The sequence below is a fragment of the Deinococcus multiflagellatus genome, assembly GCF_020166415.1.
GTDB lineage: Bacteria > Deinococcota > Deinococci > Deinococcales > Deinococcaceae > Deinococcus > Deinococcus multiflagellatus.
Window position 1 is genome coordinate 223076 of the sequence record NZ_JAIQXV010000004.1, and the last position, 56008, is coordinate 279083.

Consider the following 56008-nt stretch of genomic DNA (forward strand, 5'->3'; position numbering starts at 1 on the left):
CGGCAAACGCACCGACAGCCGCGTGAACCTGCGCCTTGAGGGGAACGGCCCGGTGGGCTGGGTGGTGGCCGAAGGCAGCGCCGACGGCCGCGTGCGCGGCTACGTGCGCCACCCGGACGCTGACCTGCCGCTGCGGGAAAGCGACGGCAAGCTGGACGTGCGCGGCATCGTGGGCCAGGAGGGCGAAATCGCCGTGACCCGCCTGCTGGACAACGGCGAGCCCTACACCGGCAGTGCCCACCTGGTGAGTGGCGAGATCGCCGAGGACGTGAGCACCTACCTGGGCGTTTCCGAGCAGATTCCGAACGCGGTGCTGCTGGGGGTCTATGAAGAAGGTGGGCGCGTGGCCCACGCAGGCGGGCTGCTGATTCAGGCCATGCCCGGGGTCAGTGACGAGACCCTGGGGCGGCTGGAGGCCAACGTGCGCGCCATGGGCCAGCTGACCGACCACCTGCGCCGCGGGGGGCTGCTGGCCGCCCTGGAGCGCGCCGCCGAGGGCCTGGACCTGCGCCTGGCCGCCGAGGCCCAGCCGGCCCGTTTTGAATGCCGCTGCTCGCGGCAAAAGGCCCAGGACAGCCTGAAGTTTTTCAGCGCCGCCGAGCGTCAGGACATGATCGAGACCGGCGGCCAGGAGATCGTGTGTCACTGGTGCGGTGAGCGCTACCAGATCACCCCAGCCGAGATTGAGGCGCTGGACCAGGGCGGCGCCCACGCCCTGGCCTGAGGCGCGCTAGGCTGCGGCCCTGATGACCCGCCCCGATCTTCAGCTGGTGGCGCGCGCGCTGACCACGCCGCCCCATGCACTGGCCGCGCCGTGGCTGCCGCATGTCCGGGCCGCGGGGCTGGGGGGCGCCCTGCGCGCCCGGTTGCCCCAGGACCATCCCTGGCGCCCGGCCCTGCGCGCCGACGCCCTGGGCCAGGGCGCGCGCCACGCCGTGATCCGCAGGGCGGTCTTCGCCCTGTACACGCGCTGGCTGGACGCCGGCATCCCGGCCATCCTGATCAAGGGGTTTGCCCTCGCCGAGTTCGAGTACGCCCACGACGGCGCGCGCTTTTACGGGGACGTGGACGTGCTGATTCCCCCCGACCCCGAAACGGTGGTTCGGGCGGTCAATGTGGCGCTGGCCCACGGCTGGCGCAGTGACGGCCTGCACGCCCACCCCGAGGCCTGGACCCACGAAAGCGTGCATCTGCTCAGCCCGGACGGCCAGGTGCGTCTGGATGTCCACCGGTTTCTGCCCAGCAACTGGCTGGCAGGCACCGCGCGCAGCGCCGCTCTCTCGCGGGGCCTGTGGCAGCGGGCCCGGCAGGTGAACTGGCAGGGCGTTCCCGCGCTGAGGCTGCACCCACTGGATGAGGTGGTCGTGGCCATTGCGCTGGGGCGCTGCTGGGGTGGAGACCGGGGCGGGCTCAAGGGCGCGGACTATCTGGACCTGGAGCTGCTGTGCCGTCACTACGGACTGCAGGCGGCCGAACTCGCCGCCCACGCTGCCCACCTGGGTGCCACCCAGACCTGGAAGGCTTTCTGGCAACTGTGTAATCCGCTGCAGGGACAACTGGAATTGCGACCTGCCGTTACGGCGCCGCTCCTGCAGGCGGCGGCGGCGCGCGACGGTGTCAAGCGGCGGCCGCAGGTGCTGGGCCGGCTGCGGCGCGTGCTGGAGCTGGCCCCCTACCTGTTCACTGGCCTGGGGGACATGCTGCGCGCGATGTGGGCCGTGCGGCGGGGCGGTGATCCCCGCACCCATCTGCAGGGTTGGACCCCGGCCACCGCCGTTCACATCCGCCTGAGCTTGCCACAGGTGAACCGCACAGTCAGTGCGGTGCGGCTGCTCACCCGCTGGCTGCACCCCCGCCAGAAACGCGAGGGGGTGTGTGTGCCGCGCGCTTACGCCACCTACCGCGCCCTGCGCCGCCTGGGCTACCCGGCGGTGTTCGTGAGCGGCGTGGCGCGCAGCGGCGCGGGGGTCACCGGGCATGCGTGGGTGGAAAGCGACCGGGGCCCCCTGGACGCGTACGGCGAGCCCTTCAACCGCCGGCAGTTTCGCGTGCTGTTTCAGTGGCCGCCACAGGATTAGGGAGCGGCCCCATCGGGCGACCCAACCAGCGCGGCCACCGCCGCGGGCACCTCGTCGCGCGTGATGGCCTGCCACACCGGGCCCCGCACCAGCCGCTGCACCGCCTGCGTGGCGGCCGCCCGCCCACGGGCGGTGAGGGGCACCCCACTGGCTTCCCAGGCGTGGCGCACCCGCTCGGCCGCGCCAGGCACAGCCTGAATCCCGGCTGCCCCCAGACACAGCACGCCGCGCAGGGGCGCAGGCGGCGCAGCGTCCAGGCGCAGCAGGGCCTTGCCCCGGGGATCGCGGGGGGCGGCGTCAAATTCGGGCAACAGGTGCGGCGCAAACCGGGCCACACTGTCGCGGTAGGCCCGCAGGGTGCGGTCCAGGCCCACCGCCTCGCCCTGCGGGCCCACCCAGGCGCGGTCTTCGGCCAGGATGGTCCAGCCCGCAGCGCGCAGCCGCAGGGCCGCCGTGCTTTTGCCCGCGCCACTGACCCCCAGCACGGCGGCGGCCCCCGCTGGCCCCGAGACCAACGCCGCGTGCAGCGGCAGCCAGCCGCCGGCCCGGTGCACCTCGGTCAGGGCCAGGGCCCACAGGTCCCGCGCCGCGCCGGGCCCGGCGTGCAGGCGGGCGCCGCGCGCCCCCACCTGCCCGTACAAATGGCCCTCCAGCCAGAACTCGTCCCCGCGCGCCCAGACCGGCACCTCGCGGTCCATCAGCCGCAGGTGCTGGGGCGCCAGACCGGGCGGCACCGGCGGACAAGGACCCAGCGTCACGTTCAGGGTCCGCTGGGGCGCGGTGTTCCCAACAGCGCGCGCCCAATCCAGCTGCAGCGCGCCCAGCAGCGGTTCAGGCAGCGCACTGGCGCTGACCTGGGCGTCCAGACTCTGCCAGGCGGTCACGAGCGCTGAACCAGCCCCCGGCGCTGCAAGTCGGCCAGCAGCGCGGCCACATCGGCCTGGGCCTGGGCGGCGTCCAGGCCGAAGGTCTGCTGCAGGGCGGCGGCCAGCTGCGCCTCGTGGGCCGGCAGGGCCTGCCACACCACCCGGCCGCTGGCGTTCAGGCCAAACATCTCGCCCCGGCTGGCCTGCATGAGAATCAGTTCGTCGTCCAGATCGGTGATCAACAGGTCGTCTGCGGCGCGCCACATGCCTTTCAGGGTAAGGCCTGCCCCCCCCAGTGGGCCCCACCTGTGCGGGCGCCCCGGTCTCAACATCCGCTGACCTCTTTGGCATATATTCGCGCTCGTCTCATTTTCATAACACCCCCTTCCGACAGATCTCATTCGTGCAGGTCAAGGAGTTTCGTGCAGCACACCGCCCCTGAACAGCCGCGGCCCCAGGCCGCCCCGCGCTACATTCCGCCCGCACTGACCCCGCTGGGCGCTTGGCAGACCGTGACCCTGGTGGGTTCGGTGGGCTTCAACGGCCTGCCGGGCATGCCCTTTCCCGGAGGCAGCGATGAAGTCCGTTAACGCCCTGATGCTGGTGGGCCTGCTGGCCCTGAGCGCCTGCAGCGCCCCCACCACCGTGACCCCGCCGGCCACGCCCGTGGCGACCACGCCGGCCAAACCCAACCCGGCCAAGACCTTTGGCCTGTACGAACTGCGCGTCAACGGCCTGAGCGCCCAGGGCGACGCCAGCGTGAGCCGGGTGGGCCTGGGCGCCCAGGCGGCCGAAGTGCCCTTTGACCAGCTGAGCTTCGACCGCATCAGCATGAGCAATCTGTCAGACCCCGGCAACCGCGTGGTGCACATGACCGCCGCCTTCCGGGTGACCAACAACACGGGAAGCACCATCACGCTGCCCACCTTCATTCCCGTGGACACCGACGGCAGCTACGCCACCGATGGCCAGACGCCCTTTCGCAACGTCAAGACCCGCACGGGTGCGCCGATCAGTGCCAGTGGCATGGCGGTGGAGCAGGGGCACACCAACAGCGGCGGCCCGATTGCGCCCGACCCTGCGGCCACCCCTTTCCTGACCAACATTGACAGCGGCACCGTGACCATCAGCGTGCCGGCCGGCAGCACCGCCCCCAACGTGGGTCACCGGGGCTGGCAGAGCGCAGCGGCCCTGGCCCCCGGCGCCTCGCAGATCGTGACCTTTGCCGCGCGCGTGCCGATGCAGGGCACGGACCTTGGCGACAACGATCCGTTCAGCTTCAGCCTCGTGTTCTCGGTGGCGGACAACCCCGGCACCGTGGCGGGCCTGCGCGGCATCCACGAGGTGCAGGGCAGCACGCCCAGCGGCAGCGTGGCCAGCCCCCTGAACGGCCAGGCCGTCACGCTCGAAGGCGTGGTCACCGCCGTGACGCCGGGCCTGCAAGGCTTCTTTCTTCAGGAAGAAGTGATTGACACCGACGGCGTGGCCACCACCAGCGAAGGGGTGTTCGTGTTCTGCGCCGCCACCTGCCCCGCCGGCCTGGCCGCGGGTGACCGCGTCCGCGTGAGCGGCACGGTGGCCGAGTTCCAGGGCGGCACCCAGATCTCCACCCCCACCGTGACCCGCCTGGGCACCGGCGCGCCGCTGCCCGACGCCCAGACGCTGACCCTGCCGCTGCCCGTGGCCCAGCGTGAACGCTTTGAAGGCATGCGCGTCACGGTGTCCGGCACGGTCACCAACAACTTCCCCCTGGGCCGCTACGGCAGCTTCGACATTGCCGACGCGCGCATTCCCAACTTCACCCAGGTCAATGCGCCCAACGCCTCGGCCTACAGCGCCTACCAGACGGCAGCAAAAGACCGGTTTATCCGCATTGACGACGCCAGCCGTCTGCAGAACCCGGACCCCGAAATCTTTGCCCGGGGCGGCCAGCCCCTGAGCGCCCTGAACACCCTGCGGGGTGGCGACAGCGTCACCGCCACGGGCGTGCTGAACGAGGGGAACGAAACCACCACGGCGGGCACGACCTCGGGCGGCGCGCTGGACACCTACCGGATTCAGGCGGCGCAGACTGATGTGGCCGTCAGCCCCACCAACCCGCGTCTGAATGCCCCCGAAGCCGTGGGCGGCAGCCTGCGCGTGGGCAGCATGAACGTGCTGAACTACTTCACCACGCTGGCTGGCAGCAACAGCGGCTGCACCCCGAACGGGGTGGACAGCGTGAATTCGCGCGGCGCCACCGACTGCGAAGAGTTCCTGCGCCAGCAGACCAAGATCGTCAAGGCGATTGCGGGCCTGAACCCCGACGTGCTGGGCATTCTGGAAATGCAGAATGATTTCGACAGGGGCGCTTACAGCTCGGTGGCCTCGCTCGTGAATGCCCTGAACACGGAAGTGGGCGCCGGCACCTACGCTTACATCAACCCCGGGCGCAAGGTGGGCAGCGACGCCATCAGCGTGGCCATGATCTACAAGCCCGCCGCTGTGGATCCGGTGGGCACCCTGGCGATTTTGGACAACTCGGTCAACCCCACCTACACCGACACCTGTAACCGCCCCACCTGGGCCCAGACCTTCCAGAGCAAGACCAACGGCGGGCGCTTCACGGCCGTCATGATGCACCTCAAGAGCAAGGGCAGCGTCTGCGCCGCGACCAGCGACGCTGATGTGGGCGACGGCCAGGGCAACGGGTACATTGCCCGGCGCAACGCCGCCAACGCCATTGTGAGCTGGCTGGGCACCAACCCCACGGGCGTGCAGGAAGACGACCGCATCCTGATGGGCGACTACAACGCCTACGCCCAGGAAGAGCCCCTGAGCCTCCTGGCCCAGGGCGGGTACGGCAACCTGTTTGGCGCCAATGTCTACTCCTACCAGTTTGACGGCCAGTGGGGCAGCCTGGACCAGGCCACGGCCTCGGCCAGCATGGCCGCGCAGGTGACCGGCAAGACCAAGTGGCACATCAATGCCGACGAACCAATCGTCCTGGACTACAACAAGGAGTTCAAGAGCGCCGGGCAGATCGCGAGCTACTACAGCGCCGATCCCTTCCGCAGCAGTGACCACGACCCCATCCTGGTGGGCATGGACCTGACGGCGCAGGCGCCCATTGCGCCGACCCCCCGCCTGCTGCTGACCCCGGATACGGCGAGTGTCACGACCGTCGTGGGGAGCACGAACACCGTGACCTTTACCGCCAGCAATGAAAACATTTCTGGACCCGTGACCGTCACCGTGACCCCCCTCAACGGCGCCCCCAGCGTGGTCACCGCCCCCAGCTCTGTGACGTCCGACGCGGCCTTTAACGTCACCGTGAGCGCGCCCAACGGCACGCTGCCCGGCACCTACACCTATGAGGTGAAGGCCCAGAACGGCGCCTATGTGGACACCAGCACGCTGACGGTGACGGTCCGCGCGCCGGTCAACCACGTGGTGATCAGCCAGGCCTACGGAGCGGGCGGCAACGGCTCAGGGAGCACCGGAGCGCCTTACCGCAACGACTTCATTGAGATCTTCAACCCCACCAGCGTGAACCAGAGCCTCAACGGTCTGTTCTTGCACTTCACCAGCGCCAATAGCGCGTTCACGGGCACGCCCCTGGCCCTCAACAACGTGACCCTGGCGCCCGGGCAGTACTACCTGGTGCAGTGTGCTGCGGGCGCGAACACGGCCGTCCCCACCCTGCCCAACCCCGACCAGACCAACTGCACCTTCGCGATGGGTGGAACTTCGTTCAAGGTGGCGCTGACCAACACGAACGTGGCGCCTGGAACAGGCTCGCCTGTCGGCGGCAACATTGTGGACTTTGTGGGCGCTGCCGCGAACCAGTTCGAGGGACCCGGCGCCGCCCCCGCCCCCAGCAACGCCAACAGCGTGCAGCGCAAGAGCGCCGGCTGCCAGGACACCGATCAGAACAACCTGGACTTCGTGGCCGCTCCTGTGGCGCCCCGCAGCAGCGTGAGCCCGCTGGCGCCCTGCTCCTAACCCTTCACTCCTCTTGCCCGCCCCCTTCCCCGGGGGCGGTTTTTTTATCCCAGCTCAGCCAGCCAGTGGTGCCCCGGCTGCGTTTCCTCCAACGCCCAGCGCAGCCACGCCCTCCCCTCTGCATCCAGGGTGGGGGCCACCCGCCCAAAATCGGCCTCGTCCTTGCTGCGGGGATCGCGGCCAGCGGCGCCAGCTTTAAACAGCAGCACCGCTTCGGGCGCCAGATACGGCAGGCCGGCCGGGCCCAGGCGCCGGGCCCGGTGCAGGGGGAGGGTCAGACGGGGATCGCGCCGGTAGCGCCACAGGTCACCGCTCAGGTCACTCAGCAGCACGTCCAGCATCTGCACGCCGCGCAGGTTAGGGTGCCGGGCGTGCAGCTGGTGCAGGGGCGCGTCCAGAGGGCCGGTGTAAGGCTGATACACCCCGTCCACCGGCACGTCCAGCCGCCACCCCGCCAGCAACGCGGGCAGCTGCGCCTGGGCCGCCCGGTCCACCACCACGTCCAAGTCGTCGTGGGGACGGGCCACGCGGCCCAGGTGCAGGTCCAGCGCGGTGCCGGCGGCGAACAGCCAGAGCCCGTCCAGGGGCCCGAAAAGGTCAGCCACCTGCTGGGCGGGCGTGAACCCCACCGTCCGGGCGTGGTGGGCCAGGGCCACCGGGGCCAGCGCTTCGTCGGCGGCCCGGCGACCCTGGCAGAGAAAAACGTCGCGGTAGGTCTGGACCGCCCCCGCGTCGGCCCGCAGCAGGTCGCGCAGGGCCGCCTGCGCCGCCCGCCAGCCCGAGCCGTGGTCACACAGCACCAGTCGCCAGCCGCCCGGGTGGGTCCACTCGCCGGGGGCCTGCGCGGGCACATACCCCAGGGCACGTAGCCCCTGCACCTGCGCCGCGCTGGGCACCTCGGGCAGCAGGTCCAGGTGCAGTTCAGGCAGGTCCAGATCGGCCAGGGCGGGCACGCTGCCTGGGCCGCCGGGCGCCAGGGCAAACACGCCGTCCGGGCGGCCCCGGGCCAGGAAGTCACCCAGGGCCGCTTTCAGGTCGTGTTCAGCCGCCGGGAACCCGGCCGGGAAGGAGGGAAGCATCCATGAAGCAGACCACACCGCCGCTTCAGGCCGCATCCCCCGGCTGGCGGATAATGCCCCCATGAAAGGCAGAGGACTGGGAATCATGCTGGTGCTGGTGGGCCTGGGGCTGGGCGCCACCCTGCTGCGCGATCAGGTGCCCACCGGGAGCGCGCAGCCAGCGGCCCAGGCGCCACTGAACGAAAGCGGCGCGCGGCTGCAGAACGAACAGAACACCATTGACGTGGTGGGGCGTTTTGAGCCGGGGCTGGTCTTTATCAGCACCGAGGACGTGGTGGCCCAGGACCCGTTCGCCATGATGTTCGGCGCCGCGCCGGACCAGGTGCGCCAGGGGCTGGGCAGCGGCTTTTTCGTGAATGAGGCGGGCGACATCCTGACGAACTACCATGTGGTGGCTGGCGAAGACGGCCAGGGCGCCGCCGACCGCATCACCGTGCGGGTCATGAACCAGGAACAGAGTGTGCCCGCCGAGGTGATCGGGCTGGCGCCGCAGTACGACCTCGCGCTGATCCGCGCGCCGGGGCTGGCCAAAACCCTGATCCGGCCGATTCCGCTGGGGGACAGCGACGCCCTGAAGGTGGGCCAGAAGGCCATTGCGATGGGCGCGCCCTTCGGGCTGGACTTCAGCGTGACCGAGGGCATCGTGAGCAGCACCTCGCGGCAGATTCCCATTGGCTTCTCGGCCACGGGGGGCGAGGGGGGCGGCATCACCCAGAAGGCCATCCAGACCGACGCCGCCATCAACCCCGGCAACAGCGGCGGGCCCCTGCTGGACAGCAGCGGGCGCGTCATCGGCATTAACACCCAGATTTACTCGCCCAGCGGGCAGGCCACCGGCGTGGGCCAAAGTGCCGGCGTGGGCTTCGCCATTCCCATCAACACCGCGCGCAGCCTCCTGCCGCGCCTGCAGGCCGCCCGGGGGCAGGTGGTGGGGGCGCCAGACCTCGGCGTGACCCCGGGGCTGCTGGTGCAGTCGCAGGGCCGGGTGCTGCCCGTGGGCCTGAGCGTGCTGTCCACGCGCGGCAAGCGCGAACTGGAGCTGCCCGACCGGGGGCTGGTGGTGGGCGCCGTGCGGCCGGGCAGCCCCGCCGCGCGCGCGGCCCTGCGCCCCGGCACCCGCGAAGAGGCCTTCCGGGGCGGCGTGATCGTGCTGGGCGGCGACGTGATTACCGCCGCCGACCGGCAGCTGGTGGACGCCTTCGAGGACCTGCAGTCGGTCCTCATTGACAGGAAGGAGGGCGACCCCGTCACCCTGACCGTGGTGCGCGGCGGCCAGACCCGCACCGTGCAGCTCACCCTGGACGCCTCGGCCTTCCGGGTGCAGGGGCGGTGAAGGGCGCCGCCGAGCGCGTCTGGGCGAGGCTGCAGCCCGAGGATTTTCTGTGGCTCTCGGCCCTGGCCGCCCGCGCCGCGCCAGAGGGCATCGCGCTGGTCGGCGGGGCGGTGCGCGACGCCCTGCTGGGCCACACCCCTCTGGATCTGGACGTGGTGGTGCCGGGCGGCAACGTCGAGGCCCTGGCGCGCGCCTCGGGGCGGCCCTTTGTCTTTCACCCGGCTTACGGCAACGCGACCCTGGGCCTCCCGGATGGCCGCGCCGCCGATCTGGTGCAGGCCCGGCGCGAACACTACCCGGTGCCCGGCGGCAACCCGGTGCCTGCACCCGGCACCCTGGACGATGACCTGCGGCGGCGCGATTTCAGCGTGAATGCCCTGGCCCTGCACTTTTCCCCCAGGGGTCAGGTGACCCTGCGGGACGTGACGGGCGGCCTGAACGACCTGGAGGCCGGGGTGCTGCGCCCCCTACATGACCGCTCGTTTCAGGACGACCCCAGCCGCCTTGTGCGCGGCGCGCGCCTGGGGGCCCGCCTGGGGCTGCGCGCGCACCCAGAGCTGCTGGCCCAGGTGCCGGCCGCACTGGCCCTGGCCCCACAGACCCCCCGCCTGTGGGCTGAACTGAAGCTGCTACTGCAAGAGCCCCGACCCGGGCGGGCGGCGCAAGTGCTGCGCGACTGGGACGCTGGGGCCCTGCTGCCCGACCCCACCTTGCTGCTGGCCCTGGACCATTGGCGGGACGAGGGACAGTCCATTCCAGAGGCGGTGTACGCCGCCGCCCTGCTGCACGCCGCGCCCGATCCGGCCGCACTGGCCCGCCGCTTGGGCCTGGGCGAGCGCCCTGGCGCGCTGCTGGCCCGCGCCCTGTCCGACACCTTTTTTCCGCCCGGCACCCCCGAACGCACCCTGCGTGCGCTCCTGCGCCCGGAAGCCCACGAGGCACTGACGGGTAAGGACGTGCTGGCGCTGGGCGTGCCCCCCGGCCGCGCGGTGGGCGAGGCCCTGGCGCATCTGGCCGCCCTGCGCCGCGCCGGGCAACTGCGCAGCACCGACGAGGAACGCGCCGCCCTGAAAGCATTCCTGGCGACGAAAGCGCAGGGAAGCTAACCCCTAGAATGCCGGGGTATGGGCCCCAACACGATCATTCTCATCGCGCTCGTTGCCTACGCGGTTCTGAACCGTCAGGGGCTCATTGAGCTGCTCTTCAGCAATCCAGTTGCCTTTGCAGTCATCGCGGCGGCGCTGGTTCTGTCGCTGGCCTTTCACGAGTTCGCCCACGCCTGGAGCGCCGACAAGCTGGGCGACCCCACCCCGCGCCGCTACGGGCGCGTGACGCTGAATCCGATCAAGCACTTGGACCCCTTCGGCACGTTGCTGATGCTGCTGGTGGGCTTCGGGTTTGCGCGCCCAGTGCCCATCAATCCCAACAAACTGGGGCGCTGGGGCACCTTGTGGGTGGCAGCGGCAGGGCCCATCAGCAACCTGCTGATTGCGCTCCTGTGCGCGCTGCTGCTGAAGTTCCTTGCGCCGGATCTTCTGCTGCGCAGCATTCTGATGACTGTACTCAGCATCAACGTGGTGCTGGCGGTGTTCAACCTCATTCCCATTCCGCTGCTGGACGGCAGCCGCATTCTGGGCGCGCTAGTGCCCTCGCTGGGGCGCAGCCTCGCGCAGTTTGAAGCGCAGCGCTACAGCTTCCTGATCGTCATGCTGTTCATCTTTCTGTTCAGCAGCCAGATCAGCGGCATCATCCGCGTGGTCGAGAGCTGGGTTATGGGTTTTATGGGCCTGTAAGCCGGGCAAACGGGGGGCGGGAGCGCATGGCTCTCGCCCCTTTCCACTGCGTTAGCCCAGGTGGAACATCATCACCACATGGGCGGCAGTGCCGGCCAGCACGAACAGGTGCCAGATCTCATGGAAGCCGAACACGCCGGGGCGGGGGTTCCAGCGCTTGGTGCCGTAAATCACCGCCCCGATGGAATACAGCACTCCACCCGCCGCCAGCCAGAACAGCGCGCCTCCACCCAGCGAGCGGGCCAGTTGCGGCAGAAAGATCACCGCCAGCCACCCCATGCCCAGATACAGCCCAGTGCTCACCCAGCGCGGCAGGCGCATGGTGACCAGTTTCAGCACAATGCCGCTGAGGGCAATGCCCCAGATCAGCCCCAGCACACCGCCCCGCCACACACCGTCTAAGCCGTAGTACGCCACCGGGGTGTAACTGCCGGCGATCAGCAGAAAGATGCCCGCATGGTCCAGCTTGCGCAGCCACACCAGCCCGCGCTCGCCCGGCCGGAACGAGTGGTAGCTAGCACTCGCCGCATACAGCGCCACCATGCTCACGCCAAACACCACAAACGGCCACAGCGCCAACCCCCGCCCCTGCGCCCACCCCAGCAGCGGAACCAACACCACCAGCGCCGCCAGCGCCCCCGCCCAGTGCGTCAGGGCACTCACAGGTTCACGGGGAGCCGTCCACAGCCGCTTCACCCCCCCACCCTACGCCCCCAACATGATGACACTCTGTCAGGAGGGACGCGGTCCAAATGGAGAGGAAAGCCCCAGGCAGGCTCCTGCCTTAAAAAGTAGAACCTTCTGGGCCACACCAAGACGGCTTGCCCCTCCACCGCCCGGGTCCAGACGTAGCCGTCGTGCCCGAAGGGCGCGGGCGTGGGGCGATGGGCGGAGCAGGGCGACGGCGTACACAGCGGGGCGAAGGCAAGCCGCCCTGCACCGTCAGTCAACGTTTGCCGAGCGCAGCGGAAAAACTCCCCCTGCCCCTCTGGGGTAGGGGGCTGGGGGGTGGGGCAGACGCGGATCAACCAAGATGAAAACCAGAAACCCTGCCAACCTTCCCGGCAAGCCCCTTACCGCCCCCCGTAGTTCGGCGCCTCCTTCGTAATCGTCACCCCATGCGGATGGCTCTCCACCAGACTCGCCCCCGTAATCCTGACAAACTGCGCCGTCTCCCGCAGCGTCTGCAGGTCCGGCGCCCCGCAGTACCCCATGCTGCTGCGCAGGCCGCCCACAAACTGGTACAGCACCTCGCCCGCCGTGCCCTTGTAGGCCACGATCCCCTCAATGCCTTCGGGCACGAATTTGCGGCTGCCGCTCTGAAAGTAACGGTCGGCGCTGCCCTGGTCCATGGCGCCCAGCGAGCCCATGCCCCGGTAGCTCTTGTAGCGGCGCCCGTCGCGCAGAATCGTCTCGCCCGGCGACTCGTCGGTGCCGGCCAGCATGCTGCCCATCATGACCACGCTGGCGCCCGCCGCAATGGCCTTGGGCACGTCGCCTGTCTGCTTGATCCCACCGTCGGCAATCACCGGAATGCCTGCCTCCAGCGCCGCCGCCGAGGCCTCGAAAATGGCCGTAATCTGCGGCACGCCCACGCCAGTGACCACGCGGGTGGTGCAGATGCTGTTATGCACCACCGCGTTGTCCGCAATGAAGCTATGGGTGGGGCAGTCCACTTCAATGTCGTACACCGGCAGACTCAGGTGCAGACCGCGCCGGGAAAGCGGCTTGACCACGCTGTAGTCGGGCAATTGCCGCGCGGCGTGGCTCACGTTCAAGCGGGCGCGGTAACTGTCGAGCAGCTGCCCCTTCACACCCTGGAGCCCCCCCACGTTGCCGGGCTCCACCTGCATGTTGGGGAGGCTCCCCTCGGTCAGGTGGCAGAGCAGCCCAAACAATTCCATGAGGTCGCGGGACGTGTTCACGAAGCACTGGCGGCCATCAGCGGCCACGTAGCCGTCACTGTCGAGCAGGCCGTCCTTGAGCCCCTGGAGGTAGCCGGGATGTGCGGCGCGGTACGCCTGCGGCAGGGTTTTCTGGTCCCGCTTGCCAAACTGCGCCAGCAACCGGGCCCAGGGCAGCGAATACAGATAGATACGGATGATATTGCCGTCAGGCTTGCGCACAGGAGTCAGCCCCGTCACCCGCTGCACGGTCTCGATGAGCTTGTCGGCAATGTGGCCTTCCTCGCTGGAAAAGTACCAGTCCACCCGACCGATCTCGGACCCTGTGCGCGTCTCGCTGCCGTTGTGGTTCAGGAAGGCGTGACCGTCACCCAGGAAGGTCCCAAAGAGGTAGCCCAGGTCGTAACCCGCGCTCAGCTCGGTCTGGGCCCGCGCGGCCAGTTGGGCCTGGCGCACCGCGAAGTCACCCAGATGAATCTGGAAGGTCTCGGGCCATTCAAAGTGCAGGGTCCGGGGCATCAGGAACACGTCGCCCTGGGCCTCACCAACCGCCTTCCAGCGAATCTTGCTGTCGCCGGAGCGCGTGGGCTTGTTGAGCACCCCTGCGTAGCCCCGCGACGACAGGGTGGCGGCCCCCACGGTGCTCAGGTCACCGACCCAGAACTGGTGGTCAGGCGTCACCACCGTTTCGCGCGGTGAATGAACGTGCCGCACCGCCATGACCTCACGGATACCCGTACACCACGCATTGACCACCGTCACGGGGCGACCATGCATGTTCAGCACCCGGTCACCAATCTGCACGTCTTCAATGTTCTTGTATACCCCGCTCGCCATCAGCACGCGGGTGCCTGCCGCGAAACAACCTGGGCCGATGCCCACCTTCACCGCGTCTGCGCCGGCCAGAATCAGATCGCGCGCCCCGGCCCGCGTGGCCACGTTCCCGGCGATCACGTCCACATCAAAGGCCTCTTTCACCCGGCCCAGGGCATTCAGAATCCCCTGGCTGTGGCCGTGGGCGCTGTCCAGCACCAGCACGTCCACGCCAGCCTGCACCAGCGCGCCCGCGCGGTCCAGCAGGTCGGCGCCCACGCCAATGGCGGCGGCCACCCGCAGGCGGCCCAGGGCGTCCTTGGCGGCGCGGGGGTACTTCACCCGCTTGGTGAGGTCCTTAATCGTGATCAGGCCGCGCAACTGCTCGCCCTCCACCACCAGCAGCTTTTCAATGCGGTGGCGCTTGAAGATCTCCTGCGCCTCTTCCAGCGTGGTGCCCACCGGCACGGTGACCAGCCCCTCGCTGGTCATGACCTCGCTGACGGGCGTGGCGAGGTTGTCCACAAAACGCATGTCGCGGTTGGTGATGATGCCCAGCAGGCGGCCATCCGGCGCGGTGATCGGCACGCCGCTGATGCGGTACTCACCCATCAGGCGGTCGGCCTCGCCCACGGTGGCGTGGGGGGGCAGGGTGATGGGGTCCACGATCATGCCGCTCTCGGACCGTTTGACCTTGCGCACCATCTCGGCCTGCGCGTCAATGGGCATGTTCTTGTGCAGCACGCCAATGCCGCCCTCGCGCGCCAGGGCCACGGCCATGTTCGTCTCGGTGACGGTGTCCATCGCCGCCGATACGAAGGGAATATTCAGGCGCACCCGGCGGGTCAGCTGCGTTTCAATGTTGACCTCGTGGGGCAGCACCTGCGAGTGGCGGGGCTGCAGCAGCACGTCGTCAAAGGTGATGCCCTCCTGGCCGAATTTGTAGGCGTAGCGGTCCGTGGTGGAGCGGGGCTCTGGGGTGCCGGGCGCGGTGGGATCAGGCGTGGCAGGCGCACTCATGGCTGCGAGTGTACGCCCTGGGGCGGCCGGGTGCGCCCCCGGTGTCCAGCTTGCGCGTGCCCGGGAGGCCGTGCTACAGTCCCTTTCGCCTTTGTGGGGTCGTAGCTCAGCTGGGAGAGCGCGTCGTTCGCAATGACGAGGTCAGGGGTTCGATCCCCCTCGACTCCACCAGCATCACAAACCCCCGCCCGTGTATCGGTGCGGGGGCTTTTTTGTGGGTCGTTCAGCGGCTAGGCGCGGTCCCGTACTCCGTCTGGCGGCCCAGCGGCAGCAGCTGGGGCAGGTTCAGCGGAAAGCGGGCCTGCTGCCCCGCCACGCTGAGAACCACGGCGGCGGGCGCGCGTTCCAGGGTGGCCTCAGCGCCGGGCAGGTCGCTCAGGGCGGCCAGCGGCACATAGGCTTCACGGCCAAAAAAGCGCACAGTGACCGGCACGCGCTCCGCGCCCACCCGCAGGGTGGCGGTGCGGGCGGTCACATTCAGCACCGGCAGGCGCAGCGCAGCGGCCGTTTCGGTCAGGGGCAGCAGCACCTGCCCGGCTTCGGTGCGGGCCTTGCGGGCGGCGGCCTGGGCCTGCTGCGCGGGGGTCAGGACCGGCGCCGGGGCAGGGGTGGTGGGCCGGGGGGCCGAGGTCGTGGGCTGCGGCGCCGGGGCGGTGCCGGGCTGCGGCGCAGGCTGAGTGGGGTTGGGCCGCACCGGGGCAGGCGGCTGCGCGGGCTGGGCGGGCGCCGTGGGCGCGCCGGGTTTCAGGGCGGCCAGCACGGCGGTGGCGGCGGCGCGCCGGGCCTGGGTCTGGGCCTGCAGCTCGGCGGCGCTGGACACGCGGCCCCAGGCGGCGGGCGTGGCGTGGAACGTGGGCCAGGGGGCCACCGCCAGCGGGCGCTGCTTCTGAATGATGTTCAGGCCGCCGCCCTCGGTGGTGAAGTACAGGTTGCCCTGGTCACTCACGCTCAGGCCGGTGTCAATCTTCTTGCCGGTCTTGATCTGCCACAGCGCCTGCCCGGCCTTGCCAATGGCGTGCACGGTGCCGCTGAGGTCCGGCACAATCACCGTCCCGTCGCTGAGTTCCACTGCCGAGGCCGCAATGCCGGCTCCCGCCTTGTAGGTCCATTCGGGCTCGCCGCCGGGGTTGATGGCGTACACGCTGCCGTCGTAACTGCCCACGACCACCACGCCGCCGCTGGTCACGATGGGGCTGGCATTCACGAACAGGCCGGTCTGCGCGCGCCACTTCAACTCGCCGGCCGGGGTCAGGGCGTAGATGCGGCGGTCACTGGACCCGAAGTAAATGCTGCCGTCCGGTCCAATGGCGGGCGAGCTGAACACCAGCGAGCCGGCGGCGTAGGTCCATTTCAGCTGCCCGGCCGGGGTCAGGGCGTGCATGCGGTTGTTCTGCGCGCCGAAATAGATGGTGCCGTCGGCAGCAATGGCGGGCGAACTGAACACGGGCGCGCCCACCTTGTAGGTCCACAGGGTCTGGCCCGCGCCGCTCAGGGCGTAGACCGTGCCGCCCGCCGTGGCGACCACCACGCTGCCGTCGGCACGCAGCGCGGGCGTGGCGTAGATGTCGCCGTCCAGCTTGACCTTCCACAGCAGCTTGCCAGCCGCGTCCAGGGCGTACACCGTGTCGTCGTAGGAGGCGGCGATGGCGGTGCCCTGCGGCGTGACCACCGGGTAGGCGCGGCCAATATCGCCCACCACGAAGGACCACTTCACGCTGCCGGTGGCGTCGGTGCGGTGAATGCGGGCGTCGGACCCCAGGAAGGTGAGGTCGCCGTTCGGGCTGACCGTGACCCCGGAAATCACGCGCAATTCCTTGAACACGTCGATCTTGGGCGCGGTAAACGTGGGGGTACTCTGGGCGGCGGCCCCACTGCCAACCACCAGTGTGACCAGGGAAAGAAAGGGCAAAACGTGGCTGTTCCTCATCTAAACGTGCACTCCTTTACAGAGCCTTTACGGACAGGCAATGGCGTGGAACGGCATATGGACGCTGCCCAGGGTACGGCCTAAGATGCGAACTGTTATGAAGAAGATTCTCATGCTGACCGCGTTCGCCCTGGCGGGCCTGGCCGCCGCCCAGGACACCACGACGACCGATACGGCGCCGGCCACCACCGACACCATGGAAATGACCGGCCCGGCCACCATGAGTGCGGGTGACAACTTTGCCAAGGCCCAGGAGTTCGCGGTGCAGGCCGACGTGGCCTACCCCGTGCCCTTCTACGACCGCACCCTATGGAAAGCGGCCGTGGACCACGCCTACTACGCCGCCTCGCAGGAAGCCGGCAACCGCGACTACAACGCCTACCTCGCGCAGCTGTACACCAAGACCCAGTGGTGGATCAACGCCTACAACGCCTGGAACCGCCTGGGCACCCTGACCGACCAGGAAAAGCAGTGGGCGTCCCTCAGCGCCGCCAAACTGGCCTACCTCGCGCTGCAGCGCGGCGACACCACCATGGCCCGCATGTACGTGGACAAGGGCATGAGCTGGGCCCCCAGCGCCAGCCTGCAGGCCATCATGCAGCGCCTGCAGTAAGCAGAGCATCTTGCTTCCAAAAGCCCGCGCTTCGGCGCGGGTTTTTCGTTCCCCGTTGCCATGACCGGCGACGCTGTCAACGTTCCTGGTCGAAGAGTTCTTCCCGGGTCTGCGGTGGCGGTCTCTCCTCTCATCCGGGACTCCTCTGCTTTCAGAGCAGGCGTGGGACGCGCGAAGGGACGCTGTTCCATCGCCGTCGTCCCGTCTGTGCTCGTGCTGGCGCTCCTGCGGAGCTCTCCGAGTCCGCGAGTCTGCTTGCCCCTCGGCTTCGGCCCACCTGAGTGCCGTCTCATCGGACGAAATTCAACTTTCGCTCCCCAGGGCCACCCGCCGCCTCTTGCCTCAAGACCCAATCAGCTGCGTGGCACCTTCGCCGGGGCGGGGGTGCCCTACCCTGGGGCCATGAAACGGGTTGTGGCTCCTTTCCTCCTGTCTGCCCTGCTCGCGGGCTGCGTGCCCGCGCCGCTGCGCGCCAATCCCGAAGCGGCGGTGCGCCTGTCGGTGGCCCCGGCCGCTGCCCCCGCCCAGCCGCTGACTGGTGAAAGCAGTCTGTACCGCTTTCCCGGACCCGGCGCCCTGAACGTGCGCACCGAGCCCGGCGCGCTGGTGACCGCCATCGTGCTGCCGCCCGGCGGGGGCGCCCAGGTGGGCCAGACGGTTCGCACCGTGCCCGGCGAAACCGCCCAGCTGCCCTTGCCCGCCACCGAGGGCTTTACCCAGGTCTTCACCGTGGCCAGCCTTGTGCCGCTGGACCTGGGCAGCGCGGCCGGCGCGCGCAGCGTGAATGACATTGGCGCGGCAGTGCAGCGGGCCACGCAGGGGGCGCCCCGCACGGCCTACACGGTCGCCACCACGGTTTACCGCGCCGAGCGCCTGGGCAGCCTTCGCGTCGAGACGAGCGTGCCCGGCGCCCAGGTGCGCGTCAATGGCCGCTCCGCCGGGCTGGCCCCGGTCACGCTGGGCGATCTGCCCGCCGGGCAGGTGGAGGTAACGGCCACCCGGGAGGGCTACCGCCCCGCCTCGCAGCGGGTGAACATCGTTGGTGACCGCGCCACAGACGTGACCCTCAACTTGCGCCCGCTGACCGGGACCCTGCGCGTGGAGAGCCCGGTGGCCGCCGACGTGCTGGTAGAGCGGCGCCTGCTGGGGCTGGTGCTGCCGGGGCAGCCGCTGGAACTTCCGGTGCGCTCTGGTGTGGTCAGCCTGAACGTGGTGCCGCGTGACCGGGCCCTGGCCCCGCAGACGCTGCTGGTGCGCGTGAACACCGACCAGCTCAGCCGCATTGAGTGCACGCTGGCGGGCAGCGCTTTCCGCTGCGACGTGCGGTAACGGCGGTACTTCAGTTCACTCTGGGGCCCACCAGTCGCCCCTCAAGGCCGACCCTCTCTGCCGGGGTCGGTCTTTTCCGTGGTCCGCGCCACACCCAGTTCCGGGGCAGGCAGGTGCTACCCTGCCCGGCATGACCGCGCCTGCCCCCACGCACCTGCTGGGTGACCTGTACGCCCTTCAGGTGCCCATTCCCTACCCGATGGGGGCCGTGACCGTCCTGCTGGACGTGCCCGCTGGGGGCCCGGTCACCATGATTGACACCGCGCTGGACACCCCGGAAGCCCACGCGGCCCTGGAAGGCGGGCTGGCGGCGCTGGGACTGCACTGGCCGGATGTGGACCGGGTGATCATCACCCACCACCACCCCGACCACTACGGGCTGGCGGGGCTGGTGGAAGAGCGCAGCGGCGCGTCCGTGCACCTGCTGGACGTGGAAATTGGGCGCGGGGAGCGCTACTGGCACCTATGGGAAGAGTGGCTGCCTGGGCACGTCAAGCACCTGCGCGACCACGGCCTGCCGCCCGAATCGCTGCTGAGCCTGGAGGCCGAGAGCCGCCGCAGCCGCCAGCGGGTGCACCCGGCCACCCGTGTCTCCCCCCTGCGCGAGGGGCAGGAGGTCACGCTGTCCGGCGAGCCCTGGGAGGTGCTGTGGCTGCCCGGCCACGCCGACGGCCACCTGGGCCTGTGGAACGAGGCGCAGGGCACCCTAATTGCCGGGGACGCCATCCTGCCGCGCATCAGCCCGAATATCGGCCTGTACGCCTACACCCGCCCCGATCCGCTGGGCGACTACCTGCAGACGCTGGGCAAGCTTGAAGCCCTGAATCCGGCCCGCGCGGTGGTGGGCCACCACGGCCCCGTGATGACCGGCGTGCAGGCCCGCGCCCGCGAGCTGCGCGCGCACCACCACGAGCGGCTGGACTTCCTGCAGGCCCAGGCCGCCCAGGCGCCGGGCACCGCCTACGCCCTGTCGCTGGCCATGTTTCCGCGCGACCTGAACATCAGCGGGCGGCGTTTTGCCCTGGCCGAAACGCTGGCCCACCTGGAACACCTCCGCCTGCTGGGCGCGCTGTACCGCACCTGGCAGGAGGACGCGGGCGCCTGGGTGTACCACGCCTGAACAGCGGCCCCGCTCACCAGAGGCAGGCGGGCACGCGCTCTATACTCCGGCGCATGACAGCTTCAACGGAATTGCGGCGGATCATGACCGCGCTGCAAGAGGGTGGTCTGACCGTCGAAGCGGTCGAGGACGGCGCGCTGATTCAGGACGGCGACGCGCGGGTGGCCCTGTTCGCCGAGCCCGACCCGCAGGGCGGCGTGATTGTGCGCCTGCACCTGGACCTGGACCTGTATGTCGAGGAAGACAGCCTGAGTGACATCCTGATGGGCATGAACCTCATGAACCAGGGCCTGGACTACGGCGCGCTGAATCTGGACCCGGTGGACGAGAGCGAAGGCAGTGAAGACGGCGAGCCCCTGACCTTTGCCGTGCTGGGCCGCAGCGTTCTGTGGCTGCCCGACCTGGGCGTGGCCGAACTGGACCGCCTGCGCGAGCACCTGCGCCGCTTCGAGGAAGAGGTGACGCAGGCGGTGGAACGCACCCTGCACGGGAATAAGGGCATCAGCGCGTAATCCGGGCGGCCGTCCATTTCCGGAACAGCCAGATCATCCCTGGCTGTTTCTCATTCCTGCACATCCGTACCCTTCCCTCTGCGCTGCGCCGCGCTAAGGCCCTCTGGTCGGCAACATTTCGGAAACAGGTCACGGTATCCCTCGGAAGCTGGAGCAGCGGAACCGGAGCGCAGGCCGGGGGCCCACTCGCCCCCCATCCCCCCCAACGCCGCCTCCAGATCGTCCCTCTGGGGGCTCGTGCGGGGCGGGCCGTGAACCTATGATCGGGGAACATGACCCTCTCTGACCTGCCCTCCACCGACGCCGCCCACTGGCTGGCGCAGTTGGACACCGTGTGGCAGCGCCGCGAGCGCCAGCGCGGGGCCGCCGCGCAGGTGGCGCAGGCGGCGCGGGCGTGGAGCGAGCAGCGCGGCATCCTGGACCCGCAGGTGGCCCGCGCGGCGTCGGTGGTCTGGGCCTACGTGGCCTGGCGCGGCGGGCAGCTGGGCGAGGCGCGGGCGGCGCTGGACTGGGTGGTGCCGGACCTCTCCCCCACGCGCTGGCACTGCCGGGCCCTGAATGTCACGGTGGGGGTGGTGGCCGAACTGGGCGAACTGGCCCAGGCGCTGTCACTGGCCCACGCGCAGCTGGCCCTGAGCCGTCAGGTGCAGGACCAGGAAATGGAAGCCTGCGCCCTGCACGACCTGGGGGTGCTGCACAACGAACGCGGCAACCTGCGCGGCGCACAGTCGCTGCAACAGGCGCTGCGGCTGTTCCGCGCCATGCAGCTGGTCGAAGGCGAGGCCTATACCCAGCTGAATCTGGCCACGGCCCTGCTGCTGGCCGGGCGGGTGGAGGCCGCCCGCGCCGAGCTGCAGGGCGCCCTCACCCTGGCCGCGCGGCACGGCCTGGGCACCGTGCGCACCTTCGCCCTGGCGCAGCAGGGCGCGCTGGAGGTGCCCCACGACCCGGCGCGCGCCGAGGTGCTGCTGCGCGCTGCGCTGCGCGAACAGCAGCTCAATGCTGACCGCCCGCTGTGGGAAGCCGTCGAACCCCTGGCCCGGCTGCTGCTGGCCCAGCAGCGCCCCCACGAGGCCTGCTTGCTGGTGGCCGCCTTTACCCAGGAGGCCCAGGCGCAGGGGTTTGAGGTGCTGGCGATGCAGGGGCACGGCCTGCTGGCCGAACTGCATGAACATCTGGGGGAGTGGCAGCAGGCCCTGCACCACCTGCGCGCCCACACGGCGGCCTTCAAGCAGCTGCGCGCCGAAGAACACGAGCGGCGCGTGCAGGCCCTGGAGGTCACGCACCGCACGGCCCTGCTGCGCCTGCAGGCCGAAGCCGAGGAGGCCCGCGCCGCCGAACTCACCCGGCTGCTGCAGGTGGATGAGCTGACCGGCCTGTTCAACCGCCGCCACCTGCTGACCGCTGGCGCCGAGCTGATCCGCCAGCAGCCCGGCGCGGTCGCGGTGGCCGACCTGGACCATTTCAAACGGGTGAACGACACCTTCGGCCACGAGGTGGGCGACGAGGTGCTGCGCCACTTTGCCGGGTGCCTGCGCGCGGCCCTGCCCGGCACCTTCGCCGCGCGCACCGGGGGCGAGGAATTCGTGCTGCTGTTTCCTGCCCGCGCAGTTCCCCTGGCCTGCCAGGAGCTGGGCACCCTGCGCGCGGCCCTGCCCACAGAGCACCTGCCCCCGGTCACCTTCACCGCTGGCGTGACCCTGTGCCCCGACGGCGATCTGGCCGCCGCCATGCGCCGCGCCGACCTGCTGCTGTACCGGGGCAAGGCGCAGGGCCGCAACTGCGTTGTGGTGGAGTAGCCAAAACATTGGCCGGTGGTCGGAACGGTCGGCCCAGACTCTTTGGCGGCCAAGGCGGACGGGCCAGTTGGGAGGGAATCCCTTGCGCTGGGCAGGGCCCCCTCTGCCCCGAATTCCACCACGGCGCGAAGACACCTCATTGACCTGCAAGTTCTGGAACCGCCTGATCCACGCAGCAGTGGCCCAGTGCGGGCTCCCTTCACGTCGTTGACGGCGTGAAAGTTCACGACCCTATTGCCGCTCAAACCGAACTCGGCGCCAGCTTCAGCACCTGCAACTGGGATCATCAGCAAAGCCGCTGACCACGCCCAAGCCAAGGCTCAGGAAGAGGGCAACAGGGCCCCTCCCCTGGCCGACCCACAAGGCCGCCGCGACCTTCAGATGCCTGCATTTCATCCTGTTGCCCCGATAGAAGAGAAGCAGGCCGGAGCGTCGACTCCAGCCTGCTCATCTCCCTTCAACCTCAGCTCAATCCATGGCCAGGGCCAGATCGGGCTGGGCCACCTGGGCGCCCACGCCACGCAGGCGCTCCACGAGGCGTTCGTAGCCGCGGTTGAGATACTGCACCCCGTCAATGACCGTCTGCCCTTCGCAGGTGAGGCCCGCGATAAACAGGGCTGCGCCGGCGCGCAGGTCCGCTGCCTTCACGGGCGCCGCGTGCAGCTGGCCACCTTGGATCACCTGCGTGTACCCACTGACCGTAATGTTGGCGCCCATGCGGTGCAGTTCGGCCACATGGGTCAGGCGGTCAGGATATACGGGGTCCTGCACCACGCTGGTGCCGGGCACGGTGGCCAGCAGGGCGCTCATCTGCGGCTGCAGGTCAGTGGGGAACCCGGGGTAACTCTGGGTGGTGATGTTCACGGGCTTCAGCGTCCGCTCGCGGGCGTCCACCACCAGCGTCTGGCCACCCTCCATCACCGACACACCCATTTCCTGCAGCTTGCCCGTCACCGCGCGCAGGTGCTCGGGGCGCACGTTGGTCAGGGTCAGGCAGCTGCGGGTGGCGGCGGCCAGCATCATGAAGGTGCCGGCCTCAATGCGGTCGGGGATCACAGTGTATTCGCCGCCGCGCAGGGCCGCCACGCCCCGGATGGTCAGGGTGTTGGTGCCCGCGCCCTGAATATCCGCACCCATGCGGTTCAGGAACTCGATCAGCTCCACCACATCGGTGTCAATGCTGGCGTTCTCCAGCGTGACCACGCCGTCACCCAACACGCTGGCCAAAATCGCGTTGTGCGTGCCGCCCACGGTCAGCAACTCGAAAATGAAGTGGCCGCCCAGGCTCCCGTGGCGCACCGCTGTGAAGTTCCCCCCGTCCTCGGTGATTTCGGCGCCCAGCGCGCGCAGGGCCTTGACATGCTGGTCCACCGGGCGCGGGCCCCAGGCGCAGCCGCCGGGCATGGACACTGTGGCTTCCCCAGCGCGGGCCAGAATGGCCCCCAGCACGATAAAGCTGGCGCGCATCTTGCTCACCAGGGCGTAGGGGGCGTCGGTGTTTACGATGTGTGGGGTCTGCAGTTCCAGGTCGTTGGGCCCCACCCACACGTGCTGGGTGCCCAGGTGCGCGAGCAGCTCCAGAATGGTGTGAACGTCGCTCAGGCGCGGCACGCCGCGCAGGGTGACCTTCTCGGCACTGAGCAGGCTGGCAACAATGATGGGCAGCGCAGCATTCTTGCTGCCCTGAACGGCGATTTCGCCGCGCAGCTCGCGGCCTCCCTGAAGGTGCAGTGGGGTCAGTTGCATGGGTGAGTCATCCTTGGTGGGGGGTCGCGCCGCTGGGGTGCGCCGGGGAGATCGTGAGCGCGGTACAGGTGCATGTTACACATCACGCTCAAGATGTGTCCACACCGACCATACCGTGTCAGCCTTCAGGGCGGATGAGGTGAATCATCAGCCTGGGCTGATGCGGCGTCTCATGTTGAGGCGCCTCAGGGTGCGTGCTAGGCTGCGCGCACGGCCCCGCCCCAGTCTTCATGTTCGCTGGTTTCCGGCGCGGCTCCGTGTTCAGGAGAGGCATGCCCAAGAAGGAACGCAAACGGCTGCAAGTGGTCATCAGCGACGAGCAGGACGCCTTGCTGACCCGCACCGCCTATGAACTGTCCAGCCCCGAACGGCTGATTAGCAAGAGCGAGGTGGTGCGCCTGGCCATCGAGAAAATCGCCCGGGAACTCGGTGAGGGCGAACACCTGGAAGAGTACCGCGCCATTCTGGACGCCGAGGAGTTGGGCGAAGAGGAGTGAAGGGGGTACAGAGCAGGGCCGCCCAGGCAGATGATCGGGCGGCCCTGTCTCGTTGCCCTCGCTTTCAACCTGAAAAAGGGCTCCTCTCGGGAGCCCTGCAGTTCTTCCTGCCGTTTACTGGCTCAGCTGGCCGATGATGCTGAACATCGGAAGGAACATCCCCGCCACGATCACCCCGACGATACCGCCCAGGAAGACGATCATCAGCGGCTCAATAGCGGCCGTCATGCTGTCCACGGCTTCGTCCACTTCGCGGTCATAGAAGTCGCCAACTTTGCTCAGCATGTCATCCAGCGAGCCAGTCTCCTCACCAATACTGATCATGCTGACCACCATGGGCGGGAACACCTTGCTGGTCGCGAGGCTGGAACTCATCTGCTCACCCACCATCACGACGTTCTTGGCGTTCTCAATGCTGTCCTCAACGATGGCATTGTTCGCCGTGCCTTTGGTTATTTCCAGGCTCTCGATAATATTCACGCCGCTGCTGATCAAAAGACCAAACGTGCGTGCAAAAGAACTGATGGCACTTTTTTGAAGCAGATTCCCAAAAATCGGGATCTTGAGCTTGATATCGTCGATAATAACTCGTCCTTTGGGCGTCTTATAATAAGCGCGATAAGCAAACGTGACTGCCGCTGCTATGGCAAAAATGATCAAACCAGAGTGCCTGAGGAAATCCGAGACAGCCATCAGCACACGGGTAATCAGGGGGAGCGGCGCATTGAGCTGGGCCAGAATGCCCGCAAATTTGGGCACAATGGTGGTGAGCAAGAAGTAGGTGATGAGGATGGCAAACACCAGCACCACCACGGGATAGGTCAGCGCGCTCTTGATTTTACCCCGCAGGGCCAATTCTTTTTCCTGGAAGCTGGCGATGCGCTCCAGCACCGTGTCCAAAGTGCCGCTGGTTTCCCCCGCACGGACCAGGTTCACAAAAAGGCGGTTGAAAATCTTGGGATGCTTGACCAGGGTTTCACTGAGCGGCGTGCCCGCTTCCACCTCGGTGCGCATCTCTTTCACGACGCCCTGAAAGCCCTTGTGCTCAATCTGCTTTTGCAAAATGGCCAGGGACTGCACCAGCGGCACCCCCGCGTTGATCAGCGTGGCGAGCTGCTTGCTGAAGATGGCGACCTGCTTGAGGCTGGGCGGCCGGTTGTCCAGGAAGGGAATCTTGAGGTCAGCGTTCAGGCCGCTCTTGGGCGGCTTGATCTCGACGATCATCAGGTTCTTGGCGCGCAGGGCGTCACGAACCTGGCTGGCCGTCTCGGCTTCCATCTGGGACTTCAGCACCTTGCCGGAGCGGTCACGCACGCGGTATTCAAAGACGGGCATACTATCAAGCAGTATAGGGCGCGCGTCTTGCGCCCGCCTTACATCACTTCACACTTTGGACCTCAGATGACCACAGTTTCCCCCCACGATTTGCAGCGTGCCGCGCAGGTGCTGGACGCCGGCGGGGTGGTGGCCTACCCCAGCGAAACCGTCTGGGGCCTGGCCGCCCACCCGCAGCGCCCGGACGGCATTCGGCGCCTCTATGACCTGAAAGGCCGCGTGGCCGACAAGCCGGTGCAGGTGTCGTGTGCCTCCGCCGAGGCGGCGCGCGCGCTGGCCGCGCCCGATATTGGCTTTGATGACCTCGCCCAGGCACTGGCCCCCTTCTGGCCGGGGCCGCTGACGGCTGTGCTGCCCGCCAGCGCGGCGTGCCCTCCCCTGCTGGCCCCTGAAGGCCGGGTAGGGATCCGCGTGCCGGATCATCCGGTGGCGCTGGCGCTGCTGAACGCCGTGGGCGGGGTGCTGGCGACCACCAGTTGCAACCCCAGCGGCGAGGCCCCAGCCCTGACCTTTGCGGCTGCCCTGGCGATGAATCTGGGCGATATGGTGCTGCCTGACGGCGACGTGCCCTGCCTGGGAATCCCCAGCACGGTGCTGCTGCTGCCAGAAGGCCGGGTGCTGCGCGAGGGGGCCCTGCCGGCGCAGCAGGTGCTGGCGCGGCTGGAACGTGCGCCTCTGTGAGTGACGCGCCGCCCCTGAGCGCCCTGATCGGCGCGGCCCTGCTGGCCGCCGGGCGGCCGGTCAGCGCTGGGGACCTGGCCAGCGTCCTGGGCCTTCCTGAAGAGGCGGCGCGGCGCGAGGTCGAAGCCTTCAGCGCTCGCCTTAAGAAGGCGGGGCTGGGCTTTGAAGTGGAGGCCGTGGCAGGAGGCTACCGCTTTGTGGTGCCCCCGGCCCTGGCCAGCCACCTGACGCCGCTGCTGGCGCCGCCGCCCCTGCCGCCCCTGAGCAGCGCGGCGCTGGAGGTCCTGGCGGTGATCGCGTACCGCCAGCCGGTCACGCGCGCCGAGATTGAGGCGATGCGGGGCGGCAGTGCGAGTACCGTCGTGACCCTGCAGGAACGCGAACTGGTGAAGGTGGTGGGCCGGGCGGATTCGGTGGGCCAGCCCCTGCTGTACGGCACCACCGAACGTTTCTTGCTGGACTTCGGGCTGACCTCGCTGGCCGATCTGCCGCCGCTGGACGACACTGGATTCGCTCACCTGCTGAGGAGTTAAGGCGGGCGAAACTCCGCTAGGGGTGCGCTGAGGGGCCAAGTATGGGGTGGAGCGGGCAGCTTCAAGACATCGCGTGAAGAGAGGCGAAGAGGAGGGCATTCTTGCCTCTCTCCCTTGCAGAGGCCGGGGACAGCTCCCGCCGCGCGAGTCTGGGGGAGCATCGCACGAGGAAGGCAGTGGCTCCGACCAATGGTTTGGGCAGTCCGAGTGGCGTTGAGTACGGCCTGAACTCTTCAAGCGCAATCCATCGGCAATGATTCGGGCTATACGGGGGCGCTAAGCGAAGCACCATCCGCCGCGCTGAGACGCCACCTGCGCCACCCGCGCGCCTCAACACTCATGTAAGCGCAGGGCGGAGCGCACCCGCTTCAGGGTGCAGGCCGCCTCGGCCCGACCTCTGGCGGTGCCCTGCTGGAGCAGGCGCATGACGGCCGAGGGGTCCGCTGCAAAGGTGGCCCGGCGGGCCCGCATGGGTGCCAGGAGGGGTTCCAGCACCTCAATCAGGTGCCGTTTGAGGGTCACGTCGCCCAGGCCCCCGGCGCGGTAGTGGGCTTTCAGAGCGGCCACCCGCGCCGGGTCCGGATCGAAGGCGTCCAGGAAGGTGAAGACCGGGTTGCCTTCCACCCGGCCCGGGTCGCTGGCGCGCAGGTGGCCGGGGTCGGTGTACATGCCCATCACTTTGCGCTGCACCTCCTCCGGGGTGTCCGAGAGATAGATGGCGTTGCCCAGCGACTTGCCCATCTTGGCGCCGCCGTCCAGGCCGGGCAGGCGGGACACGGCCGAGAGATGGGCCTGGGGTTCGGTCAGCGTGGGGCCATACAGGCTGTTGAAGCGCCGTACCACCTCGCGCGCCAGTTCCAACATGGGCTGCTGGTCCTCGCCCACCGGCACCACCTGCGCGCCAAAGGCCACGATGTCGGCCACCTGCGCCGCCGGATAGATGAAAAAGCCGGCCGGCACCGCCTCCCCGTAACCCTTCTGGACAATCTCGGTTTTCACGGTGGGGTTCTGGCGCAGCTTGGAGACGGTCACGAGGTTCAGCAGGTACAGGGTGAGTTCAGCCAGTTGCGGCACCGCCGATTGCAGCACGAAGGTCACTTTCGCTGGGTCCAGGCCGGCGGCGAGGTAGTCCAGCATGACTTCGGGTACATGGTCATGGACGGTGTGCGGGCGGTCAAAGTGGTCGGTCAGGGCCTGGACATCGGCTACGAGGACGAACAGATCGTGGGTGTCCTGGAGGGCCACGCGCCCCTGGAGCGAGCCGGCGAGGTGGCCCAGGTGCAGGCGGCCGGTGGGGCGGTCGCCGGTGAGGATGCGGGGGCGGGTGGGGGTGGGCGTGGTCATGGGGAAACCTCCGGGGGGTGAATGAAGGCAAAAAAAGGCCGCGCCTGGACAGAGCCGGGCGCGGGCTGGGCGGTGAATGGGGGTTCAGCGCACAGGCGGGGGCGGGCCCGGGGGACCGGGCCAGCAGGGGTGGGGGGTGGGGGTGGGCATGGGGGCAGTGTGGCGGGGGGTGAGGGGGGTTGGCAATGGGCCGGATGGCGCAGGGGGGGGTGATTGAACGGCTAGTAACGGCTGGCCCCACCCCCCAGCCCCCTACCCCAGAGGGGCAGGGGGAGTTTTTCCGCTGCGCTCGGCAAACGTTGACTGACGATTTATGGCGGCCTTCCTTCGCCCCGCGTTGTACGCCGTCCCCTTTCTCCGCCCATCGCCGGACGCCCGCGCGCTGCGCGCACGACGGCTTCGTCTGGACCTGGGCGGTAGAGGGGCAAGCCGTCTTGGTGCGGCCCAGAAGGTTCTACTTTTCAAAAGACCAAAGAAAAAGGCGTGCGGCATCTCTGCCACCGCCTTTCCCACTGACCACTGACTACTCCCCACGCCCCTCTCCTCCTACAACCCACAACCCACGCCCTACACCCCTTATTCCCAGTTCAGAATCACTTTGCCACTCTGCCCACTCAGCATGGCGTCAAAGCCTTTCTGGTAGTCGGCGATGCCGTAGTGGTGGGTGATAATGGGGCTCAGGTCCAGGCCGGACTGAATCAGGGCGGCCATCTTGTACCACGTCTCGAACATCTCGCGGCCGTAGATGCCCTTGATGGTCAGCATCTTGAAGATCACGGCGTTCCAGTCAATGTCCACGCGGCCACTGGGAATGCCCAGCAGGGCAATCTTGCCGCCGTTGTTCATGGCCTGCACCATCTGGGCGAAGGCGGGGCCAGAGCCGCTCATTTCCAGGCCCACATCGAAGCCCTCGGTCATGCCCAGCTCAGTCATCACGCCTTGCAGGGATTCGCGGCCCACGTTCACGGCGCGGGTCACGCCCATGCGGCGGGCGAGGTCCAGGCGGTAGTCGTTCAGATCGGTGATCACCACATGGCGCGCGCCCACATGCCGGGCCACGGCCGCCGCCATCACGCCGATGGGCCCGGCCCCCGTGATCAGCACGTCCTCGCCCACCAGGTCAAAGCTCAGGGCGGTGTGCACCGCGTTGCCAAAGGGGTCGAAGATGGCGGCAATGTCGTCGGGGATGTCGTCGGGGAGTTTGAAGGCGTTAAAGGCCGGCAGCACCAGGTACTCGGCAAAGGAGCCGGGGCGGTTGACGCCCACGCCCAGGGTGTTGCGGCACAGGTGGCGGCGCCCGGCGCGGCAGTTGCGGCAGTGCCCGCAGGTGACGTGGCCTTCGCCGCTCACGCGGTCGCCAATCTGGAAGCCGCGCACCTCGCTGCCCATCCCCGCCACCACGCCCACGTACTCGTGGCCCACCACCATCGGCACCGGAATGGTCTTCTGGGCCCACTCGTCCCATTTGTAAATGTGCACGTCGGTGCCGCAGATGCTGCCCTTTTTCACCCGGATCAGCAGGTCGTTGGGACCGGGGGCCGGCACCTCGGCTTCGGTCATCCAGATGCCTTCTTCGGGGCGGGCCTTGCTCAGGGCGCGCATGGTGGGCGGGAGGTGGGCAGTGGGGGTCACGGGCGCTGTTCTACCCCCGCGCGGCCGGCAGCGCAATGCCCGCCCGCCGCCAGGGGCCACAGGGGCTGGACAGCGAAAATCCCAAGCCTGGGTAAAGGCCAGCGCGGGGCGGGGCCCAGCAGAGGTGCCGTACGCTGGGGCCCATGATCCGCTACCGCCGCCAGAACGCGCTGGAACCTGAAAAGGACGCCGAACTGAACATCAACCTCGTGCCGCTGCTGTTCTTCGTGGTGGGCTTTCTGGGCGTGCGCGCCCTGATCCACACAGCGCAGCGGGAGTAAGAAAGAGAAGGGCGTTTGGGGAGCATCCGGGTCGCCGGGTGCTCCTGACGTGTGCCGGTGCCGCATAGTCACGGTGCCTTTTGGTGCCAATTGAGAAACCGGGGGTGTCAGCGCGCGCTACTCTGGGCCCATGACCCAAAGCGCAGCGCAGCAGTTTAAAAGCACCCGCAGCGGTCGCCTCGTGGTGCCCGGCTGGATGAATCTCCTTCCCGGCAAGCCCGACGCCGTGGAGGTGCAGCTGGACGTGGTGCCCGAGGACCTGGGCCGCACCCACGCCAGCCTGCTTATTGAATACTGGGCCACCCCCGACGACCTGACCCTGCAGAGCGTGCTGCCCATCCGGGCCTTTAGCGCCGCGCAGGACGGCTGGTGCGCCATCGTCCCGGCGGCTGGCCGCGTGCTGGTGCGCGCCATTGACCCCGAGCCCACGCCCCCGGTCCTGGCCAGCCACTGGATCAACGTGGACCCGGCCACCGTGCCCGGCACCACCGTGCATGTGCGGGTGGCCTTTCCGGCCCAGCCCAGCCCGGTGCAAAACCTGCTCAACCCTGGGCGGGCGTAATGGAGCCGGCCGCCCACACGGTCATTACCCGCGAGGAAATTGCGGGGGTGGAGTTCGACTGGTTTGCGGCCGACGAGCAGGGGCACATCGCGCAGTTGCTGGCGGCGGGCGACGACACGGTGCCGCAAGCGGCGCTGCAGTCCGAGGAACTGCTGGAAGCCATTCACGTCTGGATTGACACCCGCCCCGAACACGAGGAAGCCAACGCCCCGGCGGGCGGCTTCGACGAGCACCTGACCGCCCCGCAGCGGCGCGGCGCCTTTGTGTATGACCGCCTTCCCGGACAGCCCGGCATGTACCGGCTGGTGGCGGCGCCGCGCACGCCCCTGACGGTGAGCGGGCTCCCGGGGCACCTGCAGGCGTACCTGCAGCCCCTGACCCTGGGCGTGACGTTCGGGGCCGGGCGGCTGTTTATCGGCCCAGACGGCCACGCGCGGGCACTGGACGGGGCGCTGGACTGAGAAACCGGAGGCGGCGGGGCTGTGGGCAGGCATCCCACAGCCCCGCGTGCTTCTCGGCCCGCTGCGGCGCGGCGGCAGTACAGTGGCCGGGTGAGTCTTCCGCCCTCCGGCCCGCCGCCTGCCCCTCCCGAAATCAACCTGTCGTTCGAAGACGCCGGGCCGCCCGCCGCGCCCCCACCCGCGCCGCCCCGGCGCTCGCTGCGGGCCAACACCATCATCGTGATGCTGGGCACGCTGGGCTCGCGGCTCTCGGGCATTCTGCGCCAGCAGATCATCAACCTTTTCGACGAGCGCCTGACTGACGCCTTTACCGTGGCGGTCAAGGTGCCCAACCTGCTGCGCGAACTATTGGCCGAAGGGGCGCTGGTCAATTCGTTTATTCCGGTCTACAAATCGCTGGACACCCAGGGGCGGCGGGCACTGGCGCAGACCTTCAGCGGCGTGATGATCGCGGTGAACCTGCTGCTGATGGCGCTGGGCATTCTGGCCGCGCCATTGGTGGTGGACCTGCTGCTCTCGGGCACCTCGAACGTGGACCGCGAGGTGGCGGTCTACATGACGCGGCTGGTGATGCCCTTTCTGATGCTGATCAGCCTGTCCAGCGTGGCGATGGGCCTGCTGAACGCCGACGAGCACTTCCGGGAAAGCAGTTTCGCGCCCATCGCCTTTAACCTTGCCAGCATTGCGGCGCTGGCCCTGCTGCCCGACACCGCCACCTGGCTGGGGGTGGGCTGGCTGCTGGGCGGGGTGGCGCAGCTGGTGGTGCAGCTGCCGGCCCTGCACCGCTTTGGGCTGCTGCCCATTCCCCGGCTGGGCGGGCACCCGGCGCTGGGGCGGGTGCTGCGGCAGATGGCGCCCTTTACCCTCACGGCCGGCGCGCGGCAGCTTCTGAACGTCTACGTGACCAGCCTGCTCACCAACGTGCAGCAGTTTCCCAAGGGAACGGCCACGGGCTACGCCAACGCCGAGGCGCTGTTCACGATGGTCAACGGCCTCTTTGTGGTCTCCCCCGTGCTGGCAGTGTTTCCGCGCTTTTCGCAGGCGGCGGCCGACCGCGACTGGGCCCTGTTCCGGCAGCTGACTGCCCAGACGATCCGCACCACCACCTTTCTGGCCGCGCCCATGAGCGCGCTGCTGGTGGCCCTGGCACCCTACGCAGTCAGCCTGATGAACCTGAAGGTGCCCGCCGGACCCGAGGCGCTGGACAAGTTCGCCGCTGGCAGCGGCATCCTGACCGGCTGGGCGCTGGCGCTGGTGCCCTGGGCGCTGGTGACGGTGCTGCTGCGCACCTTCTACGCCCGCGAACGCACCCGCGAGGCAGTCACCGTGAGCGCCCTGGGCTTTGTGCTGGAGGTGGCGCTCTACCGCCTGCTGGTGCCGCCACTGGGCTTAAGCGGCTTTGGCCTGAGCACCACGATCAGCGGCGTGCTGATGACGGGCGCCCTGCTGTACCTGTACCGCCGCGACGTGGGCTTTCCGGGGCGCGAAGTGGCTGGCCACCTGGCGCGCGTGTTGCCCCTGGCGGCGCTGGCGGGTGCGGCGGCGTGGCTCCTGGCCAAGGTGCTCCCCGCCCCCGGCTTTTTCGTGCAGGGGGTCCTGGGGCTGGCGGTGGCTGGCGGCGCAGGCCTGGCCCTCTATCTGGCCGGCGCCTTGGCCCTGAAACTGCCCGAGGTCGGAGCGGTCACGCGGCGACTAAGGCGGTAAGTGGGGAGTGGGCAGTGGTGAGTGGAAAAAGGGGCGTGGAAGATCTCAAGCTCCACGCCCCTCTGGTTGTCTTTTCCCACTTCCCACAACCCACTCCCCACTTCCCCTCCTTCACACCCCCAGCAGCGCATACCCCAGCAGCGCCAGGCGCTCGCGCAGCAGGTACAGGCGGCTCACCTGGGGGCTCAGGGGGCTGGGGCTCACGTTGGCCTCCAGGCCCAGGGCGCGCGCCATGGCCAGGGCGCGGGGGGCGTGGGCTTCGTCGGTGACCAGGGTCACGGGGGTGCCGGGGGGCAGGCTCAGGCGGGCACCGCGCAGGTTTTCAATGGTGGTGCGGCTGCGCTCCTCGGCCACCAGGGCGCGGGCGGGCAGGCCCTGGCCGGCCAGATACGCGGTGCCCACGCCGCCTTCGGTGTAGGGATCACCGGGGCGGCGCCCACCCGTGACCACCACGGTGCGCACGCCGCCGGCGCGGTAGAGCTTCAGGGCGTGGTCCAGGCGGCGCTGAAAGGCGGGGCTGGGGTGCCCGGCGTACTGGGCGGCGCCCAGCACCACCAGCGTGGGGTGGGGCTGGGCGGGGGCGGGGGCCGACAGACGCGGCGCAACCAGAAACGCGCCCAGCAGGGCCCCCACCACGGCCAGGGGCAGAAAGAAGACGGTGGCACCCCGCGAGCGCATCAGGGAGCAGCCTAGCATGAAGAAAATCTGAAGCCTGAGACGGTTCTGAAGGCAGGGGCTGCCAACGAAGGCCAAGGCAGATTGATTTCCTTCTCCCGGAAGCCGGGGCAGGGGCATGCTACGCTCCTGCCTGACTTCTCCGTGCCAGAGGAGCCCCTCTTTTATGCCCAGACCAGCCTCCAACACGCTTGTGATCGTCGAGTCGCCCGCCAAGGCCCGCACCATCGAGAAGTACCTCGGAAAGGGGTACACGGTGGAGTCCAGCATTGGGCACATCCGCGACCTGCCGAAAAGCGCCTCGGACATTCCCGAGAAGTACAAGGGCAAGGCGTGGGCCCGGCTGGGTCTGGACATCGAGAATGACTTTCAGCCGCTGTACGTGGTCTCGCCGGAGAAAAAGGCGCATGTGGCCAAGTTGCGCAAGATGGCCCAGGACGCCAGCGAAATCATTCTGGCGACCGACGATGACCGCGAGGGCGAAAGCATCGCGTGGCACCTGTACCAGGAACTGAGGCCCAAGGTGCCGGTGCGGCGCATGGTGTTTCACGAGATCACCAAGGAAGCCATTCAGGCCGCCATTGCCGCGCCCCGGCAGATTGACACCAACCTCGTGGAAGCCCAAGAGGCCCGGCGCGCGCTGGACCGCCTGTACGGCTACGAGGTCAGCCCGGTGCTGTGGAAGAAGGTGGCCCCCAAACTGAGCGCCGGCCGCGTGCAGAGCGTGGCAACCCGCATGCTGGTGGAACGCGAACGCGAGCGCATGCGCTTTGTGAGCGCCACTTGGTGGGACCTGCTGGTGACCGGGCGCACGGCGCAGGCGCAGACCTTCCCCGCCCGCCTGACGGACGTGGCCGGGCAGAAACTGGCGCTGGGCAAGGACTTTGACCCCCTGACCGGCAAGCTGAAAGAGGGCGCAGACGTGCGCCTGCTGACTGAGGCCGAGGCGCGCGCGCTGGCCGAGGCCCTGACCGGGCAGTCCCTGGCCGTCACCAGCGCGGAGGAAAAACCCTTTACCCAGCGGCCCTACGCGCCCTTTATCACCTCCACGCTGCAGCAGGAGGGCAGCCGCAAGCTGGGCTTTGCGGCCACACGCACCATGCGCGCCGCGCAGAAACTCTACGAGGGCGGGTACATCACCTATATGCGCACGGACTCCACCAACCTCAGCACCGAGGCGGTGACGGCCGCCCGCACCCAGGTGGCGCAGATGTACGGCCAGGACTACCTCTCGCCGCAGCCGCGCGTGTACGCCAAGAAAGCCAAGAACGCCCAGGAAGCGCACGAGGCCATTCGCCCGGCCGGCAGCCGCTTCCGCACGCCCGACAGCCTGCGCGGCGAACTGGGCGGCGATGAATGGCGCCTGTACGACCTGATCTGGAAGCGCACCGTGGCCTGCCAGATGGCCGACGCCCGGGGCCGCAGCCTGCGCGTGCGCCTGAAAGGGCAGGCGGGGCCGGACGCCGTGGGCCTGAGTGCCTCGGGGCGCACCATTGATTTCCCCGGCTTTCTGCGCGCCTACGTGGAAGGCAGCGACGACCCCGGCGCCGCCCTGGAAGACCGCGATACGCCCTTGCCCCCCCTGAAAGAAGGCGAGCGGGTGCAGGCCCAGAGCGTGAAGCCCGAAGGCCACGAGACCCAGCCGCCCGCCCGCTACACCGAGGCCAGCCTGGTGCAGGCCCTGGAAGGCGCCGGGATTGGGCGGCCCAGCACCTACGCCAGCATTCTGGGCACCATTCAGGACCGGGGCTACGCCGTGAAAAAGGGGCAGGCCCTGGTGCCCACCTGGACCGCCTTTGCCACCTCGGCGCTGCTGGAGCACCACTTTGGCAAGCTGGTGGACTACGACTTCACCGCCAAGATGGAAGAGGACCTGGACGACATTGCAGGCGGGCGCGCCCAGCGGGTGCCGTACCTGAAGCGCTTTTACCTGGGCGAGCGCGGCGAGGGCATGGCCCTGCGGCCCCTGATTGACTCCAAGATGGGCGAGATTGACGCCCGGGGCATTGCCACCATCCGCGTGCCCAAGCTGGACGGCAGCGGCATTGAGGTGCGCGTGGGCCGCTACGGCCCCTACATGGAGCGCGGCGAGCAGAAGGCCAACCTGCCTGAAGAGCTGGCGCCCGATGAGCTGACCCCCGAAAAGGCCGAGGAACTGCTGTCACGCCCCAGTGGGGACCGCGTGCTGGGCGTGGACGAGGCCACCGGGCACCCGGTGGTGGCCCGCGCGGGGCGCTACGGCCCGTATGTGACGCTGGGCGACACCAACCCGCCCGTGCGCACCGCCAGCCTCTTTCCCAGTGACGACCTGCGCACCATCTCGCTGGAGCGCGCCCTGAAACTGCTGAGCCTGCCCCGCTTGGTGGGCGTCAGCGAGGGCGAGGAGGTGTGGGCCATGAACGGCAAGTTTGGCCCGTACCTCAAGCGCGGCGGGGACAGCCGCTCGCTGACCGGCCACGAGGAGTTGTTCACGGTGACGCTGCCCCAGGCCGAGGCCCTGTTCATGCAGCCGCGCTTTGGCCGGGGCCGGGCCGCCGCCGCGCCGCCCCTGCGCTCCTTTGAATACGAGGGCCGCGCGCCGATTGTGCTCAAGTCTGGCCGCTTTGGCCCCTACCTGACCGACGGCGAGCGCAACGCCACCCTGCGCAAGGGCGAGGACGAGGGCACCCTGAGCGCCGAACGCGCCCTGGAAATTCTGGAAGAGCGCGGCAAGGAGCCCAAGAAGAAGCCGGGCAAGGCCCCGCGCAAAGCGGCAGCGGCCCCGAAAAAGGCCACGGCCACCAAGAAGCCGGCGGCGAAGACGGGCACGGCGCGCACTGCCGCGGCCAAGAAACCGGCCAGCAAAGCCGCCAAACCCGCCGCCCCCGCCAAGGCCACCTTCACCTGGGCCGACCTGAAAGCGCATCTGGGCGTCCTGAGCCCCCAGGAGCGCCAGCTGGTGACCGCCACCCGCGAGCAGGGCCGCAAGGTGGAAGAGGTCGCCCCCGAACTGGGCCTGGACGTCAAGAAAGCCAAGGGCATGGCGCTGCAGGCCAGCAAGAAACTCAATCAGGCGGCACGCGGCGGATGATGGCGGCGTCGAGAGGTCGAGAAGTCCAGACGTCGAGAGAACCGGCGGTGTGCCCGGCCCCTTGCCCCCTGAACCCTTCGACCTCTTTGACCCTTAGACCCTTAGACCCTTTGACCCCCGCCCCGGGCGGCCCCCTATGCCCCGCTCCCTAGCCCCCGAAGCCCCCCAGGCGCTGCATCTGGCGCGGCTGGCGCAGGGCAGTCCGGGGGAGTGGGTGCGGCTGCCGGGCAGTGGGCTGCGGGTGGTGCACCTGTCAGGCACCCTGACTGGGCCGACAGAAACCGGCTATCTGCTGTGCCTCAGCGGCGAGGCGGTGGTGGACCTGCCGCTGAGTAACTTTGTGCGCCTGCGCCCTGCCGAGGGCTACCGGGTGCAGGCCCAGACCCCCTGGACCGCCTTTGCCACCAAGGACGGCACCGTGCTGCTGTTCAGCACCGAGCAGGACTAAAGCAATTGACCAAAGACCCCCCTCACCCCTCGCTGCGCGAGGCCCGCTCTGCGGCGCAGCTCTTCGAGTCCCACGAGGGGAGAGGGGAGAGGGTCGAGACCCAACATCATCTTTATGTCAACCGCTCTAAAGCGAGGGGGGGCCCATCTGCCAGCGCAGGCGGGCCCCCTCTCGGTCTTCCCCTCTATTTCTTGCGCTTGGCGGCCTTCGCGGCTTCCTTGGCGGCTTTTTTGTCGGCCTTCTGGCGCTCCTGCAGTTCGCGGCCCATGTCTTCCAGAAGCTGCGCGCCCTGGGCGTCCACGCTGCGCTGCAGTTCCAGCAGGGTGGTGGCGACCATGTTGTGCAGAATGCGCTCCACCGGGGCTTTTACAAACTTGTAGCGCACGCGGGCATTCACCGTCAGGGTGACTTCGGTGCCGCCGGGCATGGGCCGGAACACCCAGCTCTGGGTGAGTTTCTCCAGGGGCCCCACATGGCGCACGCTTTCCCAGCCGCCGCGCTGCGGGGCCTGCAGCTGGCCGTACTTGGCGGTAAAGCGCAGCCCCAGCAGGCGGCGCGAGAACTTAAAGCGCACCAACGCGTTGTTGCTGAGGCGGCCCCCCTCGCCTTCGTAGTCGGCCTGCACCAGATTGGGGTCCCACTTCAGGCGCCGCTTGGGTTCCAGGGCGAGGCGGTACAGCACGTCCGGACGCGACCGGACGACGATGGTCTGCTTGATGCTGATGGGCTCGGCCATAGATAGCTGCCACTGTAGCGCGGCGGGGGTGGCCCGTCCGTCCCGCCGCTGGCTCCCGGCTTTGGGCCACCCTGTTCTCAATCCAAGTACTCGCGCGCGCGCAGGTGCGAGGCCCGCAGGTTAAAGCGCTCGGCGGCGCCCACGCCGGCCAGACGGCCCAGGTCAGCGCGGGCGGCGCGGTACTGATCGGCGGTCCACTGCCAGCCGTAAAACGCCTGGTAGTAGGCCATCACGTCGGCACCCACGTCCACGGTGTCGGTGACGTTCACAAAGACTTCGGGGTAGGGGCTGGCCGGGGCGTAGTACTGGTAAAAGCGCACCGGCTCGCGCCACGCGTCCAGGCGGCGCAGGTCCTCGCCGCTTTCGGGCGCCGCGTCGCCGCTGAGGTCCGGCGCTGGGGGCATGGCCGCGCCGCCCCCCGCCTCGTTGATGATCTTGGGGATCCGCGCCAGGGTGATGGCGTCAAAGGCGATCTTGGCGGTCATGCGGTGGTCGGGGTGGGGGTGGTCGTCGCTCCAGGTGAGGATGGCGTTGGGGCGAAAGCGGGCGTACAGGCGGGCTAAGAGCAGGGCCTCGGCGCGGCTGCCGGTCATGCGGCTGTCGCCCATGTCGAAGAAATGGTGCGCCGCACCAATGCGCCCGGCCACCCAGGCGCCGTGTTCGCGGCGCACCCGGGTCACCTCCTCGTGCGGGGTGTCGCCAAACTGGCTGGCCAGTTCGCCCAGGGTGGTCCAGACCAGCATCACCTCGTCGCCGCGCGCCGCGTGCCGGGCCAGGGTGCCAATGCAGCCGATCTCGTCGTCCGGGTGGGCAAACACCGCCATGATTCGCATAAGAGACAGGGTAGTGGGTTGTGGGCCGTGGGGTGTGGGGAGGCTTGCGGTCGTGCGCGGCGGCCCCGGACGACGCCCGTCTGTTTCAGCGGCAGGCCGGTCCTCTTGCGGCTGGTCCGCTGCACAGACGGGCCCCGTTTTCCTGCGCTGCCCGGACTGAACCGCTGTTGGAGGCGGCTCAAGCCAAGTTGGCCTTACCGGAGGAAGCGGATGCTGAGGGGGTAGCGGTAGGGCTGCCCGGCACTCACGCGCACCACCGCCACGATCATGAAGATGAAGGGCACCAGCCCCAGCACCACCAGCACCGGCAGGAAGAACAGGAAAAACCCGCCCAGCGAGCCCAGCACGGCCAGCCCGCCCAGGTCCGTGCCGGTGGCCGCCCCCACCGCGCCGCCAATCAGGCCCAGGCTGAAGAGGGCAAAGCCCAGCACGCTGACCACCAGCCCGTACAGCCAGAAGCTCAGCTGAAAGTTCAGGGCCTCTTTGCCCTGGTCGTCCAGCGCGCGGCTGCGGTCCCGGAAGGCCAGCCACGCCACCAGCGGCCCCAGGACGTTGCCCAGGGTGGGCAGCAGCAGCCCCGCCAGCGGCGAGAGGTGCGTGATGATGGCGGGCGTGCGTTCGGGCTCGGTCAGGAGGGCGGGCAGGCGGGTCATGGTTGACACTACGGCCCGCCTCTGCCTACAGTTCCCAGGCAATGACCAAGGGCCGCCCCCAGAATGCCGCGCAAAAAGCGCAGGCCGCCGCGCGTGACCGCCTGCCTATCCGGGCGGGCATTCAGCCGCCCGCGCCCATTCAGGGCGAGAACGTGGACCTGTACAGCGACGGCGCCTGCGACACCCAGGCCGGCCACGGCGGCTGGGCCACCATCCTGAACTACAAGGGCAAGGAACTGGTGCTCAGCGGCCATGAAGAAGGCACCACCAACAACCGCATGGAGCTGCGCGGCCTGCTGGAGGGGTTGAAGGTCCTGAAACGGCCCTGCCAGGTGCGGGTGGTCACCGACAGCCAGTACCTGCGCAAGGCCTTTACCGACGGCTGGATTCTGAAGTGGCAGCGCAACGGCTGGAAAACGGCAGGCGGCGACCCCGTGAAAAACCAGGACCTGTGGGAAGAACTGATTGCCCAGGCCCAGACCCACGCCCTGACCTTCGTGTGGGTCAAGGGGCACGCGGGTCACGGGGAGAACGAGCGGGTGGACCAGCTGGCTGTGCAGGAGCGCAAGAAATTGCGCGCGCGGGGGTGAAGGCCTGGGGGCCCCAGTGGCCTAATCCTCTGCGCAACGCCGCGCCCTACAGCGGACAGACGTCGGCCGATCTGGCCGACGATGTGGACGCGCTGCTTGCCGCCTGCGGGCGCGAGATCATCCGTGAACATGTGCCGCGTGTAGCCGGCGAGGCGGAGTGTCTGGCCCGGCACTTCGGCGTGGACCCACTGGCCGCCCGCACGGCAGCGCTGCTGCACGACTTGGGCGGGGTCGTCCCCCGTGAAGACATGGTGGCGCTGTGCGAATCGCTGAACCTGCCTGTGTTGGCCGAAGAGCGGCAGGTCCCCCTGCTCCTGCACGCGGCCCTGAGCGTGGTCATCGCCCGGGACCGGTATGGCGTGCACGACCCTGGCGTGCTGCAGGCCATCCGGGTTCATACCACCCTGCATGCACGGCCCACCCCGCTGGACCTCGTGGTGTTTCTGGCCGACAAGCTGGAATGGGACCAGGGCGGGGCGCCGCCCTATGCCGCTGAGCTGCGCGCGGCCCTGGGGGGCGGCCTGCACGCGGGCGCCCACTGGATGCTGGCGTGGCTGGCCTCGCCCGAGAGCCGCCTGCTGCTGCCGCACCCGGACCTGAAAGCCGCCTGGGCAGCGTTCGGCCTTCAGGCCACCCACTCGCAGCGGTAACGCGCCCGGGACCAGGGCGAGGGCATGGCCTGCAACACAAAGCCACAGCGGCGGTAGAACCCAGCGGCTTCGTCATCCGTTTCGGCCGTCAGGGTGCGGAGGTTCAGGTGGCGGGCCACCTCGCGCAGCAGCGTGCGGGCATGTCCCTGGCGGGCATGGTCCGGGTGGGTGCCCAGGTGCAGGATCGTGGCGGCATCTCCGTTAACCTCCAGGCCCACGGCACTGACGACCTGCCCGGCGAAGGCCCAAGCCAGGACCAGACGGGGACCTTGCCGGTAGCGGTCCAGTTCCGCCGCCATTCGGTCCGGGTCAGGAAACATGGCCTGCCTCAGCAGGGCTTCGGTGGCAGGGGTCAGGCCGGGTTCGCTGAGCATGGGGCGCCACTGTAAAGCGGCCCGCGCGGGCCCTCGCCATTCGGCGTATCGTGCCCCAGGCCCCGCCGGGCCTACGCTGGGCGGCATGACCCAACTGCTTGCCCCACCGAACGGCTGGCGCACCTTTCTGTGGCTGTGGGGCTCGCAGGCGCTGAGCGTGATTGGCTCGGCGGTGGCGGGCTTTGCCTTCAACATCTACCTGACCCAGACGCGCTTTCCGCTGGCCGAGCAGAAGCCGCAACTGGCCGCCGCCCTGTCGCTCACCGCCCTGGCCTGGACGCTGGCGGCCACCCTCAGCGCGCCGCTGGCGGGGGCCTGGACCGACCGCCACGACCGCCGCCGGATCATGCTCGTGTGTGACCTGGCGGCGGGCGCCCTGACCTTCGCCACCCTGGGCCTGCTGCTCTCTCCTGCGGCGCCGCTGTGGGCGCTGGTGACGCTGGCGGCCTTGATGGGGCTGGTATCCACCTTTCACGGCTCGGCGTTCGATGCCAGTTACACCAGCCTCGTGCCCCGGGACCGCCTGCCCCGCGCCAACGGCCTGATGCAGACGGTGTGGAGCCTCGCCGGGCTGGTGGGCCCCGCCGCCGCCGCCCTGCTGATCGGGGTGCCGGCCCTGCTGCGTGACGCGGGCACGGGGCCCGCGTGGCTGAGCGGCTTAAAAGACGGCGTGCCCTTTGCGTACGCGGTGGACGGCCTGACCTTTCTGCTGGCGGCGGCCGTGGTGTGGCGCCTGTCTATTCCCTCGCCTGCGCCACGCCCGCGCGCCGAGCGCCCCACGCTGGCCCAGGACATGCGCTTTGGCTGGGTGTTCATTGGGCAGCGGCGGCCCCTGCTGGCGCTGCTACTCACCTTTGCGGTGGCCAACCTGTGCACCAGCAACCTGGGGGTCTTGGAACCCCTGATCGCCAAATTCGGCCTCAGTGGCGACTGGCAGGCCCGCGGCGGCACCCTGCAGGGCGCCCTGGCCACGCTGGCGATCACCCAGAGCGTGGGCGGCGTGCTGGGCGGCATTCTGATCAGCACCTGGGGCGGCCTGAAGCGGCAGCGGGTGCTGGGCGTGCTGGTGCCGATGGTGGTGTCGGGACTGGCCTTCGCCGCCTTTGGGGCCAGTGCCACCGTGCTGGGCGCAGCGGCGGCCCTGCTGGTGCTGGGCCTCACGCTGCCAGCCATGAACGCCCACTCGCAGAGCATCTGGCAGTCGCAGGTGCCGCCCGAGATGCAGGGCCGGGTGTTCTCGGTGCGCCGCCTGATTGCCCAGTTCACGGCCCCGGCCAGCACGGCACTGGCGGGTGCGCTGGCCGCCCGCTACGCACCCGGCAGCGTGGCGGTGGTGGCCGGGCTGGTGCTGGCGGCCGTGGCGGCCCTGCAACTGCTGAACCCGGTGCTGCGGCGGGTGGAAGACCCCAGCCTGGCGGCCCACGGCACGGAAATGCCAGCATCGTAAAATAAGGCATCGCTTCCGTCTCAAAATCACAACAGCTTCTTAAATAATCTCCAATCTTTGGAAAAAAGCTCAGAAGCTAAATAAACTTAGAAATCATGGCCTGAGCTATTCTCTTTTCATAGCTTGTTAGCTAGCTTTAAGATGATATTTTTATACCACATTGCGCCTGTTTGAAATACTATCCACAAACATAATAAACTCAGCAAAGGAGATATCGGCCAGCAGTTTATCAAATAGGGCGCCGACAGCTTCGGCCATCTGCCAATGGTTACACTGCTGCGCCTCAACCTCAATGCCATTTTCAACACGCAGCACCTCCCAGTAAGTGGGGGGCTCGGGTGTCACAAGGACGATGACTTTGTAGCCTCCACCATATTCCTCGAATTTAGACACCCCAAGAGTCGCCAAATAGGCTTCTGGATAGATAGCTTTGACTGGATCAAGAGCCTTGCTCATCACCCAATCCAGAACTTGATCCACATGGTCCTCGCGCACCCAACTGCAAATGTTGGCGCAGAAGACATCCAGGACCTCGCTGTCTATGGCACACCAGAATTCTTTACCCATTTTGCCACCAGTCTCAAACGGCTCAAGATGTTAGGGTCGCCTCCAGCTTCAAACGACGAGGAGCTTCAGAGAGACATAATCCTGACAAAAAAGAAGGGCCCGGCCAGAAGCGGGCCAGTCCTTCCCACTCCCCACTCCCTACTGCCCACTCCCCCTCTCCAGCCACCCCGACAGCCACGGCAGCTTCTGGGCCACCTTCTCGCGCATACCGCCCCAGTAGCGGCGCGACCACCCTTCCAGAGTGCGCTGTTTGCCGCGCGCCACGGCCAGGGCGCCTTCGGGCACGTCCTCGTGCAGGGCGCTGCCGGCGGCCACAAAAGCCGCGTCGCCCACCACGCGCGGGGCGATCAGGGTGGAATTGCTGCCAATGAACACCCCGGCGCCCACCTGCGTGCGGTGCTTGTTCACGCCGTCAAAGTTCGCCACGATGGTCCCGGCGCCCACGTTGGTTTCCTGGCCGATGGTCACGTCGCCCAGGTATGCCAGATGCCCGGCCTTGACCCCGGCGGCCAGCTGGGCGTTCTTGGTCTCCACAAAGTTGCCGATGTGCACGCCCTCGCCCAGCACGGTGCCGGGGCGCAGGCGGGCAAAGGGCCCCACCTCGCTGCCCGCGCCCACCTCGGCGCCTTCGAGGACGCTGTGGGGCTTGACCACCACGCCCCCATGCAGCACCGCGTCGGTGAGCACGCTGTAGGCGCCCACCGTCACGCCACTGGCGATGCGGGTGGCGCCGCGCAGCACCACACCGGGTTCCAGGGTCACGTCCTGGGCCAGCTGCACCGTGTCCTCGATGTACACGGTTTCCGGCATGGGGATGGTCACGCCCGCGCGCATGTGCTCTGCGGTCAGGCGCGCGCGCAGGATGCGCTGGGCCTCGGCCAGCCCGGCGCGGTCGTTGGCGCCCATCACCTCGTCGGGGTCGGCCAGCTTGAAGGCCTGCACGGCGGCGCCCTGCTCGCGGTAAAGGCCCAGCAGGTCGGTGAGGTAATACTCGCCGCTGGCGTTGGTTTTGGTGATGCGCGCGGCCAGCTCCCGGGCGCGGCCGTCCATCAGGTACACCCCCGAGTTGAATTCGCGCACGGCGCGTTCTTCGGGCGTGGCGTCCTTTTGCTCCACGATGCGCGACACCGCCCCCTGCTCGTCGCGCAGAATTCGGCCGTAGCCGGTGGCGTCGGGCAGTTCGCCGGTCAGCACGGTAAAGGCGCTGCCGCGCGCGCGGTGGTCGGCCAGCAGGGCGCGCAGGGTTTGCTCGCGCAGCAGCGGCGTGTCGCCGTACAGCACCAGCACGTCGGCGTCGCCGTGGCTGCGCAGGGCCTCCAGGCCCGTCAGGAAGGCGTGGCCGGTGCCCAGCTGCTGGGCCTGCCGGGCAAACACCACCGGCTGACCCGCCAGGGCCGCCTCCACCTGCTCGGCCCCGTGACCGGTCACGACGACCACCTGCCGCGCCCCCAGGTCCTGGGCGGCCTTGACCGCCCAGGCCACCATCGGGCGCCCGGCCACCGGGTGAAGCACCTTGGGCAAAGCGGATTTCATGCGGGTGCCCTGCCCCGCCGCCAGAATCACCACGTCCAACGGACGACTTGTCTCGCTCATCTCGGCGCCACTGTACCAGTCTGGTGCCGGGGCACAACAAAAGGCCCCGCAGCCGGGGGCCACGGGGCAGGGGCAACGCGGGAGGTTAGGCGCTGCGGGCTTCGGGGGTGGGCGCGGGCACCGGGGCCGGGGCGCCCTTCTTGCGCAGGCGCAGCAGCATCCAGATGCTGACCAGAATCAGGGGAATGCTGATCAGGTGCGTGTCGGTGAAAAAGCCGATGCCGGGGGCGTCCAGGCCCTGGTTCAGGTAGGCCCGGGGCGACAGGGGATTGAGACGGAAGGTTTCTTCCCAGCCCGCGCGCAGAATGCTGTACCACAGCCAGAACTGCCAGAAGGCCCAGCCCGGAATGCGCGAGCGCAGCCAGAAGTAAGCCGCCACCGACAGAATGATGCCGATAATCACGCCGTACAGCTGGGTGAAGTGCACCGGCGCGGTCATGACCAGCTGATCGCCAATGCGCTGGCAGTACTGCGAAAGGTCCATGTCCGGGTTGGGGTTCTTGATGCACATGCCGTCGTGGAAGGCCCGCGCGCTGTCCGGCCAGCGAAAGCCGATGGGCCAGCCGGTCACGCGGCCCACTGTATCGGTGCCGTTCATGATGTTGCCGATGCGCCCGCCAATGATGCCAAAAGCCACGCCGGGCACGCACAGGTCGGCGTAGCGGTAAAAGTCCATGCCCTTGCGCCGGGCGTAGTACAGCATGACCAGAATGCCGCCGATCAAGCCGCCGTGAATGGAAATGCCGCCCTGGCGCAGGTTGATGATGTCCCACAGCACCCGGGGAAAGGGAATGTTTTCAAACTGGTGCCAGGAGGTCAGCACGAACACGGCCCGCGCGCCCACCAGCCCCCAGACGATCATCCACAGAATCATGTCGTTGAACAGGTCCACGTTCAGGCCGCGTTCGCGCGCCATTTTCGTGCCCACCCACACGCCCGCCACAATCCCCAGCGTGATCAGCACGCCGTACCAGGCAATCGTGAAATTGCCAATCTGCAAGAACACCGGATCCATAGGTGCTTTGTAGTGTAGGGCTTATGGGCACAGAACGCGGCCTGCCTTCCACTTGAAGGCAGGCCGCCTGGGCCAGAGGGGGGCGCTTTACAGGCCCAGCGCCGGGCTTTCTTCGGGCGGCGGCAGGCGGAAGGCCCGCGAGAGAATCACGCCCAGTTCGTACAGGGCGTACAGGGGCACGGCCACCAGCAGCATGTTCGTGGGGTCAGGCGTGGGGGTGATAATGGCCGCCGCCACCATGATCGCCACCAGCGCAATGCGCCAGCCCCTGCGCAGCATGACGTGGTTCACGATGCCGATGCGGGTGAGGATCACCGCCAGAATGGGCATTTCAAAGGACAACCCAAAGGCAATCAGAAAGGTCGTGATGATGCCGATGTAGTTTCCCAGGCTGAAATTGCCCTCGACCGCCCCGGCCATAAAGTCGGCCAGGAAGGGCACCATGGTGGGCAGCACCAGCTTGTACGCGAACAGCACGCCGCCCAGGAAGGACAGCCCCGCCCCCAGGATGAAGGGCAGCGCCCAGCGGCGTTCGTGGGCATACAGGCCCGGCGCAATAAAGGCCCACACCTGCCCCAGAATGAACGGCAGGGCCAGCGCCAGCCCCGCCCAGAACGAGATATTCAGGCTGAGCATCAGCTGTTCGGTGAGCTGCAGGGTCACCAGTTTGACGTTGCCGGCGGCGTACTGCTTGGAGTAGGTCAGCGGCTCTTTGAGCAGTTCAATGAGCTGCACCCGGAACTGAAACGCCACCACCAGGCCCAGCACCAGAAACACGAGGCTGATGATGATGCGCTTGCGCAGTTCATCAAGGTGGTCGAACAGCGGGGCGCTGGCCAGCCCGCCCTGGGAATTGGTGCCGTGGGACATGGAAGCAGGCCCCCTGACGGCTCAGCCGCGCCGTTCGGTTACAGACTCGGCGGGGGTGTGCAGCGGCGCGCCCGTGCTGGGGTCCAGCTGGCGCGAGGGCACGTCGGTCACGGGGCGGTCCTCGCTGGCGCGGGTTTCGCGCTTGAATTCCTTGATGCCCTGGCCCAGGCCCTTGCCCAGTTCCGGCAGCTTGCGGGCGCCGAACACCAGCGCGATGATCACGATCAGCAGAATGATTTCCAGCGGTCCAATTGACATGGCGGGTCTCCTTGGGGGCGCAGGGTTGGCCCCCCCTTGTCCTGAAGGTATGCGATTCGCGGCCGGGCAGATTGACCCCAGCTCACCTATCCAACCTTAATCTGCCCGGGTCAAGAGACGGTGAAGGGTGGCCAGGGTGGGGCGTGGCCTGTCACCGAACGGGGGGACTGGTTCAGCCTTCCGCGTAGAGCGGCTCGACCACCACGCTGCTTTTCCCCTCCCACCGTGCGGAAAACTCACGGAACTGCTGTGCAGAGGCAAGGTCTTGAAGAGCGGCGTAGCACTGGGGGGAAGCGGTCTGATCTCCCCGGACGATGGTTCCCTCTGGCCTGTTCGCCACGCTTGAGGGCTGTCTGGACCATTGCGGCCCACAGGCTGCCGCCCAGTTCTGGAACCGAACCGGGTGCCCCTCGCCGTCGGCACCTTGCGGGCCCGATTCCCAGAACGCCGAGGTTGTTTCCTCTTTGCCCCGCAGCTCCACGCGGGCCCCTGGTCGAGAAAATCCCACCATGCGGGGCGGCATGTCTCGGCAGCCCGATCAGATTCCCCAGCCGCCGTCCACCAGCAGTTCCTGCCCCGTGATGTACCCGGCCTCATGGGTGGCCAGAAACGCCACGGCCGCCGCCACCTCGCCGGCTTCACCAAAGCGCCGGGCGGGAATGCGCGCGGCCAGAGCCGCAGCCTCGGCAGGGTCGCGGTGCAGGGCCTGCAGGCGCTCGGTGGCGGTGTAACCGGGGGCCACGGTGTTGCAGGTCACGCCGTCTTCGGCAACCTCCAGCGCCAGGGTTTTCAGGTGATTGGTGACGGCCGCGCGCATGGCGTTGCTGACGGGCAGGTTCAGCGCCGGGCGCCCCACCGTCAGGCTGGTCACAGCAATGATGCGCCCCCAGCGCCGCTCGCGCATACCGGGCAGCACACCCGCTGCCAGGCGCGCTGTGCTGAGGAAGGTGGTTTCAAAGCCCTGCGTCCAGGCCGCCTCGGTGACCGCGCTGGGCCGGGCCGGGGGCGGGCCGCCCGCGTTGCTGACCAGAATATCCACCTCTGGCGCGGCGGCCAGTGCGGCCTGCACGCCGGCCTCGGTGCCCACATCGGCCACGACCCAGCGCGCGCCCAGGGGTTCGGCGGCGGCGCGCAGGGCCTCTTCGCCGCGCGCGGCCAGGGTCACCTGGGCCCCCAGTTCGTGCAGGGCCTGCGCCGCCGCCAGGCCAATCCCCTTGCTGCCGCCCGTCACCAGGGCGCGTTTGCCGTCCAGCCGAAACAGAGCCATAAGGGCAGGCTACGGCATAGCAGGCCAGAGAGGACGCGGGGTCTGCGCTCTACAGCAGCGGCCAGCTCCTTCCTGGGGCCGACCGCACTTCCCCAGGCCGCTGTCTTTGGCAGAGCGTTTACACGAACAAAAGTTCGAACAGTGTCCGGCGAGGTGACGCGGCTGCGATGAAAACGTCATCGGGGACGCTGAAGACATTCATCCCTCTCTCCGGCGCCGCTGTCTCAGCCCCCACCCTTGCGCCTTCCTCACCAGCAGGACGTGTTGGGCGGGCTCGCTCTGCCCAGCGGCCCTCCTGCCAAAAGCTGCCCCAGGCGTTGACCCGGAGCCGCTCTGCCCTCTGTGGCCAAATGTCAAAAAAGGACAGGACACCCTCCCGGGAGTTCCTGTCTGCAGCGGGTCACCGGCCTTGAACCGGCTGAGGGACGCCTATCCGCCCGCTCGCGCGTCCGTTTTTGCGAAGGTGGACGCCGCCCTTCGGTTTGGGGCCGGGTGTGCCCATGGGGCGCTGGCGGCCCTGTCCGTGTTCAAGGCCGCCAGCTTCTTCGCCGCCTTTCCCGCAACAGCCGGGGGTCAGTCGTTCTTGTGGCTCTGGCGCCCGGCTTCGGCGTGCTGCTCGCTGGAGCCGCCGCGCTGACCGCTCCGCTCTTCGCCGCCGCCACTCCCGCCCTGGCCGCCGCGCGAGGCCTGACCGCCCTTGCGCCCGGCTTCGCGGGCTTCCTCGCTGGTGAACTCGTGGGCGTTGCCGCTGGCGTGGGCCGCGCGGCCACCTTCAGCCGCAATCTCGCGCTGACGCTCGGGGTCCATGCCGGCAAAGCCGCGTCCGCCCCCGCCGCCGTTGCCCTTACCTTCGTTGCCCCCATTGCCGCCACTACCGTTTCCGTTGCCGTTGGTCATGTTGGTGCCTCCGTGGGGGCGCTGTCGTCCCCGGTGAATTTGCCCGCGCTGCTCGCGTGACCTGCTTACTCTGGCGCGCTCCAGCCGCGTTTCCGTGACAGGCAGGTAATGGGGCTGCCAGCGCCCCTGCGCTTGTTCCCCGGTTTGCCTGAAGACGTCTTAAGGTCGCGCTGGCTGGGCGGCCCCGGCTGGGGCACAATAGGCGCCTATGACACCTCTGCCCGTCGTGGTGATTGGCGCGTCTGCTGGCGGCATAGAGGCCCTCATGCCGCTGGTGGCCGGCCTGGACCCGGCCCTGGGGGCGCCCGTGTGCGTGGCGCTGCACCTCTCGCCGCACGTTCCCAGCCTGCTGCCCGACATTCTGGGCCGGGCGGGCCCCCTGCCGGCCACCCAGGCCCAGGACGGCGAGCCGGCGCGCCCGGGGCACATCTACGTGGCCCCCCCCGACCACCACCTGCTGCTGGACGGCGAGCGGCTGGCGGTTACGCGCGGGCCCCGGGAAAACCGGTTTCGCCCGGCGGTGGACGCCCTGTTCCGCTCGGCGGCGCAGGCGCGCGGGCCCGGGGTGATCGGCGTGGTGCTGTCCGGCGCCATGGACGACGGCGCCTCGGGGCTGTGGACCATTCAGCGCCGGGGCGGCGTGGCCGTGGTGCAAGACCCGCAGGACGCCGCGTTTGACAGCATGCCGCGCTCGGCCCTGGCGCAGGTGACGGCCGACCATGTGGCGCCCGCCCACGCCCTGGGCCCGCTGCTGAGCGCACTGGTGGCGGCCCGGGGAGCGCCGCAGGAGGCACGCCGCATGACCGACGACGAACGCGCCCGCCTGGACCTGGAGGTGCGCCTGGCGCGCCAGGGTCCGGCCTCACCCACCGACGTCTCTGCCCTGGGGCCCTACTCACCCTTTACCTGCCCGGAGTGCCACGGCGCCATGGTGCAGATTGAAGAGGGCGGCGCCCTGCGCTTCCGCTGCCACACCGGCCACGCCTACAGCGCCCCGGTGCTGCTGGCCGAACTTTCACAGGCCATTGAGCAGAAGCTTTACGAAACCCGCCGGGTGATGGACGAGGGCATTTTGCTGCTGGGGCGCCTGGGCCAGCGGCTGCCCCCCGCCCAGGCCCAGGCCCTGCTGAGCCAGGCCCAGTCGGTGCAGGCGCGCGCCAATATCCTGACAGACCTCGCCATGAGCCACGCCCCCCTGGCCGGAGACGGGCCCTAGACCTCCTGCGGGGCGCCGTCGGCGTCGCCGGTCCACTCCGGCCCCTCGGCGGCGGCGCGGCGCATCAGCTCGGTCACGTCTTCGAGTTTCAGCACAATCATTGCGCTGGTGTCGTCCTCGCCCGGCACCGGGTCCACCTCAATCTTGAACTGGCGCGGGCCCAGCTGCGGCGCGTGCAGGTTCACCACGTGGTTGGTCACCGCCGCGCCGCCGCGCAGCACCGCGTGCAGCGGCTGCAGCAGGTCCGGGTCATCCAGCATGAAGTTGCCCAAGTGGTGCAGCCGCTCGCCGCACACCTGCGCCGGACTGGCGTGCAGCAGCGCGTAGAGCGCGCGGTTGGCCGTCACCACCCGCAGCCCGGCGTCCAGCACCAGCACCGGATCATGAATGCTGTCCAGCACCCGCGCGGCATACGCAGAGGTGTCACGCGCCTGCTGCTCCAGCGCCTTGATGCGGTCAATGTTGGTAAAGGCCACCACCACGCCGTCAATAAAGTTGTCGGAGGTGCGGTAGGGGCTGATGCGCATCAGGTACCAGTGGTCGTCGCGGGTGCGCACCTGGGTTTCAAAGACTTCCAGGGTATCGAGCACCCGCATGATGTCGCCCGTCAGGTGCTCGTAGTGCAGGTTCACGTTCAGGTCCGACAGGGGCCGGCCCAGGTCCACTGGCATCAGGTTGATCACCCGGGAAATGCGCGGGGTAAAGCGCTTGACCTTCAGCGCGTTGTCCAGAAACACCGTGGCAATGCCGGCGCTGTCCAGAATGTTTTTCAGGTCGTCATTGGCCTGCATGGACTCGAAAATCACCCGCTGATGCTCGGCGTTGATGGTCGTGAGTTCCTCGTTGAGGGACTGCAGCTCTTCTTTGGAAGTGGTGAGTTCCTCGTTGGTGCTCTGCAGCTCCTCATTGGTGGTCTGCAACTCCTCGTTGGTGCTTTTGAGTTCCTCCATGGACACCGCCATTTCCTCGACGGTGGACTGCAGGGTTTCTTTGTTGTATTGCAGTTCGCGCTGCAGGGTCAGAATCTGATCGGCGTGTTCGGCGGGAGGCGGCGCGGCGCGCCCGCCTGGGCGCTCCTGAAACTCAATGAGCAGCAGACGCTGCGCTCGGGCGGGCAGCAGGCGCACGGTCACGTCAATGTCGCAGGGGGTACCGTCAATTTCGCTGCGCACGCCCCGCACCACCTCGCGCTGCTCGGCCAGCACCTGGCGCACCAGGGCAGGCAGTTCGTAGCGCAGGCCGTCGCGCGCCATGTCGAACACGTTGGTCAGCACCGTGCCGGCGGGCAATTCCAGGTACCGGGCGGTGCTGCCGTGCACGTACTGGATGTCGCCGGCCTCGTTGACCACCACCGCCGGGGGCGCGTGGTGGGCCAGCAGCAGGCTCTGGGCCAGGTGCGCCACGCTGCCCGCCCGCCCGCCCGGCACCGCCCGGGGGTCAGGGAGGGGGTGGGGCGCGGGGGGCACGCTCAGGCGCGGACCCTGGCCCAGCATCAGGGGCAGGGCGGCGCCCTCGCCGCGCCCATACAGCTTCCAGCGCAGGTTCAGGGGCCGGAACAGGTCGCGGTCAGCGCCGGCCGTTTCACTGGCCCCCAGAAACAGCAGCCCCCCCGGGCGCAGCGCGTAATGAAAAATGGTCATGATCTGGCGCTGCAGCTCGGCTTTCAGGTAAATGAGCATGTTGCGGCAGCACAGCAGGTCCAGCCGGGTAAAGGGCGGATCGCCAAAGGTGTTGTGCAGCGCAAAAATCACCGATTCGCGGATTGCGGCGCGCACCTGATAGCCGCCGTCTTTCTCTTCGAATGCAAAGGCCAGCCGCTCGGGCGACACCACGTAGGCAATGTCGGCGGGGTACAGGCCGTAGCGCGCCTTCTCGATGGCCAGGGCGTCAATGTCGCTGGCGAACACCTGCACCTTGAAGGTGCGTTCGCTGCGCAGCTCGTCCATCAACTCGTGCAGCACGATGGCCACCGAGTAGGCTTCCTCACCTGTGGCGCAGCCCACCACCCACACCCGCACCATGTCCAGATCCTGCTTCTGGGTCAGGACGTAGGTGCGCAGGTGCTCCTTGAGGTCCCCAAAGGCTTCCGGATCACGAAAAAAGCTGGTGACGTTGATGGTGAAGTCCTGAAACAGGGCGTCGATTTCCTGCGGCACGTCCTGCAAAAAGCGCATGTACTGTCCAATGTTTTCCAGGCGGTGGTTGCGCATGCGCCGGTCAATACGCCGGATCAGGGTGCTGCGCTTGTAGTTGCTGAAATCGTGCCCGGTCTTGACCCGCACCAGCCGCAGGATTTTCTGCAGCGGCACCCCCGCTTGGCCGTCTTGCATCAGGTCTTCCACGCGCAGGGTCTGGCGCCGCGTCAGGCGTTGGTACAGGCTGGGGGCCAGGTCCTCGGCGGGCAGCACGTCGTCGGCCAGCTGGGTGCTGGCGGCGCTGGCCGGCATGGAGGGATATTCGGCCGTCTGGGGGTCTTGCACCAGCACCAGCCCGAAGTGCTCCTTGATGGCCTGAATCCCCAGGGTGCCGTCGGTGCCCATGCCCGAGAGCACCACCCCCACCGCCCGCTCCCCCTGGTCGGCGGCCAGGGCCTCGAAAAAGGTGTCAATCACCCGGCCCTGGGCGGCGGCCGGGTCTTCGAGCAGCAGCACCCCGTTCATGATGCTCAGGCTGTGGCCGGGGGGAATCACATAGACGGTGTTGGGCTTGGCGGCCATACCGTCTTCAATGGGCTGCACCGTCATGCCGGTGCAGCGCGCCAGAATATCGGGCATCAGGCCGCGGTGGCCAGGGTCCAGGTGCGGCACCACCACAAAGGCCATGCCGCTGTCGGCAGGCAGGCTCAAAAAAAAGCGCTCGTAGCCGTCCAGCGCCCCGGCCGAGCCGCCCACGCCCACAATAGCGCTGGGGCCGGGCTCGGGCGGCAGGGCGGGCTCGGCAGAGGCGTTGTGGGGTTCAGGCATAAGGGTGGACTACCACAGTTCCTGAGAGTGAAGTTAAAAAGTCGCCGAACTTTGCCTCATGAAAATGAAGGAGGAACCCCATGTGACTGGCGCATAGGCACGGTAAGGTTTCCTACAAACTCGGCTGGCGTTCAATTCCCTTTTTCCTGTCTGGAGGTGCCTTATGTGGATCTGTTGTGTTATGCCGCGGCGCGCCTCGCAGGCCTGCCACAGGAGGCGCCATGTCGGCCCATGACCTGTCTGCGCCTGAGCGCGGCGGGCTGCTGCGGGAGCAGACCGAGCAGCGGGCGAGCGCTCCGGTGGTGCCAGCGGCCCTCGCCCCTGCGCCAGACGATGACCATACGCAGCACGAACTGCTGGTGCACCAGATTGAACTGCGGCTGCAGAACGAGGAACTGAACCGCAAGAACCTGGAACTGGAACAGGCCCGCCAGGAATACGAACAGCTGTTTGACGGCGCGCCGGTGGGCTACGCCACCCTGGATGAGACCGGGCTGGTGCTGCGCGCCAACCTCACGCTGTGCCGCATGCTGGAGGTGGAGCGCGGGCAGCTGCTGCGCCGCCGCCTGAGCACCTACATGGACAGCACCGACAGCCGCACCTTCGCGCTGTTTCTGCGCCGCATGATGACCGACCCTGGCCGGCGCCGGGTGGACCTGTGGCTGCAGGGCGCTGGGGGGCAGCGCGTGGCGGCGCAGCTGGAGGCCGAAGCGGTACCGGGCGCGCCGGGCCAGGGCTGGCACTGCCGCCTGACCCTGACCGACGTCACGATGCAGCGCGCGGCCCAGGACGAGGTGCTGCGCCTGAACACTGCACTGGAAGCGCAGATTGAAGAGCGCACCCGGCACATCCGCGAACTGAACGACGAACTGGAGACCTTCCTGTACGCCGCCGCCCACGACCTCACCACGCCGCTGCGGCACATCCGCAGCTTCACGGCGCAGCTGAGCGCCCAGATGCCCGAACCCACCGACGAACACCTGCGCTGCGCGGCAAACGTGGAGCAGGCCACGCTGCACATGGAACACCAGCTGCGCGCGCTGCTCACCGTGTTTCGGCTGGGGCGCAGCCGCATGCGGTTCCAGCCTGTGGACCTGACGCGGGTGCTGCACGAGGTGCGCAAGGACCTGAAGCCCGAACTGCGGGGGCGCGAGGTGGCGCTGAGCACCGACGGCCTGCCGCGCGTGCTGGGCGACAGCCTCGCGCTGCAACTGGTCTTTACCCACCTGCTGGGCAACGCCCTGAAGTTCAGCCGCCCGCGCCCCCAGGCCCGCATTCAGGTGGGCGCCCAGGAATCCGAGCGCGAGTGGCTGCTGTACGTGCGCGACAACGGCGTGGGCTTCAATATGCGCCAGAAAGAGCGCCTGTTCGGGGTCTTTCAGCGCCTGCACCACAACACCGAATTCGAGGGGCTGGGGGTGGGGCTGGCGCTGGTGCGGCGCATTGTGAACCGGCACGGCGGGCGGGTATGGGCCGAGGGCAAGGTGGACCAGGGCGCCACCTTCTGGTTCAGCCTGCCCAAGGCGCCCCCGGCCGGCGCCGCTGATGCCCGGTAGCGGCCCGCCCCTGGTGGTGGTAGGGGGCTCGGCGGGGGCACTATCGGCGCTGCTGAACATGGTGCAGACCCTGCCGCCCGGCTTTGGGGCGGCCGTGCTGGTGGTGGTGCACACCCCGCCCGATCAGCCCAGCGTGCTGCCGGCCCTGCTGCAGCGTGCTGGCCGCCTGGGCGCCACCCACGCCGAGCACGGCGAGGCCCTGCGCGCCGGCCACATTTTTGTGGCGCCGCCTGACCACCACCTGCTGGTGCAGGGCGGCCACCTGCAGCTGTCGCGCGGACCGCGCGAGAACCACGCGCGCCCCAGCATTGACGTGCTGTTCCGCTCGGCGGCATTTGCCCAGGGCCCACGGGTGGCCGGCGTGGTCCTATCCGGCCTGCGTGACGACGGCACCTCGGGGCTGTGGGCCATCCGTGAGGCCGGGGGGCTGGCCCTGGCACAGCACCCAGCCGACGCCGAGTACCCCGAAATGCCCCTGAGCGCCATCCGGCAGGTGGAGGTCCACGACGTGCTGTCCTCGCGTGAGCTGGGCCCGGCGCTGGTGGCCTGGACAGCGCAGGTGGCCGCCGGTCCGCCGACCGCTCCTCCTGGCGGCCCACCGTGGCCCCGGCTGGGCCAGGAGGTGCGCGTGGCACTGGGCGAGGGCGGCGCCGCCCTGAACGTCTTCGCCCAGCAGCCGCTCACCGCCGTGACCTGCCCGGAATGTCAGGGGGTCATGGCCCGCATTGAGGAAGGGCCGCTGACGCGCTTTCGCTGCCACACCGGCCACGCCTACACCGCCAGCGCCCTGCAGGCCGAGGTCCAGCGGGTGGTGGACCACACCCTGGCGGCGGCCCAGCGCGCCCTGAACGAACAGGCCATGCTGCTGCAGGGGCTGGCCCAGGCCGCCGCGCAGGCCGGGCAACCCCAGGAGGCCGCGCGCCTGCGCGGGGGAGAACAGACCGCTCTGGCGCGCGCCGAGGTGCTGCGGCGCTTTGTACAGGAGGGGCCGGTGACCAAGCTAGCCCCTGGCGCCCCGTGACCTAGGGCCCAGAGGCCAGCGCCGCGGTAGCCTGCGCCCCATGCATGCCCTGATCGTGGTGGCCACGCTCCCCGAAGCCGAACGCCTGCAGGACCTGCCGGGCGCCCGCGTGGTGGTCAGCGGCGTGGGGCCGGTGGCGGCGGCGCTGGCGACGGCGCAGGCCCTGGCGCAGGCCCCGGCCGAGCTGGTGATCAGTGCGGGCATCGGCGGGGCCTACCCCGGCGCTGGGCTGGCCCCCGGCGAGCTGGCAGTGTCCAGCGTGATCGTGCAGGCCGATCTGGGCGCCTGGGACGGCCCGGCGTTTCTGCCTCTGGACACCCTGGGCCTCTCGGTGCGGCCCGGGGTGCCGCAGGGCGCGCAGTT

Annotated in this window: 51 protein-coding genes and 1 tRNA gene (2 of these 52 cut by a window edge); 29 read left to right on the forward strand and 23 right to left on the reverse strand. The window is 68.7% G+C overall.

Annotated features, from left to right (window positions below; genetic code table 11):
- Nucleotides 1-724: the 3' portion of an Hsp33 family molecular chaperone HslO gene (locus K7W41_RS08100; RefSeq protein ID WP_224606699.1), read on the forward strand. Its footprint begins 185 nt before the window's first position; the window shows 724 of its 909 coding nt (coding positions 186-909); its start codon lies beyond the left edge, outside the window; its stop codon occupies nt 722-724.
- A 22-nt stretch (nt 725-746) separates the two neighbouring features.
- Nucleotides 747-2078 (forward strand): lasso peptide biosynthesis B2 protein, encoded by a 1332-nt coding sequence (locus tag K7W41_RS08105; protein ID WP_224606702.1) that lies wholly within the window; start codon nt 747-749, stop codon nt 2076-2078.
- Here the strand turns inward: K7W41_RS08105 and K7W41_RS08110 are convergent.
- Nucleotides 2075-2962: a hypothetical protein gene (locus tag K7W41_RS08110; RefSeq protein ID WP_224606705.1), complete on the reverse strand. Its 888-nt coding sequence runs from the start codon at nt 2960-2962 to the stop codon at nt 2075-2077. The two genes, K7W41_RS08105 and K7W41_RS08110, sit on opposite strands and share 4 nt — an antisense overlap.
- Complete coding sequence (locus K7W41_RS08115; RefSeq protein WP_224606708.1) at nt 2959-3210, reverse strand: PqqD family protein; 252 nt, start codon at nt 3208-3210, stop codon at nt 2959-2961. Before K7W41_RS08115 ends, K7W41_RS08110 begins: the two co-directional genes overlap by 4 nt.
- A 156-nt stretch (nt 3211-3366) precedes the next feature.
- On the opposite strand from K7W41_RS08115, the gene K7W41_RS08120 reads away from it, so the two are divergent.
- Both K7W41_RS08120 and K7W41_RS08125 read left to right on the forward strand, forming a co-directional pair.
- Nucleotides 3367-3534, forward strand: a complete 168-nt coding sequence (locus K7W41_RS08120; RefSeq protein ID WP_224606711.1) for a hypothetical protein — start codon at nt 3367-3369, stop codon at nt 3532-3534.
- Entirely contained in the window at nt 3521-6928 is a 3408-nt protein-coding gene (locus K7W41_RS08125) for an ExeM/NucH family extracellular endonuclease (RefSeq protein WP_224606714.1), read from the forward strand. Before K7W41_RS08120 ends, K7W41_RS08125 begins: the two co-directional genes overlap by 14 nt.
- A gap of 44 nt (nt 6929-6972) precedes the next feature.
- Here K7W41_RS08125 and K7W41_RS08130 read toward each other — a convergent pair whose 3' ends face one another.
- Nucleotides 6973-8007, reverse strand: a complete 1035-nt coding sequence (locus K7W41_RS08130) for a GrpB family protein (RefSeq protein WP_224606717.1) — start codon at nt 8005-8007, stop codon at nt 6973-6975.
- 61 nt (nt 8008-8068) lie between these two features.
- Here K7W41_RS08130 and K7W41_RS08135 point away from each other — a divergent pair, with 61 nt between their 5' ends.
- Genes K7W41_RS08135 through K7W41_RS08145 form a run of 3 tightly spaced genes read left to right on the forward strand, consistent with a single transcriptional unit; the run spans nt 8069 to nt 11133 of the window.
- On the forward strand, nt 8069-9340 hold the full coding sequence (locus K7W41_RS08135) for a S1C family serine protease (protein ID WP_224606720.1): 1272 nt from the start codon (nt 8069-8071) through the stop codon (nt 9338-9340).
- Entirely contained in the window at nt 9337-10446 is a 1110-nt protein-coding gene (locus K7W41_RS08140; RefSeq protein WP_224606722.1) for a tRNA nucleotidyltransferase/poly(A) polymerase family protein, read from the forward strand. The genes K7W41_RS08135 and K7W41_RS08140 overlap by 4 nt, the downstream gene beginning before the upstream one ends.
- An 18-nt stretch (nt 10447-10464) precedes the next feature.
- The gene (locus K7W41_RS08145; RefSeq protein ID WP_224606725.1) at nt 10465-11133 is read left to right on the forward strand and encodes a site-2 protease family protein; all 669 of its coding nucleotides are present in this window, start codon (nt 10465-10467) and stop codon (nt 11131-11133) included.
- Between the two features lie 51 nt (nt 11134-11184).
- Here the strand turns inward: K7W41_RS08145 and trhA are convergent, their stop codons facing one another.
- Nucleotides 11185-11829 (reverse strand): PAQR family membrane homeostasis protein TrhA, encoded by a 645-nt coding sequence (gene trhA, locus K7W41_RS08150; RefSeq protein WP_224606728.1) that lies wholly within the window; start codon nt 11827-11829, stop codon nt 11185-11187.
- 377 nt (nt 11830-12206) lie between these two features.
- Nucleotides 12207-14870: an IMP dehydrogenase gene (locus tag K7W41_RS08155; RefSeq protein WP_224606731.1), complete on the reverse strand. Its 2664-nt coding sequence runs from the start codon at nt 14868-14870 to the stop codon at nt 12207-12209.
- A gap of 95 nt (nt 14871-14965) precedes the next feature.
- Between K7W41_RS08155 and K7W41_RS08160 the strand changes: the two genes are divergently transcribed.
- Nucleotides 14966-15041, forward strand: a tRNA-Ala gene (locus K7W41_RS08160).
- A gap of 52 nt (nt 15042-15093) precedes the next feature.
- Here the strand turns inward: K7W41_RS08160 and K7W41_RS08165 are convergent.
- A complete protein-coding gene (locus tag K7W41_RS08165) occupies nt 15094-16779 on the reverse strand; it encodes an outer membrane protein assembly factor BamB family protein (protein ID WP_224606735.1) in 1686 nt (561 codons plus the stop codon).
- Nucleotides 16780-16894: 115 nt separating this feature from the next.
- Here K7W41_RS08165 and K7W41_RS08170 point away from each other — a divergent pair, with 115 nt between their 5' ends.
- The 5 genes from K7W41_RS08170 to K7W41_RS08190 all read left to right on the forward strand — a co-directional run bounded on the left by K7W41_RS08170 (nt 16895) and on the right by K7W41_RS08190 (nt 22170).
- The gene (locus tag K7W41_RS08170) at nt 16895-17410 is read left to right on the forward strand and encodes a hypothetical protein (RefSeq protein ID WP_224606738.1); all 516 of its coding nucleotides are present in this window, start codon (nt 16895-16897) and stop codon (nt 17408-17410) included.
- 402 nt (nt 17411-17812) lie between these two features.
- Nucleotides 17813-18739, forward strand: a complete 927-nt coding sequence (locus K7W41_RS08175; protein WP_224606741.1) for a PEGA domain-containing protein — start codon at nt 17813-17815, stop codon at nt 18737-18739.
- A gap of 130 nt (nt 18740-18869) precedes the next feature.
- Complete coding sequence (locus tag K7W41_RS08180; protein WP_224606745.1) at nt 18870-19859, forward strand: MBL fold metallo-hydrolase; 990 nt, start codon at nt 18870-18872, stop codon at nt 19857-19859.
- Nucleotides 19860-19912: 53 nt separating this feature from the next.
- Complete coding sequence (locus K7W41_RS08185; RefSeq protein WP_224606748.1) at nt 19913-20371, forward strand: YbjN domain-containing protein; 459 nt, start codon at nt 19913-19915, stop codon at nt 20369-20371.
- A gap of 272 nt (nt 20372-20643) precedes the next feature.
- On the forward strand, nt 20644-22170 hold the full coding sequence (locus K7W41_RS08190) for a GGDEF domain-containing protein (RefSeq protein ID WP_224606750.1): 1527 nt from the start codon (nt 20644-20646) through the stop codon (nt 22168-22170).
- 468 nt (nt 22171-22638) lie between these two features.
- On the opposite strand, the gene murA is transcribed toward K7W41_RS08190, so the two are convergent.
- Entirely contained in the window at nt 22639-23916 is a 1278-nt protein-coding gene (gene murA / locus K7W41_RS08195; protein ID WP_224606752.1) for a UDP-N-acetylglucosamine 1-carboxyvinyltransferase, read from the reverse strand.
- Between the two features lie 272 nt (nt 23917-24188).
- Between murA and K7W41_RS08200 the strand changes: the two genes are divergently transcribed.
- Nucleotides 24189-24413, forward strand: a complete 225-nt coding sequence (locus K7W41_RS08200) for a transcriptional regulator (RefSeq protein ID WP_224606754.1) — start codon at nt 24189-24191, stop codon at nt 24411-24413.
- A 114-nt stretch (nt 24414-24527) separates the two neighbouring features.
- On the opposite strand, the gene K7W41_RS08205 is transcribed toward K7W41_RS08200, so the two are convergent.
- A complete protein-coding gene (locus K7W41_RS08205) occupies nt 24528-25748 on the reverse strand; it encodes a type II secretion system F family protein (protein WP_224606756.1) in 1221 nt (406 codons plus the stop codon).
- A 66-nt stretch (nt 25749-25814) separates the two neighbouring features.
- On the opposite strand from K7W41_RS08205, the gene K7W41_RS08210 reads away from it, so the two are divergent.
- Both K7W41_RS08210 and scpB read left to right on the forward strand, forming a co-directional pair.
- Nucleotides 25815-26429 carry an L-threonylcarbamoyladenylate synthase gene (locus tag K7W41_RS08210; protein ID WP_224606758.1) on the forward strand — a complete coding sequence of 205 codons (615 nt, stop codon included), beginning with the start codon at nt 25815-25817 and terminating at the stop codon, nt 26427-26429.
- Nucleotides 26426-26962, forward strand: a complete 537-nt coding sequence (gene scpB / locus K7W41_RS08215) for an SMC-Scp complex subunit ScpB (protein WP_224606760.1) — start codon at nt 26426-26428, stop codon at nt 26960-26962. The genes K7W41_RS08210 and scpB overlap by 4 nt, the downstream gene beginning before the upstream one ends.
- 330 nt (nt 26963-27292) lie before the next feature.
- Here scpB and trpS read toward each other — a convergent pair whose 3' ends face one another.
- Together trpS and tdh are read right to left on the reverse strand one after the other, a co-directional pair.
- On the reverse strand, nt 27293-28306 hold the full coding sequence (trpS, locus tag K7W41_RS08220; RefSeq protein ID WP_224606761.1) for a tryptophan--tRNA ligase: 1014 nt from the start codon (nt 28304-28306) through the stop codon (nt 27293-27295).
- A 576-nt stretch (nt 28307-28882) separates the two neighbouring features.
- Entirely contained in the window at nt 28883-29908 is a 1026-nt protein-coding gene (gene tdh, locus K7W41_RS08225) for an L-threonine 3-dehydrogenase (RefSeq protein ID WP_224606858.1), read from the reverse strand.
- 173 nt (nt 29909-30081) lie between these two features.
- On the opposite strand from tdh, the gene K7W41_RS08230 reads away from it, so the two are divergent.
- From K7W41_RS08230 to murJ, 4 genes are all read left to right on the forward strand, one after another.
- Entirely contained in the window at nt 30082-30219 is a 138-nt protein-coding gene (locus tag K7W41_RS08230) for a hypothetical protein (RefSeq protein ID WP_221088016.1), read from the forward strand.
- Between the two features lie 130 nt (nt 30220-30349).
- Nucleotides 30350-30781: a uracil-DNA glycosylase gene (locus K7W41_RS08235; RefSeq protein ID WP_224606763.1), complete on the forward strand. Its 432-nt coding sequence runs from the start codon at nt 30350-30352 to the stop codon at nt 30779-30781.
- Nucleotides 30781-31242, forward strand: a complete 462-nt coding sequence (locus K7W41_RS08240) for a hypothetical protein (RefSeq protein ID WP_224606765.1) — start codon at nt 30781-30783, stop codon at nt 31240-31242. Before K7W41_RS08235 ends, K7W41_RS08240 begins: the two co-directional genes overlap by 1 nt.
- Before the next feature lie 90 nt (nt 31243-31332).
- Nucleotides 31333-32946: a murein biosynthesis integral membrane protein MurJ gene (gene murJ, locus K7W41_RS08245; protein ID WP_224606769.1), complete on the forward strand. Its 1614-nt coding sequence runs from the start codon at nt 31333-31335 to the stop codon at nt 32944-32946.
- A 111-nt stretch (nt 32947-33057) separates the two neighbouring features.
- Here the strand turns inward: murJ and K7W41_RS08250 are convergent, their stop codons facing one another.
- Nucleotides 33058-33624 (reverse strand): YdcF family protein, encoded by a 567-nt coding sequence (locus K7W41_RS08250; protein WP_224606772.1) that lies wholly within the window; start codon nt 33622-33624, stop codon nt 33058-33060.
- Between the two features lie 163 nt (nt 33625-33787).
- Here K7W41_RS08250 and topA point away from each other — a divergent pair, with 163 nt between their 5' ends.
- Together topA and K7W41_RS08260 are read left to right on the forward strand one after the other, a co-directional pair.
- Nucleotides 33788-36691, forward strand: a complete 2904-nt coding sequence (gene topA, locus K7W41_RS08255) for a type I DNA topoisomerase (protein ID WP_224606775.1) — start codon at nt 33788-33790, stop codon at nt 36689-36691.
- 136 nt (nt 36692-36827) lie between these two features.
- Nucleotides 36828-37139 (forward strand): hypothetical protein, encoded by a 312-nt coding sequence (locus K7W41_RS08260; protein ID WP_224606778.1) that lies wholly within the window; start codon nt 36828-36830, stop codon nt 37137-37139.
- Between the two features lie 184 nt (nt 37140-37323).
- On the opposite strand, the gene K7W41_RS08265 is transcribed toward K7W41_RS08260, so the two are convergent.
- The 3 genes from K7W41_RS08265 to K7W41_RS08275 form a co-directional block, all read right to left on the reverse strand.
- Nucleotides 37324-37875, reverse strand: a complete 552-nt coding sequence (locus K7W41_RS08265) for an SRPBCC family protein (protein WP_224606781.1) — start codon at nt 37873-37875, stop codon at nt 37324-37326.
- A 77-nt stretch (nt 37876-37952) separates the two neighbouring features.
- Entirely contained in the window at nt 37953-38708 is a 756-nt protein-coding gene (locus K7W41_RS08270; protein WP_224606784.1) for a PIG-L deacetylase family protein, read from the reverse strand.
- A 194-nt stretch (nt 38709-38902) separates the two neighbouring features.
- On the reverse strand, nt 38903-39361 hold the full coding sequence (locus tag K7W41_RS08275) for a DUF4870 domain-containing protein (protein WP_224606787.1): 459 nt from the start codon (nt 39359-39361) through the stop codon (nt 38903-38905).
- A gap of 41 nt (nt 39362-39402) precedes the next feature.
- Here K7W41_RS08275 and rnhA point away from each other — a divergent pair, with 41 nt between their 5' ends.
- Both rnhA and yqeK read left to right on the forward strand, forming a co-directional pair.
- A complete protein-coding gene (gene rnhA, locus K7W41_RS08280; protein WP_224606790.1) occupies nt 39403-39951 on the forward strand; it encodes a ribonuclease HI in 549 nt (182 codons plus the stop codon).
- Nucleotides 39948-40601, forward strand: a complete 654-nt coding sequence (yqeK, locus tag K7W41_RS08285; RefSeq protein ID WP_224606792.1) for a bis(5'-nucleosyl)-tetraphosphatase (symmetrical) YqeK — start codon at nt 39948-39950, stop codon at nt 40599-40601. Before rnhA ends, yqeK begins: the two co-directional genes overlap by 4 nt.
- Here the strand turns inward: yqeK and K7W41_RS08290 are convergent.
- Nucleotides 40577-40975, reverse strand: a complete 399-nt coding sequence (locus K7W41_RS08290) for a GNAT family N-acetyltransferase (RefSeq protein WP_224606794.1) — start codon at nt 40973-40975, stop codon at nt 40577-40579. The genes yqeK and K7W41_RS08290 overlap by 25 nt on opposite strands.
- Nucleotides 40976-41060: 85 nt before the next feature.
- On the opposite strand from K7W41_RS08290, the gene K7W41_RS08295 reads away from it, so the two are divergent.
- On the forward strand, nt 41061-42422 hold the full coding sequence (locus K7W41_RS08295; RefSeq protein ID WP_224606796.1) for an MFS transporter: 1362 nt from the start codon (nt 41061-41063) through the stop codon (nt 42420-42422).
- A 150-nt stretch (nt 42423-42572) separates the two neighbouring features.
- Here the strand turns inward: K7W41_RS08295 and K7W41_RS08300 are convergent, their stop codons facing one another.
- From K7W41_RS08300 to K7W41_RS08330, 7 genes are all read right to left on the reverse strand, one after another.
- A complete protein-coding gene (locus K7W41_RS08300) occupies nt 42573-42989 on the reverse strand; it encodes a hypothetical protein (RefSeq protein WP_224606798.1) in 417 nt (138 codons plus the stop codon).
- 138 nt (nt 42990-43127) lie between these two features.
- Nucleotides 43128-44582 (reverse strand): bifunctional UDP-N-acetylglucosamine diphosphorylase/glucosamine-1-phosphate N-acetyltransferase GlmU, encoded by a 1455-nt coding sequence (glmU, locus tag K7W41_RS08305; protein WP_224606800.1) that lies wholly within the window; start codon nt 44580-44582, stop codon nt 43128-43130.
- 85 nt (nt 44583-44667) lie between these two features.
- Nucleotides 44668-45597 (reverse strand): prolipoprotein diacylglyceryl transferase, encoded by a 930-nt coding sequence (locus K7W41_RS08310; RefSeq protein WP_224606802.1) that lies wholly within the window; start codon nt 45595-45597, stop codon nt 44668-44670.
- Between the two features lie 87 nt (nt 45598-45684).
- Nucleotides 45685-46467 carry a twin-arginine translocase subunit TatC gene (gene tatC / locus K7W41_RS08315; protein WP_224606804.1) on the reverse strand — a complete coding sequence of 261 codons (783 nt, stop codon included), beginning with the start codon at nt 46465-46467 and terminating at the stop codon, nt 45685-45687.
- A 21-nt stretch (nt 46468-46488) separates the two neighbouring features.
- Entirely contained in the window at nt 46489-46725 is a 237-nt protein-coding gene (locus K7W41_RS08320; protein WP_224606806.1) for a twin-arginine translocase TatA/TatE family subunit, read from the reverse strand.
- 538 nt (nt 46726-47263) lie between these two features.
- Nucleotides 47264-47992 (reverse strand): SDR family oxidoreductase, encoded by a 729-nt coding sequence (locus K7W41_RS08325; RefSeq protein WP_224606809.1) that lies wholly within the window; start codon nt 47990-47992, stop codon nt 47264-47266.
- A gap of 573 nt (nt 47993-48565) precedes the next feature.
- Entirely contained in the window at nt 48566-48889 is a 324-nt protein-coding gene (locus tag K7W41_RS08330) for a KGG domain-containing protein (protein WP_224606812.1), read from the reverse strand.
- Nucleotides 48890-49097: 208 nt separating this feature from the next.
- Here K7W41_RS08330 and K7W41_RS08335 point away from each other — a divergent pair, with 208 nt between their 5' ends.
- On the forward strand, nt 49098-50105 hold the full coding sequence (locus K7W41_RS08335; RefSeq protein WP_224606813.1) for a chemotaxis protein CheB: 1008 nt from the start codon (nt 49098-49100) through the stop codon (nt 50103-50105).
- On the opposite strand, the gene K7W41_RS08340 is transcribed toward K7W41_RS08335, so the two are convergent.
- Nucleotides 50102-53068: a chemotaxis protein CheB gene (locus K7W41_RS08340; protein WP_224606816.1), complete on the reverse strand. Its 2967-nt coding sequence runs from the start codon at nt 53066-53068 to the stop codon at nt 50102-50104. The genes K7W41_RS08335 and K7W41_RS08340 overlap by 4 nt on opposite strands.
- Before the next feature lie 221 nt (nt 53069-53289).
- Here K7W41_RS08340 and K7W41_RS08345 point away from each other — a divergent pair, with 221 nt between their 5' ends.
- The 3 genes in view from K7W41_RS08345 to mqnB are tightly spaced (at most 40 nt apart) and all read left to right on the forward strand, a layout consistent with a single transcriptional unit that may run on beyond the window.
- Nucleotides 53290-54624, forward strand: a complete 1335-nt coding sequence (locus tag K7W41_RS08345) for a sensor histidine kinase (protein WP_224606818.1) — start codon at nt 53290-53292, stop codon at nt 54622-54624.
- A complete protein-coding gene (locus tag K7W41_RS08350; RefSeq protein WP_224606820.1) occupies nt 54614-55645 on the forward strand; it encodes a chemotaxis protein CheB in 1032 nt (343 codons plus the stop codon). Before K7W41_RS08345 ends, K7W41_RS08350 begins: the two co-directional genes overlap by 11 nt.
- Before the next feature lie 40 nt (nt 55646-55685).
- Nucleotides 55686-56008: the 5' portion of a futalosine hydrolase gene (gene mqnB, locus K7W41_RS08355; RefSeq protein ID WP_224606822.1), read on the forward strand. Its footprint extends 322 nt past the window's final position; only the first 323 of its 645 coding nucleotides appear in the window; the start codon lies at nt 55686-55688; its stop codon lies beyond the right edge, outside the window.

Coding starts and splice junctions, on each gene's coding strand:
- K7W41_RS08190 (WP_224606750.1), top strand. CDS start 20,644: ATGACCCTCTCTGACCTGCCCTCCACCGACGCCGCCCACTGGCTGGCG.
- K7W41_RS08130 (WP_224606717.1), bottom strand. CDS start 8,007: ATGCTTCCCTCCTTCCCGGCCGGGTTCCCGGCGGCTGAACACGACCTG.
- K7W41_RS08180 (WP_224606745.1), top strand. CDS start 18,870: ATGACCGCGCCTGCCCCCACGCACCTGCTGGGTGACCTGTACGCCCTT.
- K7W41_RS08170 (WP_224606738.1), top strand. CDS start 16,895: ATGAAGAAGATTCTCATGCTGACCGCGTTCGCCCTGGCGGGCCTGGCC.
- K7W41_RS08275 (WP_224606787.1), bottom strand. CDS start 39,361: ATGACCCGCCTGCCCGCCCTCCTGACCGAGCCCGAACGCACGCCCGCC.
- K7W41_RS08265 (WP_224606781.1), bottom strand. CDS start 37,875: ATGGCCGAGCCCATCAGCATCAAGCAGACCATCGTCGTCCGGTCGCGT.
- K7W41_RS08350 (WP_224606820.1), top strand. CDS start 54,614: ATGCCCGGTAGCGGCCCGCCCCTGGTGGTGGTAGGGGGCTCGGCGGGG.
- K7W41_RS08230 (WP_221088016.1), top strand. CDS start 30,082: ATGATCCGCTACCGCCGCCAGAACGCGCTGGAACCTGAAAAGGACGCC.
- K7W41_RS08175 (WP_224606741.1), top strand. CDS start 17,813: ATGAAACGGGTTGTGGCTCCTTTCCTCCTGTCTGCCCTGCTCGCGGGC.
- K7W41_RS08210 (WP_224606758.1), top strand. CDS start 25,815: ATGACCACAGTTTCCCCCCACGATTTGCAGCGTGCCGCGCAGGTGCTG.
- K7W41_RS08295 (WP_224606796.1), top strand. CDS start 41,061: ATGACCCAACTGCTTGCCCCACCGAACGGCTGGCGCACCTTTCTGTGG.
- K7W41_RS08135 (WP_224606720.1), top strand. CDS start 8,069: ATGAAAGGCAGAGGACTGGGAATCATGCTGGTGCTGGTGGGCCTGGGG.
- tdh (WP_224606858.1), bottom strand. CDS start 29,908: ATGCGCGCCCTGAGCAAGGCCCGCCCCGAAGAAGGCATCTGGATGACC.
- K7W41_RS08270 (WP_224606784.1), bottom strand. CDS start 38,708: ATGCGAATCATGGCGGTGTTTGCCCACCCGGACGACGAGATCGGCTGC.
- K7W41_RS08335 (WP_224606813.1), top strand. CDS start 49,098: ATGACACCTCTGCCCGTCGTGGTGATTGGCGCGTCTGCTGGCGGCATA.
- K7W41_RS08250 (WP_224606772.1), bottom strand. CDS start 33,624: ATGCGCTCGCGGGGTGCCACCGTCTTCTTTCTGCCCCTGGCCGTGGTG.
- K7W41_RS08185 (WP_224606748.1), top strand. CDS start 19,913: ATGACAGCTTCAACGGAATTGCGGCGGATCATGACCGCGCTGCAAGAG.
- K7W41_RS08340 (WP_224606816.1), bottom strand. CDS start 53,068: ATGCCTGAACCCCACAACGCCTCTGCCGAGCCCGCCCTGCCGCCCGAG.
- glmU (WP_224606800.1), bottom strand. CDS start 44,582: ATGAGCGAGACAAGTCGTCCGTTGGACGTGGTGATTCTGGCGGCGGGG.
- K7W41_RS08330 (WP_224606812.1), bottom strand. CDS start 48,889: ATGACCAACGGCAACGGAAACGGTAGTGGCGGCAATGGGGGCAACGAA.
- K7W41_RS08300 (WP_224606798.1), bottom strand. CDS start 42,989: ATGGGTAAAGAATTCTGGTGTGCCATAGACAGCGAGGTCCTGGATGTC.
- K7W41_RS08145 (WP_224606725.1), top strand. CDS start 10,465: ATGGGCCCCAACACGATCATTCTCATCGCGCTCGTTGCCTACGCGGTT.
- topA (WP_224606775.1), top strand. CDS start 33,788: ATGCCCAGACCAGCCTCCAACACGCTTGTGATCGTCGAGTCGCCCGCC.
- K7W41_RS08105 (WP_224606702.1), top strand. CDS start 747: ATGACCCGCCCCGATCTTCAGCTGGTGGCGCGCGCGCTGACCACGCCG.
- K7W41_RS08345 (WP_224606818.1), top strand. CDS start 53,290: ATGTCGGCCCATGACCTGTCTGCGCCTGAGCGCGGCGGGCTGCTGCGG.
- K7W41_RS08290 (WP_224606794.1), bottom strand. CDS start 40,975: ATGCTCAGCGAACCCGGCCTGACCCCTGCCACCGAAGCCCTGCTGAGG.
- K7W41_RS08240 (WP_224606765.1), top strand. CDS start 30,781: ATGGAGCCGGCCGCCCACACGGTCATTACCCGCGAGGAAATTGCGGGG.
- K7W41_RS08310 (WP_224606802.1), bottom strand. CDS start 45,597: ATGGATCCGGTGTTCTTGCAGATTGGCAATTTCACGATTGCCTGGTAC.
- murA (WP_224606752.1), bottom strand. CDS start 23,916: ATGCAACTGACCCCACTGCACCTTCAGGGAGGCCGCGAGCTGCGCGGC.
- K7W41_RS08200 (WP_224606754.1), top strand. CDS start 24,189: ATGCCCAAGAAGGAACGCAAACGGCTGCAAGTGGTCATCAGCGACGAG.
- K7W41_RS08235 (WP_224606763.1), top strand. CDS start 30,350: ATGACCCAAAGCGCAGCGCAGCAGTTTAAAAGCACCCGCAGCGGTCGC.
- K7W41_RS08325 (WP_224606809.1), bottom strand. CDS start 47,992: ATGGCTCTGTTTCGGCTGGACGGCAAACGCGCCCTGGTGACGGGCGGC.
- trpS (WP_224606761.1), bottom strand. CDS start 28,306: ATGACCACGCCCACCCCCACCCGCCCCCGCATCCTCACCGGCGACCGC.
- rnhA (WP_224606790.1), top strand. CDS start 39,403: ATGACCAAGGGCCGCCCCCAGAATGCCGCGCAAAAAGCGCAGGCCGCC.
- K7W41_RS08205 (WP_224606756.1), bottom strand. CDS start 25,748: ATGCCCGTCTTTGAATACCGCGTGCGTGACCGCTCCGGCAAGGTGCTG.
- K7W41_RS08125 (WP_224606714.1), top strand. CDS start 3,521: ATGAAGTCCGTTAACGCCCTGATGCTGGTGGGCCTGCTGGCCCTGAGC.
- tatC (WP_224606804.1), bottom strand. CDS start 46,467: ATGTCCCACGGCACCAATTCCCAGGGCGGGCTGGCCAGCGCCCCGCTG.
- K7W41_RS08260 (WP_224606778.1), top strand. CDS start 36,828: ATGCCCCGCTCCCTAGCCCCCGAAGCCCCCCAGGCGCTGCATCTGGCG.
- K7W41_RS08320 (WP_224606806.1), bottom strand. CDS start 46,725: ATGTCAATTGGACCGCTGGAAATCATTCTGCTGATCGTGATCATCGCG.
- K7W41_RS08155 (WP_224606731.1), bottom strand. CDS start 14,870: ATGAGTGCGCCTGCCACGCCTGATCCCACCGCGCCCGGCACCCCAGAG.
- K7W41_RS08115 (WP_224606708.1), bottom strand. CDS start 3,210: ATGTGGCGCGCCGCAGACGACCTGTTGATCACCGATCTGGACGACGAA.